59 protein-coding genes (2 of these 59 running past the window's edge) are annotated in these 55,230 nt (G+C 62.7%); 30 read left to right on the plus strand and 29 right to left on the minus strand.

Annotation, left to right across the window (positions count from 1 at the left end; genetic code table 11):
- Positions 1–852 carry the 3' portion of a DUF427 domain-containing protein gene (locus AVO45_RS10950; protein WP_068346887.1) on the plus strand. Its footprint begins 753 nt before the window's first position, so the window shows 852 of its 1,605 coding nt (coding positions 754–1,605); its start codon lies off the left edge, out of view; its stop codon occupies positions 850–852.
- A 120-nt stretch (positions 853–972) separates the two neighbouring features.
- Here AVO45_RS10950 and AVO45_RS10955 read toward each other — a convergent pair whose 3' ends face one another.
- The 6 genes from AVO45_RS10955 to AVO45_RS10980 form a co-directional block, all read right to left on the minus strand.
- A complete protein-coding gene (locus tag AVO45_RS10955; RefSeq protein ID WP_068346889.1) occupies positions 973–1,767 on the minus strand; it encodes a DUF1217 domain-containing protein in 795 nt (264 codons plus the stop codon).
- Positions 1,764–2,165 carry a flagellar biosynthesis repressor FlbT gene (gene flbT, locus AVO45_RS10960; protein WP_068346891.1) on the minus strand — a complete coding sequence of 134 codons (402 nt, stop codon included), beginning with the start codon at positions 2,163–2,165 and terminating at the stop codon, positions 1,764–1,766. The genes AVO45_RS10955 and flbT overlap by 4 nt, the downstream gene beginning before the upstream one ends.
- Complete coding sequence (gene flaF / locus AVO45_RS10965) at positions 2,162–2,539, minus strand: flagellar biosynthesis regulator FlaF (protein WP_068346893.1); 378 nt, start codon at positions 2,537–2,539, stop codon at positions 2,162–2,164. The genes flbT and flaF overlap by 4 nt, the downstream gene beginning before the upstream one ends.
- A gap of 79 nt (positions 2,540–2,618) precedes the next feature.
- Entirely contained in the window at positions 2,619–3,926 is a 1,308-nt protein-coding gene (locus AVO45_RS10970; RefSeq protein WP_068346895.1) for a flagellin, read from the minus strand.
- 207 nt (positions 3,927–4,133) lie between these two features.
- The gene (locus tag AVO45_RS10975) at positions 4,134–4,493 is read right to left on the minus strand and encodes a flagellar biosynthesis protein FlgN (RefSeq protein ID WP_068346896.1); all 360 of its coding nucleotides are present in this window, start codon (positions 4,491–4,493) and stop codon (positions 4,134–4,136) included.
- Positions 4,483–4,758, minus strand: coding sequence for a rod-binding protein (locus AVO45_RS10980; RefSeq protein ID WP_068347386.1), 276 nt, complete (start codon positions 4,756–4,758; stop codon positions 4,483–4,485). Before AVO45_RS10980 ends, AVO45_RS10975 begins: the two co-directional genes overlap by 11 nt.
- Before the next feature lie 671 nt (positions 4,759–5,429).
- On the opposite strand from AVO45_RS10980, the gene AVO45_RS10985 reads away from it, so the two are divergent.
- From AVO45_RS10985 to AVO45_RS10995, 3 genes are all read left to right on the plus strand, one after another.
- The gene (locus AVO45_RS10985) at positions 5,430–6,200 is read left to right on the plus strand and encodes a flagellar hook-length control protein FliK (RefSeq protein ID WP_157770143.1); all 771 of its coding nucleotides are present in this window, start codon (positions 5,430–5,432) and stop codon (positions 6,198–6,200) included.
- Between the two features lie 3 nt (positions 6,201–6,203).
- On the plus strand, positions 6,204–6,869 hold the full coding sequence (locus AVO45_RS10990; RefSeq protein WP_068346900.1) for a flagellar hook capping FlgD N-terminal domain-containing protein: 666 nt from the start codon (positions 6,204–6,206) through the stop codon (positions 6,867–6,869).
- Between the two features lie 135 nt (positions 6,870–7,004).
- A complete protein-coding gene (locus AVO45_RS10995; protein ID WP_276202407.1) occupies positions 7,005–7,811 on the plus strand; it encodes an aminoglycoside phosphotransferase family protein in 807 nt (268 codons plus the stop codon).
- A gap of 3 nt (positions 7,812–7,814) precedes the next feature.
- Here AVO45_RS10995 and AVO45_RS11000 read toward each other — a convergent pair whose 3' ends face one another.
- The 5 genes from AVO45_RS11000 to AVO45_RS11020 all read right to left on the minus strand — a co-directional run bounded on the left by AVO45_RS11000 (position 7,815) and on the right by AVO45_RS11020 (position 13,098).
- Positions 7,815–9,116 (minus strand): NAD(P)/FAD-dependent oxidoreductase, encoded by a 1,302-nt coding sequence (locus AVO45_RS11000; protein ID WP_068346905.1) that lies wholly within the window; start codon positions 9,114–9,116, stop codon positions 7,815–7,817.
- Positions 9,113–9,931, minus strand: a complete 819-nt coding sequence (locus tag AVO45_RS11005; RefSeq protein ID WP_068346906.1) for an ABC transporter permease — start codon at positions 9,929–9,931, stop codon at positions 9,113–9,115. Before AVO45_RS11005 ends, AVO45_RS11000 begins: the two co-directional genes overlap by 4 nt.
- Positions 9,928–10,809: an ABC transporter permease subunit gene (locus AVO45_RS11010; RefSeq protein ID WP_068347387.1), complete on the minus strand. Its 882-nt coding sequence runs from the start codon at positions 10,807–10,809 to the stop codon at positions 9,928–9,930. The genes AVO45_RS11005 and AVO45_RS11010 overlap by 4 nt, the downstream gene beginning before the upstream one ends.
- Positions 10,809–11,948, minus strand: a complete 1,140-nt coding sequence (locus AVO45_RS11015) for an ABC transporter ATP-binding protein (RefSeq protein WP_068346908.1) — start codon at positions 11,946–11,948, stop codon at positions 10,809–10,811. The genes AVO45_RS11010 and AVO45_RS11015 overlap by 1 nt, the downstream gene beginning before the upstream one ends.
- A gap of 64 nt (positions 11,949–12,012) precedes the next feature.
- The gene (locus AVO45_RS11020; RefSeq protein WP_068346910.1) at positions 12,013–13,098 is read right to left on the minus strand and encodes a polyamine ABC transporter substrate-binding protein; all 1,086 of its coding nucleotides are present in this window, start codon (positions 13,096–13,098) and stop codon (positions 12,013–12,015) included.
- A gap of 146 nt (positions 13,099–13,244) precedes the next feature.
- Here AVO45_RS11020 and AVO45_RS11025 point away from each other — a divergent pair, with 146 nt between their 5' ends.
- The 13 genes from AVO45_RS11025 to AVO45_RS11085 all read left to right on the plus strand — a co-directional run bounded on the left by AVO45_RS11025 (position 13,245) and on the right by AVO45_RS11085 (position 25,439).
- A complete protein-coding gene (locus AVO45_RS11025) occupies positions 13,245–13,925 on the plus strand; it encodes a GntR family transcriptional regulator (RefSeq protein WP_082688761.1) in 681 nt (226 codons plus the stop codon).
- Positions 13,926–13,997: 72 nt separating this feature from the next.
- Positions 13,998–15,395, plus strand: a complete 1,398-nt coding sequence (locus AVO45_RS11030) for an aspartate aminotransferase family protein (RefSeq protein ID WP_068346914.1) — start codon at positions 13,998–14,000, stop codon at positions 15,393–15,395.
- A gap of 194 nt (positions 15,396–15,589) precedes the next feature.
- On the plus strand, positions 15,590–16,690 hold the full coding sequence (locus AVO45_RS11035) for an ABC transporter ATP-binding protein (protein ID WP_068346916.1): 1,101 nt from the start codon (positions 15,590–15,592) through the stop codon (positions 16,688–16,690).
- A gap of 83 nt (positions 16,691–16,773) precedes the next feature.
- On the plus strand, positions 16,774–17,880 hold the full coding sequence (locus tag AVO45_RS11040; protein WP_068346918.1) for an extracellular solute-binding protein: 1,107 nt from the start codon (positions 16,774–16,776) through the stop codon (positions 17,878–17,880).
- A 110-nt stretch (positions 17,881–17,990) separates the two neighbouring features.
- Positions 17,991–19,262, plus strand: a complete 1,272-nt coding sequence (locus tag AVO45_RS11045) for an ABC transporter permease (protein ID WP_068346920.1) — start codon at positions 17,991–17,993, stop codon at positions 19,260–19,262.
- Positions 19,263–19,268: 6 nt separating this feature from the next.
- The gene (locus AVO45_RS11050) at positions 19,269–20,444 is read left to right on the plus strand and encodes an ABC transporter permease (protein ID WP_068346922.1); all 1,176 of its coding nucleotides are present in this window, start codon (positions 19,269–19,271) and stop codon (positions 20,442–20,444) included.
- A 211-nt stretch (positions 20,445–20,655) separates the two neighbouring features.
- The gene (locus AVO45_RS11055; RefSeq protein WP_068346925.1) at positions 20,656–21,270 is read left to right on the plus strand and encodes a ribonuclease D; all 615 of its coding nucleotides are present in this window, start codon (positions 20,656–20,658) and stop codon (positions 21,268–21,270) included.
- Positions 21,267–22,235 (plus strand): KpsF/GutQ family sugar-phosphate isomerase, encoded by a 969-nt coding sequence (locus AVO45_RS11060; RefSeq protein ID WP_068346927.1) that lies wholly within the window; start codon positions 21,267–21,269, stop codon positions 22,233–22,235. The genes AVO45_RS11055 and AVO45_RS11060 overlap by 4 nt, the downstream gene beginning before the upstream one ends.
- Before the next feature lie 13 nt (positions 22,236–22,248).
- Positions 22,249–22,848 carry a hypothetical protein gene (locus AVO45_RS11065; RefSeq protein WP_068346929.1) on the plus strand — a complete coding sequence of 200 codons (600 nt, stop codon included), beginning with the start codon at positions 22,249–22,251 and terminating at the stop codon, positions 22,846–22,848.
- A 51-nt stretch (positions 22,849–22,899) separates the two neighbouring features.
- Entirely contained in the window at positions 22,900–23,343 is a 444-nt protein-coding gene (gene lptA, locus AVO45_RS11070; protein ID WP_240482122.1) for a lipopolysaccharide transport periplasmic protein LptA, read from the plus strand.
- Positions 23,343–24,101 carry an LPS export ABC transporter ATP-binding protein gene (gene lptB, locus AVO45_RS11075; protein ID WP_068346930.1) on the plus strand — a complete coding sequence of 253 codons (759 nt, stop codon included), beginning with the start codon at positions 23,343–23,345 and terminating at the stop codon, positions 24,099–24,101. The genes lptA and lptB overlap by 1 nt, the downstream gene beginning before the upstream one ends.
- Positions 24,102–24,352: 251 nt before the next feature.
- The gene (gene hpf, locus AVO45_RS11080; protein WP_068346932.1) at positions 24,353–24,916 is read left to right on the plus strand and encodes a ribosome hibernation-promoting factor, HPF/YfiA family; all 564 of its coding nucleotides are present in this window, start codon (positions 24,353–24,355) and stop codon (positions 24,914–24,916) included.
- Between the two features lie 58 nt (positions 24,917–24,974).
- The gene (locus tag AVO45_RS11085; protein WP_068346934.1) at positions 24,975–25,439 is read left to right on the plus strand and encodes a PTS sugar transporter subunit IIA; all 465 of its coding nucleotides are present in this window, start codon (positions 24,975–24,977) and stop codon (positions 25,437–25,439) included.
- A gap of 60 nt (positions 25,440–25,499) precedes the next feature.
- Here the strand turns inward: AVO45_RS11085 and dalA are convergent, their stop codons facing one another.
- Complete coding sequence (gene dalA / locus AVO45_RS11090; protein ID WP_068346936.1) at positions 25,500–26,027, minus strand: divisome-associated lipoprotein DalA; 528 nt, start codon at positions 26,025–26,027, stop codon at positions 25,500–25,502.
- Positions 26,028–26,195: 168 nt separating this feature from the next.
- Here dalA and AVO45_RS11095 point away from each other — a divergent pair, with 168 nt between their 5' ends.
- Complete coding sequence (locus tag AVO45_RS11095) at positions 26,196–26,795, plus strand: L,D-transpeptidase (protein ID WP_068346938.1); 600 nt, start codon at positions 26,196–26,198, stop codon at positions 26,793–26,795.
- Positions 26,796–26,934: 139 nt separating this feature from the next.
- Positions 26,935–27,117 carry a ferrochelatase gene (locus AVO45_RS11100; RefSeq protein ID WP_068346940.1) on the plus strand — a complete coding sequence of 61 codons (183 nt, stop codon included), beginning with the start codon at positions 26,935–26,937 and terminating at the stop codon, positions 27,115–27,117.
- A gap of 67 nt (positions 27,118–27,184) precedes the next feature.
- Here AVO45_RS11100 and hemH read toward each other — a convergent pair whose 3' ends face one another.
- Positions 27,185–28,234 carry a ferrochelatase gene (gene hemH, locus AVO45_RS11105; protein ID WP_068346943.1) on the minus strand — a complete coding sequence of 350 codons (1,050 nt, stop codon included), beginning with the start codon at positions 28,232–28,234 and terminating at the stop codon, positions 27,185–27,187.
- A gap of 58 nt (positions 28,235–28,292) precedes the next feature.
- Positions 28,293–29,123, minus strand: a complete 831-nt coding sequence (locus tag AVO45_RS11110) for a methyltransferase domain-containing protein (RefSeq protein WP_068346945.1) — start codon at positions 29,121–29,123, stop codon at positions 28,293–28,295.
- A gap of 16 nt (positions 29,124–29,139) precedes the next feature.
- On the opposite strand from AVO45_RS11110, the gene AVO45_RS11115 reads away from it, so the two are divergent.
- The 4 genes from AVO45_RS11115 to AVO45_RS11130 are packed head-to-tail and all read left to right on the plus strand — an operon-like array spanning position 29,140 to position 31,447.
- Complete coding sequence (locus AVO45_RS11115; RefSeq protein WP_068346947.1) at positions 29,140–29,868, plus strand: ComF family protein; 729 nt, start codon at positions 29,140–29,142, stop codon at positions 29,866–29,868.
- 36 nt (positions 29,869–29,904) lie between these two features.
- Positions 29,905–30,162, plus strand: coding sequence for a glutaredoxin 3 (gene grxC, locus AVO45_RS11120; RefSeq protein ID WP_068346950.1), 258 nt, complete (start codon positions 29,905–29,907; stop codon positions 30,160–30,162).
- The gene (locus tag AVO45_RS11125) at positions 30,162–30,992 is read left to right on the plus strand and encodes a carbon-nitrogen hydrolase family protein (protein WP_068346951.1); all 831 of its coding nucleotides are present in this window, start codon (positions 30,162–30,164) and stop codon (positions 30,990–30,992) included. Before grxC ends, AVO45_RS11125 begins: the two co-directional genes overlap by 1 nt.
- Positions 30,993–31,006: 14 nt before the next feature.
- Positions 31,007–31,447, plus strand: a complete 441-nt coding sequence (locus tag AVO45_RS11130) for a MarR family winged helix-turn-helix transcriptional regulator (protein WP_068346953.1) — start codon at positions 31,007–31,009, stop codon at positions 31,445–31,447.
- Between the two features lie 7 nt (positions 31,448–31,454).
- On the opposite strand, the gene ubiG is transcribed toward AVO45_RS11130, so the two are convergent.
- The gene (ubiG, locus tag AVO45_RS11135) at positions 31,455–32,201 is read right to left on the minus strand and encodes a bifunctional 2-polyprenyl-6-hydroxyphenol methylase/3-demethylubiquinol 3-O-methyltransferase UbiG (protein WP_068346955.1); all 747 of its coding nucleotides are present in this window, start codon (positions 32,199–32,201) and stop codon (positions 31,455–31,457) included.
- 48 nt (positions 32,202–32,249) lie between these two features.
- Between ubiG and pip the strand changes: the two genes are divergently transcribed.
- The 6 genes from pip to infB all read left to right on the plus strand — a co-directional run bounded on the left by pip (position 32,250) and on the right by infB (position 39,630).
- Positions 32,250–33,227, plus strand: a complete 978-nt coding sequence (gene pip, locus AVO45_RS11140; RefSeq protein WP_068346957.1) for a prolyl aminopeptidase — start codon at positions 32,250–32,252, stop codon at positions 33,225–33,227.
- Entirely contained in the window at positions 33,224–34,045 is an 822-nt protein-coding gene (locus AVO45_RS11145) for an ABC transporter substrate-binding protein (protein WP_068346959.1), read from the plus strand. The genes pip and AVO45_RS11145 overlap by 4 nt, the downstream gene beginning before the upstream one ends.
- Positions 34,046–34,214: 169 nt before the next feature.
- Positions 34,215–34,805 (plus strand): ribosome maturation factor RimP, encoded by a 591-nt coding sequence (gene rimP, locus AVO45_RS11150; RefSeq protein ID WP_068346961.1) that lies wholly within the window; start codon positions 34,215–34,217, stop codon positions 34,803–34,805.
- Complete coding sequence (nusA, locus tag AVO45_RS11155) at positions 34,805–36,490, plus strand: transcription termination factor NusA (RefSeq protein WP_068346962.1); 1,686 nt, start codon at positions 34,805–34,807, stop codon at positions 36,488–36,490. Before rimP ends, nusA begins: the two co-directional genes overlap by 1 nt.
- Positions 36,491–36,514: 24 nt before the next feature.
- Entirely contained in the window at positions 36,515–37,138 is a 624-nt protein-coding gene (locus tag AVO45_RS11160; RefSeq protein ID WP_068346965.1) for an RNA-binding protein, read from the plus strand.
- Between the two features lie 8 nt (positions 37,139–37,146).
- On the plus strand, positions 37,147–39,630 hold the full coding sequence (infB, locus tag AVO45_RS11165) for a translation initiation factor IF-2 (protein ID WP_068346967.1): 2,484 nt from the start codon (positions 37,147–37,149) through the stop codon (positions 39,628–39,630).
- A 334-nt stretch (positions 39,631–39,964) separates the two neighbouring features.
- On the opposite strand, the gene AVO45_RS11175 is transcribed toward infB, so the two are convergent.
- From AVO45_RS11175 to AVO45_RS11240, 14 genes are all read right to left on the minus strand, one after another.
- A complete protein-coding gene (locus AVO45_RS11175) occupies positions 39,965–42,316 on the minus strand; it encodes an oxidoreductase (RefSeq protein WP_068346968.1) in 2,352 nt (783 codons plus the stop codon).
- A gap of 118 nt (positions 42,317–42,434) precedes the next feature.
- Positions 42,435–43,256, minus strand: a complete 822-nt coding sequence (locus AVO45_RS11180; protein ID WP_068346970.1) for an alpha/beta hydrolase — start codon at positions 43,254–43,256, stop codon at positions 42,435–42,437.
- Between the two features lie 3 nt (positions 43,257–43,259).
- Positions 43,260–44,147: a tryptophan 2,3-dioxygenase gene (locus AVO45_RS11185; RefSeq protein WP_068346972.1), complete on the minus strand. Its 888-nt coding sequence runs from the start codon at positions 44,145–44,147 to the stop codon at positions 43,260–43,262.
- 45 nt (positions 44,148–44,192) lie between these two features.
- Positions 44,193–44,597, minus strand: coding sequence for a RidA family protein (locus AVO45_RS11190; protein WP_068346974.1), 405 nt, complete (start codon positions 44,595–44,597; stop codon positions 44,193–44,195).
- Entirely contained in the window at positions 44,594–45,001 is a 408-nt protein-coding gene (locus AVO45_RS11195; protein ID WP_068346976.1) for an acyl-CoA thioesterase, read from the minus strand. The genes AVO45_RS11190 and AVO45_RS11195 overlap by 4 nt, the downstream gene beginning before the upstream one ends.
- 2 nt (positions 45,002–45,003) lie before the next feature.
- Positions 45,004–45,693: an ABC transporter ATP-binding protein gene (locus AVO45_RS11200; protein WP_068346978.1), complete on the minus strand. Its 690-nt coding sequence runs from the start codon at positions 45,691–45,693 to the stop codon at positions 45,004–45,006.
- Entirely contained in the window at positions 45,690–46,439 is a 750-nt protein-coding gene (locus AVO45_RS11205; RefSeq protein WP_068346980.1) for an ABC transporter ATP-binding protein, read from the minus strand. The genes AVO45_RS11200 and AVO45_RS11205 overlap by 4 nt, the downstream gene beginning before the upstream one ends.
- On the minus strand, positions 46,432–47,415 hold the full coding sequence (locus AVO45_RS11210; protein WP_068346982.1) for a branched-chain amino acid ABC transporter permease: 984 nt from the start codon (positions 47,413–47,415) through the stop codon (positions 46,432–46,434). The genes AVO45_RS11205 and AVO45_RS11210 overlap by 8 nt, the downstream gene beginning before the upstream one ends.
- Positions 47,412–48,332, minus strand: a complete 921-nt coding sequence (locus AVO45_RS11215) for a branched-chain amino acid ABC transporter permease (RefSeq protein WP_068346984.1) — start codon at positions 48,330–48,332, stop codon at positions 47,412–47,414. The genes AVO45_RS11210 and AVO45_RS11215 overlap by 4 nt, the downstream gene beginning before the upstream one ends.
- Before the next feature lie 51 nt (positions 48,333–48,383).
- Entirely contained in the window at positions 48,384–49,469 is a 1,086-nt protein-coding gene (locus AVO45_RS11220) for an ABC transporter substrate-binding protein (RefSeq protein WP_240482130.1), read from the minus strand.
- A gap of 227 nt (positions 49,470–49,696) precedes the next feature.
- Positions 49,697–51,319 carry an AMP-binding protein gene (locus AVO45_RS11225; RefSeq protein WP_068346988.1) on the minus strand — a complete coding sequence of 541 codons (1,623 nt, stop codon included), beginning with the start codon at positions 51,317–51,319 and terminating at the stop codon, positions 49,697–49,699.
- Positions 51,320–51,321: 2 nt separating this feature from the next.
- A complete protein-coding gene (locus tag AVO45_RS11230) occupies positions 51,322–52,482 on the minus strand; it encodes an acyl-CoA dehydrogenase family protein (RefSeq protein ID WP_068346990.1) in 1,161 nt (386 codons plus the stop codon).
- Positions 52,483–52,485: 3 nt separating this feature from the next.
- Positions 52,486–53,286 carry an enoyl-CoA hydratase family protein gene (locus AVO45_RS11235; RefSeq protein ID WP_068347394.1) on the minus strand — a complete coding sequence of 267 codons (801 nt, stop codon included), beginning with the start codon at positions 53,284–53,286 and terminating at the stop codon, positions 52,486–52,488.
- Positions 53,287–53,291: 5 nt separating this feature from the next.
- Positions 53,292–53,762, minus strand: a complete 471-nt coding sequence (locus tag AVO45_RS11240) for a MarR family winged helix-turn-helix transcriptional regulator (RefSeq protein WP_068346992.1) — start codon at positions 53,760–53,762, stop codon at positions 53,292–53,294.
- A 361-nt stretch (positions 53,763–54,123) separates the two neighbouring features.
- Between AVO45_RS11240 and AVO45_RS11245 the strand changes: the two genes are divergently transcribed.
- Positions 54,124–55,230 carry the 5' portion of an MFS transporter gene (locus AVO45_RS11245; protein ID WP_068346993.1) on the plus strand. Its footprint extends 213 nt past the window's final position, so only the first 1,107 of its 1,320 coding nucleotides appear in the window; it begins with the start codon at positions 54,124–54,126; its stop codon lies beyond the right edge, outside the window.

The raw sequence follows: 55,230 nt of genomic DNA on the forward strand, positions 1-55,230 counted from the left end.
GGCGCAACCGACTATGTCGCGATGCCGATGCCCTTTTCGGACGGGCGCACCAATGTCCTGACACTGACTTGCGATCACCCCGACGGATTCACGACGGCAAATCTCGGGCTGATTTTCGAATGCTCCGCCATCATCGGCCGGTATTACGAGGTTTTCGTGCAGCGTGAGAACGCACAGACACTTCTGGAAACATATCTCGGCAAACGAACGGGCGCGCGGGTCCTGGGTGGCGAGATCCGGCGCGGCGACGGGGATGAAATCGATGCGGCGATCATGTTCTGCGACCTGCGCAATTCCACGGCTCTTGAAGAAAGCCTTGGCCGGAATGCCTATCTCTCGTTGCTCAACGGGTTCTTTGAAACCGTTTCCGAGATCGTAAACGAAAATGGCGGAGAAGTTCTGAAGTTCATCGGAGACGCCGTGTTGGCGGTGTTTCCCGCAGGCGACGACGCCACGGCGGCGCAAGCCAACGCACTGCGCTCGGCCAAGGATATTGTTGAACGGCTGGCTGAACTTCGCGCCTCGGCGGAAGATACGCATTGCGATTGTGCGATCGGTTTGTCCTACGGAAGAGTCACCTACGGGAATGTAGGTTCGCGCGAGCGACTGGATTTCACGGTCATTGGACAAGCTGCGAACATTGCCGCGCGCCTTGGCGACTATGGCAAAAGCAATGGTCACCGGATCGTGGCATCGCAGGAAATCCAGCCGGTTCTTTCCGATGCTGCTCCACTTGGCCAGGTCAGGCTGCACAATGTCTCGCGCCCGGTGGCATGCTACGCGATCCGAACACCGATGGATGGCGCGTCTCTTGCCAAGCCTTCGGCAGGCGAGGTCAGAAACGCAGGATAGACCGGATCCCGGCCCTTGTCGCAGTTGATACGGCAGGTGCGCCGGGGCGGCAGGTGGCACCCCGCAGTTCGGCTGGCGCGAGCGGTGAAACAGGCCTGAGCCTGCCACGCCTGAAACGCTCTATTTGTATTGCAGCAATTGCAACGCAGTGCGGGCCGAGACACTGGATAGTGAAGACGGCGGTGCCTGTGCCCTGGCAAAGAAAGTGGTCATCAAACGGTCGACCGCCTCCGGCAGCTGGAATTGAGATATGTCCGGAGAACCGGTCTGTCGCGCCAGCTTGTCCCTGAACATCTCCAGTTGCTTGTCGATATCGAGTTGGGCGAAGGCTTTGGGCAGCCCCAACGCCGTTTCCATCAGGTCGCGCAGGGGCGGCAGGCTCATCAGTTCGAACCATTTCGCATTTTCACCGCCGTTCTTGCGGGCCAGGTCGGTCAGGGTACGTCTCGCAAAGAGCGCGATCCGCATCGCCTCATCGGTCTGACCGACCGCAACCTCGAACCGCGAAACCAGATTTCTGTGTGCGATCTGCGCCATTTCACTCGCCTGCCCCGTCTTTACGACCTCGCCGGGGCCAAACCCGAAAGCCGATGCCAACTGCTTGTACCGCTTGTCCGACAGACGGCTGGACAACGCATCCTGCGCACTGAAACCGTCCTGCAACACCCTGCGGATGAAATATGTGTTGGCCAAGTCGTCCTCCAACCCGAAGGCCGTCAGGGCCACCCGCAACAACCGCCGGTCGGACACCAGGCTCTCGGCCGTTTTCACCTTGCCGATATTGTCCAGGAAATACCGGGTGTCCCTTTCGTTTTGTGGCGTGCCGGAAAAAACCTCCAGCTGGGCGTCGTAGGTCCTTTTCAGAAAATGCCAGCCGACAAGTCCGGTGGCGGGAATGACTGGCTGGAAACTCATTGCCGATAGGCCAGCAGCCTCTCCTCGCGCGGCAACAGCGACCGCAACGACTTGAGGCACCGGTAGTACTGGCCGCTGGTCAATGCGCTGGTCGCCTGTGCCAGGATGTTTCGGCTGTCAGGGTCTGTGAACACCTGGCTCAGTTCCTCTACCCGGCGCAACAGCTGCAGCCGAGCGGCGTCCGGGTCCAGATCGCCCGACAGCACGAGCTGCGCGGCATAGCAGACACGCCGTACCGGAGTACTGGCCTCATCGGGGCGAATCGCGTCTCGCAAACGCAGAACATGAGCTCCGGGCGTCATGATCGAAAACCGGCCGCGACGGTCCCCGTTTTCGATCACCACGCCGTTGATCAGCACCCGTTCCTTTGGGGCGAGTTTCAGTACCAACCCGCTCATGAGGCGGCTCCGCCCGGGCGCAGGCCACGCAGCACGGCCGTGTTGATCTCGAGAAGCGGTTCGACCGTGCCCTTGCCGGCCAGTACCCGGCTGCTGTGGTGCCTGGTAAACTCAGCCAGATAGAAAATCCTGGCGCGCAGTTCCTCGGGGAGCCAATTGTCGGCGTCCGCGACCCCTGCCGCCAGGATTGTCCAGAGGCGCCGATTGTCATGCAACGCCTCGGCGAATCCGCCAAAATCGGTATCCTTGCGCGCGGCCGCGGCATTGAGCCGGCGGGTGACCCTGGAGATCACTTCGAATTCCGTGTCCCGAGGCGTTCGCGTCGGCGTGCTGGCCTGCGCATAGGCCTGTCGTGCTAAAGTCTGCGGCGTCACTTTGGACCCCCTTTTTGATTGATCTGGTCAGCGGGCATCACCGGAGCGCGCCAAACGCGCTCCGGCTGAGACAGCGCGGTTAGCGGAACAGCGACAGAATAGTCTGCGGCGCCTGATTGGCGATCGACAGTGACTGAACCGCCAGTTGCTGCTGTGTCTGAAGGGCCTGAAGACGAGCCGAAGCCTCCTCCATATCGGCATCGACCATCGCGCCGATCCCGGATTTCAGCGAGTCGCTAAGTTTCGAGACAAACTCCGACTGGGTTTCGATCCGACCCCGCGCCGAGCCGAAGGAGGCCGCCGAATCGATGGCCGTCTGGATCAGCCCCTCGATATCCGTCAGGGCGCTTTTGGCCCCGGCAGCGGTGGTCACATCGATGTTGGCGAGATCTTCGAGGCCGCCACCGATCGTCACGCCAGCCGTTTCAATGGCCTGAAGCGACACGTTGTTCCCTGTGCCGGTCTCACCGGTAAAGGTGATCGTGGCCACGCCGCTGGCAGCAACCGTGACCGCCGCCTTCAGGGATGTCCCCGATGACAGGGTTCCGTCTTCGACGGCTGCGGAAACCCGGTCATTGAAAGCCTTGGCCAGAGCGTTGGCCACATCTGCCTGGGTGTCACCATCCCGTGCCACATAGGAAACGGCGCGGGCGCTGTCATTGAATGCCGCGCCCACCGAACCGGCGGCGCCCGAGATATTGATCTGCACCCCGGTTCCGGCCGCGACGCTTTCGATGTCAAGCGTCGTGGTCGGAGGCGTGGCCGCCCCCGTCAGCGCAACGGCGGACGCCGCGTCCAGGGCACCGCCGATCGTGGCGCCCGAGCCGCCGGCCGCTGCTGTGCCGGTCGTCCAGTCCGTAGCCTGGGTGCCCAGATCCTTTTTGACCACGTTAATGTGGCTGACGTTGACGGTTCCATCCGAACTGCGATCGAGCGAGCTCAGCACGTCGATGCTTCCCGATCCGGTGGTGGTGTCCCGGTTCGACAACAGGTTGAGGCCGTTGAACTGGGCCGCGCCGACCACTGAATTGATCTGATCCCGCAAGGCGGAGATATCGGTCTGGATTTTGGCGCGGTCGACGTTCTCTTCCTGTGCGGCGACGATCTTGCCCTTGATCTGGGTCAGAAGGTCGGCAACCGTTTCGGCCCCGTTCTGGGCGACGGCCACGGTGGATTCCCCCAAGGACAGGCTGTCGGAAATTCCCTTGAAGCCCTTGACGTCGGACTCCATCACCTTGGAGATGGCCCAGACCGCCGCGTTATCCTTGGCTGACGCCACCGACTTGCCGGTCGATATCTCGTTTTGGGTCACGCCAAGGTTCTTGTTGATCGACTTCAGGGTTTGCAGCGCAACCATCGCGCCGTTGTTTGTCAGAATGCTGGACATGGTTTCATCCTTTTCAGTTAGGGCATTTCATCGCCCTCGGTCATCCCGCCCACCAGGGCGAGGGCTATGTCGTTCTGACTTATGCGACTGACCGGATCGGCTTCGCGCCACCCGTGTTTCGGGTGCCGGCCCACCATCGTCCGCAATCCCCTAACGGAATCCTAAGTCCACCGGTTCACGTCGTGCGGATTTGAGACAAATCGAAACTCATGCCTTTTTCTCAAGCTGGGTCTGCAACCGCACAGGAAAACTGTTCCGCTTCCCGGCCGCATCATAGGTATGGAGACCCTGCCGCACCCGGCGCAGTTCGGCCATGCGGTCGAACACAGCCCGCACTCCGTCGGCCGCGCTTTCGAGCAGCGCCTGGTTCCGCTCGAGCTTCTTCTGAACCCGCTGCACTTGTTCCGACCTGCCAGTTGCGCTCTTGCCCAGGGAATCAAACAGCTTCTCTTTTTCCGGCAGCAGATTCTCCAGTTGACCCAGCTGCCCGTCGAGCACCGCTTTGCGCTCGAGATCCAGCAACTCCTCCAAGGCACGAAACGGGTCTATTTTCGTCTCATTCTTCATAGGCTTGCTCCAAGATTGACCTGAACAGGATTTCGGACAAACCGATGCCGCCTGCCCGGGCTATCTGCCGGGCCTGCTGCATCACCAGCATCGAAGAAAACTGCTCCTCGCCGACCCCGCCGCCCAGGGCGCCCGACGACTTCCCCAGGCCGCCCGACCGGAGCATTTCAGCAAGAAACGTGGCCTCAAGCTCTACGGTGGCGGATTTCAGGGCCTCGCGGTCGGGCAGGTTGTGAGCGGGAGGCACATGCATGTGCACTTTCATCGCATACCTCGGAAATTGCATCGAACTTTCACGATCAGAGCAGGTAGCCGTTAAAATAGCCGTAACCTGGACCCGGCAGATTACAGCCATCCGAAGGAGGACCGGGTGGCCATGCTGGCATCAGAAACGACCATGATCCCGACAACCAGGCTCGCAGAGGCGGTGCCGGCGAAACCCATGCGCCAGGAATTGCCGGGCAACCATCGAACCTTTGGTCAGTTCGTCGGGGAAGATACACAACAAGACACCCAAGAAACCGTCGCCAGGGACCACACCCTCTCGGGTTCCGAGGCGACTCGGGGCACCCCCGATGGACAGACCGAAACCCAGGGCAGCGAACATCGGATCAGCGAAACGCCGGGGGTCGCGAAAGGACATGCCGTTGATTCGGAACCGCCGGGTACCGTATCGGACGACTCTGAGGAGAAATCCGGTGAACGGATGCCGTCGGACATGCAATCCGTGCCGCCCGCAAGCTTCACCCGAAATGGGCCGCCCATCCGCCCTTCTGCGGTGGACTTGACCGGTCAAGCCGGGGCCGTGGACGCCGGAGGACTGGATATTCTTGCGTCTGCCTTGCCCCTCGGGCCGCCGGAGTCACTCGGCGAGGGCGATCGAAACGAAATCACAACCGTGCCCCCCACGGCCCGGGCGGAAAGCGGACGACAGGATTGGATGCCGCAGCGGGTTTCGCCCGGCACAGCCGTGCGAATGATCCGTCTTTCACCATTAATGAAACCGGAGTGGAATTGGACAAGGGAAAGAAAACACCACCCGAGGCTGCAAGTGGCGAACCGCGCGGATTTTCGGTTGGTCAGCAAGGGCCCTGGCCTGCACCGCCACCCAGAGATACCCCGATCCGCCCAATCCATGCTGCGATGGAACCGCGCGCCCTCCGCCTGCATACCGAACCTGGTGCCGCCCTTGACCCGCCAGGCATCGGTGCGGAATTCAGTGCGGCCCAGGACGCTGAAGCCCCGGTTGGCCTCCCGGTTACCCATACCCCGGACCGCGTTCATCCCCAGACCCCGGCGGCGACATACTCCGAGACCATTCGCTCGGTAGCACGTCAGATGTCCGCCGCGATCGCCGTCCGCCCGGAAAACGGCGGCGCGGATATCGCCCTCAACCCCGTGGAGTTGGGTCGCGTCTCGATGGCATTGCGCGCCGGGGAAGACGCAGTGCTGTTGTCCATCGCCACCGAGCGCCCCGAAACGTTGGAACTCATGAAACGCCATATCGCGGATCTGACCGCAGAGTTCCAGGAGCTGGGCTACAGCGATATTTCGTTCGAATTCCAGTCAATGGCGGACGGTGCGGGCGGACATTCTGGATATGCCGACCACCTACCGGCAGGCGACATGATGGACAGCGCCGAGCCGACATCGGACATCCGCACGTCAAAGAGCAGTCCATCGACCGGCATTGATATGAGGTTGTAACCCATGATCACCGAGACAGGCCCGAGCGTGCAGCGCGAAATAACGGGCAATCAGGTTGCCCAGCGCGAGACGAAATCGGGGCTCACATCCGATTTCGAGACCTTTCTCAAGATGTTGACGGCTCAGGCGAAAAATCAGGATCCCCTGGACCCTCTCGAGTCGACGGAATACGCGGCGCAACTGGCCCAGTTTTCAATGGTCGAACAGCAGGTTCAGACGAATGACCTGCTGAACGGGTTGGCCGCCACGCTGGGTGGCTCCGGTCTCGGCCGACTGGCGGGGTGGGTGGGCATGGAGGTTTCGAGCATCGGCCCGGCCCAATACGACGGTGAATCGATCACGGTTCTGCCAACCCATGCGGCAACGGCGGATACTGCGTATCTGGTGGTGCAGGACGGGACCGGCGCTACCGTGGACCGCTTTGCGATTCCGCTGTCCTCGGATTCGGTCGCCTGGCCTCGACAGGAGGAGAGAACCATCCATCCCAGCGGGCCGTATTCCTTTTCGGTCGAAAGCTATAGGGCTGGCTCACTGGTGTCTAAGGATCCGGCCGCAACCTATGGGAGGGTGACCGAGGCGCATCTGCGGGAGGGTGAGGTCACCCTGACCCTCGTCGGTGGGCAATCCGTCGACGCCGCAAGTGTCAAGGCGATCCGCGCGGGGAGTTGATCTGCGCCGCAGGACTTGCCAAACCATGCTCCTAGTTCGTCTGTGCAAACCGCGTGACAAAGATTGGAGCCGACCCTGCCCGCCGATTCACCCCCTCCACCTGCCTTGGTCGCAGACCTCAGGTCCCGCGGCCTTGTGGTCGATGGTGATCGGTTCCAATTCCTCTATGGCGGCAGGACCAATCGGGTTTGGAGATTGCTGGGCAGCAAAAGCGACCGGGTTCTGAAACTTTATCGTACCGGTTTCAACAATCCCCTGTTTCGCAACGACGCAGACCTCGAAACCGCCTGCCTGCGCGCTTTCGAAGGCGCCGGGTTCTCGCCGCGACTGCGCGCCTCGGGGCGCATGTTGGAAGCAAGCTGGGTGCTTTACGACCACGCACCCGGTTCGCCTTGGCGTGTGGACCCCGAGCCGGTTGCAGCGGTTCTCAGGGCTCTGCATACCCATCCCGCGCGCATCCCGGCACCGAATGGATGCAACGGCAGCGCGGATCTTGCCGCGCATGGCGACAGGATATTGTCTCTGTGCACCTCACCGGACCGCGCGACACTGGCAGAGTTGCGGCCATCCTCAGATGTCGCACCCCTTGCCCACCGCTGCCTGATTCACGGCGACCCGGTTGCCGGGAACGTCCTGATCTCGGGCAGCCAGACGACGCTCATAGACTGGCAGTGCCCTGCGCTTGGCGACCCGAGTGAGGATTTGGCCCTATTCCTTTCCCCCGCCATGCAACAGCTCTATCGAGGGAGCCCGCTGTCGATGGAAGAGCAGGAACGGTTCCTCGCCGCCTACGGGGATGCCGCCATCACCGCCCGCTATCGCGCCCTGAAACCCTGGTTCGCGTGGCGCATGGCCGCCTATTGCCTGTGGCGCAGCGAGAACGGCGCGCCCGACTATTCGGCCGGGTATGAACTGGAACTCGAGACGCTGCGCACCGGGTAAGGTTCACAGATCGCTCAGGGCCAGGGTCGCGTAGACCGGAGGCATCAACGCCCGACGGCACCGCCCCAGGGGAAACCGCGCTAGGGGCCGCGAGATCGGCTCGGGCAGGCCAGACGGTTGTCCGAGCGCCAATCGCGCAAGTGCGCGGCCGCAATAGGTGCCCATGGCCACGCCATTGCCGTGGTAGGCGAGGCCGGCGAACATGCCCGGGCGGCCGGGAACCGGGCCAGCAAAGGGCGTCAGGTTGCGTGCCAGGCACACCAGACCGGACCACATGTGGGTGGCTTCGACGCCCGCCCAGGCAGGAAACATGCGGTCGAAGTCGCGGCGCATCTGGGAGCGGATCGCCGCCTCTGCCCCGGGAGAGGAGAACAATCCGCCGCGCATGCCGAACAGGAATCTCCGGTCCGGCATCAGGCGGAAGTAGTGCAACAGGTTGCGCGTGTCATAACAGATCTGGTCCGAGGTCCACCCCTGCGCCCGAAGTTCCGGCTCGCTCAGCGGTCGTGTCACCATCACCGTCGATTGGGTGGGCATGTAGCGCCCAGCCAGCCAGTCGGGCATGTCCTCGCTGGAATAACCATTGGTGCAGATCAGCAGGGTTTCACAGAAGACACGACCATTGGGAGTGGTGACGGTGTATTTTCCGCCCGCCTTGCCGATCGACATCGCGGCGCTGTTCTGGAACATCGACGCTCCGGCTTTCCCGGCGACTTCGGCAAGTCCGAACAGGTATTTTCGCGGGTTGAGGCCGAATCCGACCGGGATCGTGTAGCCTCCGAAAAACTCTCCCCCCAATCCCAGCGCAGCCAACTCGCCCGGCTCGTGCAGAGTGCCTTCGGCATCCGCCTTCCGACGCAGAGCCTCCATCGCGCGCGGTGTGTGCGCCAGCTGCGTCTCGCCCCTGGAGTGGCGATCCGCGTCGATCCCGTGGGCCTCCAGCAGTTCGGCGACCAGGGCAACGGCGTCATGCTCGGCCTGATCATATGCTGCCGCGGCGGCGCGGCCATATCGGCGCACCATGGCGGAATGGCTCAACTTCGAACCGCCAAGGCAACAGAATCCGCCATTGCGCCCGGACGCGCCCCATCCCGGGGTTTCCGCCTCGAGCACGGCGACGGAGGCTCCGGCCTGCGCCAGGTGGAGGGCCGCCGACAGGCCGGTGAAACCACCCCCGACGATGGCGACATCAACGGTCAGATCCCCAGCCTGAACCGGCCAGTCCGGGGCTGCGATGGTATCGTCCCACCAGCAGCCCTGGCGCGGGCCGGGGCCGTAGGTGTAGTCGGGGAAGATTCGCTTCATGTGGCCCGCGCCGCGGCCTGTTCCTCCTGCTTTTGCCGGACCGCCGCCCGCTTGGTCACCAGCGATGCGGTGATCACGCCGATGGTCACGACCGCGATCATGAGCGTCGACAAGGCGTTGATTTCCGGGCTGACGCCGAGGCGCACCGCCGAAAAGATCTTGATCGGCAGCGTGGTGGCCGAGGGGCCGGACGTGAAGGAGGCAATGACCAGATCGTCCAGCGACAGGGTAAAGGCCAGCAGCCAGCCCGAGATCACCGCAGGCGCGATGATAGGCAGCGTCACCAGCCGGAACGCCTGTGCCGGAGAACAGCCAAGATCCAAAGCGGCCTCTTCCAGCGACCGATCAAAGGTGATCAGGCGCGAGGACACGACGACCGAGACGTAGCACATCGAAAAGGTCGTGTGCGCCAGAACGATGGTGAAAATGCCCCGGTCCAGCCCGATGCCGATGAACAGCAGCAGCAAAGACAGGCCGGTGATCACCTCGGGCATCACCAGCGGCGCATAGATCATGCCCGAGAACAGCGTGCGCCCGAAGAACCGCCCGCCCCGAACCAAGACATAGGCCGCCATTGTTCCAAGGATCGTCGCCAGGGTCGAAGAGAAAACCGCCACCCGCACCGTGACCCAGGCCGCGTCAAGGAAAGCCTCGTTGTGGATCAACTCGCCATACCATTTGGTCGAGAACCCGGCCCAGACGGTCACCAGCTTGCTTTCGTTGAAGCTGAAGATGATCAGGATGATCATCGGGATGTAGAGAAACGCGAAACCCAGCGTCAGGGACACGGCGTTGAACCAGCTCAGCCTGTTCATTGCTCTGCCTCCGCCTGTTTCTGCTGGTTGCGCTGGAACAGCACGATCGGGATCACGAGGATGAGCAGAAGCACGATCGCCACGGCGCTGGCCACCGGCCAGTCGCGGTTTGAGAAGAACTCCTCCCACAGCACCTTGCCGATCATCAGCGTGCCCGAACCACCCAGCAGCGACGGGATCACGAATTCACCGATCACCGGGATCATGACCAGGAAACAGCCCGCGATGATGCCGGGGCGCGACAGCGGAATTGTCACCAGCCAGAACGCCTGCGCCCGGGAACAACCCAGGTCCTCGGCCGCCTCGATCAGCGACCCGTCCAGCCGGTCGAGCGCGGAATAGATCGGCAGAATCATGAAGGGAAGGTAGGTATAGACGATGCCGATATAGACGGCCGTCTGCGTGTTGAGGATGGTCAGGGGTTCGGAGATGAGACCGGTCCACATCAGGAACTGGTTGAGATACCCCTCATTGCTGAGAATCCCCATCCACGCATAGACCCGGATCAGGAACGAGGTCCAAAAGGGCAGGATCACCAGCATCATCAGCGTCGCCCGCCACTCTTGCGGGGCCCGCGCCATGCCATAGGCGATCGGATAGCCGACCAGCAGCGTCAGCGCCGTCGAGATCAGCGCGATCTTGACGCTGGACAGGTAGGCTTTCCAATACAGGTCATCCTGCGTGAGAAAGATGTAATTCTCGAAGTCCAGCTCGCTGATGAAGGCCCGGATGCCTGCGGCCCAGTCGAATTGCGGGAAATAGGGCGGGCGCGCGATCGCGGCATCCGACAACGAGATCTTCAGAACGATGGCAAACGGCACCAGAAACAGCGCCAGCAGCCACAGATAGGGGATGGCTATGAGGACGAATCTGCGCATCAGTTCGCCAGCAGAACGCCCGCCGTGGCGGTCCATGACAGCCAGACGGGGTCTTCCCAGGAAAAGGAACGTCGAGAGATCCGGCGCGTGTTGGCGGTCTGCGCCTTGATGATCGTGCCGTTGGGCAGTTCGACATGGTAGGTGGACAGATTGCCGAGATAGGCGATGTCATGCACCTTGCCCTGAACGGCATTGGCCGCGTCCGCCGGGCGCTCGGCCGTGATCGTCACCTTCTCGGGCCGGATCGCCAGATGGCATTTCTGTCCCTTCTCGATGGCCGCCGAAGAGGTCGCCTGCAACGGCGTCTGTCCCTCGGCCCAGTCGATGGAATAGCTGTCATCGCCCTTGGGCGTGGCGCGCCCCTCGATGATGTTCACGTCACCGATGAAGTCCGCGACGTAGACCGAGTTGGGGGTTTCATAGATCCTGGCCGGCGTGTCGGCCTGGATGATGCGCCCGTGGTCCATCACGGCCACACGGCTGGCGACGGTCATCGCCTCTTCCTGGTCGTGGGTCACGATGACAAAGGTGGTGCCGGTCTTTTCCTGGATGTCCATCAACTCGAACTGCGTGTCCTGCCGCAGTTTCTTGTCCAGCGCCCCCAGAGGTTCGTCCAGCAACAGCAGCTTTGGCGCCTTGGCCAGCGAACGCGCCAGCGCCACGCGCTGTCGCTGTCCGCCCGAGATCTGGTGAGGCTTGCGGCTGGCGAATTTCTCCAGCCGTGTCAGACGCAGCATCTCGTCGACGCGCTCCTCGATGTCCCGCTTGGGCATCTTGTCACGCTTCAGTCCGAAGGCGATGTTGTCCCAAACGCTGAGATGCGGGAACAGGGCGTATGACTGAAACATCATGTTCACCGCCCGCTTGTTCGGCGGGATCGGGTCTATGTCCTGCCCGGCCAGCAGAATGTGGCCCTCGGTGGGTTTCTCGAACCCGGCCAGCATCCGCATCATCGTGGTCTTGCCGCATCCGGACGGCCCCAGAAGGGCAAAGAATTCGCGCTCGAAGATGTCGATCGACAGGTTGTCGATGGCCGTGAATCCCCCAAATCGCTTGGTCACGTTCTGGAACTGGATCAAGGGTTTCGCCTGTGGGTCGTCCCACGGCGCAAAGACGGTAGAGTTCAAGAGAGCCCCCATAGGTCAGGCGGAACTGGAGTTGCGCAAGGCGAGCCGTTGCCGCCTTGCGCGCAGATTGCTCGGATCAGGTGCCCGATTTGATCTTGGTCCACAGACGGGTCACGACCCGCTGCACCTTTGCCGGATAGGGCCGCGTGGTGAACAGGTTCTCCAACGCGTCGGCGGGCGGATAGATCGCCGGGTCTTCGAGGATCTCGGGCAGCACGAATTCCTGCGAGGCCTTGTTGCCGTTGGCGTAGTAGACATAGTTCGTGGCCGCCGCCATGTTCTCGGCATCCATGATGAAGTTCAGGAACTTGTGCGCCCCGTCCGGGTTGGGCGCATCGACCGGAATCGCCATCTGGTCGAACCACATCTGCGCGCCTTCCTTCGGCGCGTGATAGGCGATGGTCACGCCGTTGTCGGCCTCGTCCGCCCGGTCACGGGCCTGCAGAACGTCGCCCGACCAGCCCACGGCCACGCAGATGTCACCATTGGCCAGCGCGTTGATGTATTCGCTGCTGTGGAACTTCTGGATGTAGGGGCGCACCGCCATGAACACGCCCTCGGCCTTGGCGATCACGTCCGGATCGTGGCTGTCGGGGTCTTCACCGATGTATTTCAACGCTGCCGGGATCATCTCGGCCGGTGCATCCAGAAAGTGAACACCGCAGTCGGCCAGCTTTTCCATGTTCGCAGGATTGAACACCAGGTCCCAGCTGTCGATGGGGGCGTCCTCGCCCAACAGCTCTTGAACCTTGTCCACGTTCACCCCGATCCCGGTGGTGCCCCACATGTAGTTGATCGAGTATTCGTTGCCCGGGTCATACTGTGCCGTGCGTTCCTCGATCACGTCCCACATGTTGGCCAGATTCGGCAGCTTGGACTTGTCCAGCTTCTGGAAGGCGCCTGCCTGGATCTGGCGCTGGAGGAAGGTGCCCGACGGCACGACAACGTCATAGCCCGACCCGCCTGCCAGCATCTTGGTCTCCAGAACCTCGTTGCTGTCGAACACGTCGTAGATCAACGTCAGGCCGGTTTCTTCCTGAAACTTGGCCAGCAATTCCTCGTCGATATAGTCCGACCAGTTGTAGACGCGCACTTCTTCGGCAAAGGCGGCCGAAGTCCCCAGTGCGATCACGGCCGTCATCGTCAGCGTTTTCAAAGTCATCTCTTTCTCCCTGCGACTGTGCGGCTATTTTCCCGCTTTTTCAGATTTGATCAAGTTTTGCGTTTCACGGCAACAATGTTTATGCTGTCCCGAGGCGCAATGCCCGACGAACCATGACCCTCGGAATCAAGGTAACCCTATTGAATATGATCAAAAATAAGACATCAGGGCGAAACCCCGACACCGAAAAGCGCCCCGCGCATGAACAGGTCTATCACACGCTGAGGGAACAGATTCTGTTCGGCGAGATGGTCCCGGGGCAGCCCGTAACCATCCAGGGACTGACCGATTCGCTGGGTGTCGGGATGACACCGGTACGCGAGGCGATTCGCCGCCTGATCTCGGATGGCGCGCTGGTGTTCCAGGGCAACCGTCGGGTCAGCGTGCCGATCTTGTCCCGCAACGATATCGAGCAGCTCATTTTCGCGAGAATTGCAATTGAATCAGAGCTTTCCCGCCGCGCGACCCTGCGGATGACAGAGGACGAGATCGACGCGCTCGAAGCCACAGATCGCACGCTCGACAAGGCGATCGACGCCGGAGACGTCAACGGCTACCTGCGCCAGAACTATGCCTTTCACGCCGGCCTCTACGCTCAGGCCGACGCCCCCGTTCTCAGCGATCTGGCCGAGCGGCTCTGGCTTCGGTTTGGCCCCTCTCTGCGCGTGGTCTGCGGGCGATTCGGCACCCAAAACCTGCCGGACCGGCACAAGGACATCATCACCTGTCTGCGCAACAAGGAAGCCGAAGGCGTTGCAGAGGCCATGGCAAAGGACGTTGAACAGGGGATGGAACTGATGGCCGACGTGCTGACCAGAACGTCGTGATGATGCCGCCCGATTGACAAGAAAAAATTTGATCATATTCTGGGCCGCAACTTTTCCGCAGGAGATTTCCCGATGTCCACCATCACCAACCACATGCCGACCGCCGAGCTGCAGGCGATCGATGCCGCCCACCATATGCACCCGTTCTCCACCAACGAGGACCTCGCGAAGGAGGGTGTCCGGGTCATCACGCGGGCCAAGGGCGTCTACCTGACCGACAGCGAAGGCGAGGAAATTCTCGACGCGATGGCCGGGCTGTGGTGCGTGAACATCGGCTATGGCCGCGACGAACTGGCCGAGGTGGCCGCCCGCCAGATGCGCGAGCTGCCCTATTACAACACCTTCTTCAAGACGACCCACGTCCCGGCCCTTGCCCTGGCCAACAAGCTGGCCGAGTTGGCGCCCGGCGATCTGAACCACGTGTTTTTCGCCGGGGGCGGATCCGAAGCCAATGACACCAACATCCGCATGGTGCGCACCTACTGGGCCGAAAAGGGCAAGCCGGAAAAGAACGTCATCATCAGCCGCCACAACGCCTATCACGGCTCGACCGTGGGGTCGGCCTCGCTGGGCGGCATGGCGGGCATGCACGCGCAGGGTGGCATTCCGATCCCGAACATCCATCACATCAACCAGCCGAACTGGTGGGCCGAGGGCGGCGACATGACCCCCGAGGAATTCGGCCTGGCCCGCGCGCGCGAGCTGGAAGAGGCGATTCTGGAACTGGGCGAGGACCGCGTCGCGGCCTTCATCGCCGAGCCGGTTCAGGGCGCAGGCGGCGTGATCGTCGCGCCCGATACCTACTGGCCGGAAATCCAGCGCATCTGCGACAAGTACGAGATCCTGCTGATCGCGGACGAGGTGATCTGCGGCTTTGGTCGCACCGGCAATTGGTTCGGATCGCAGACCGTTGGCATCAGGCCGCACATCATGACCATCGCCAAGGGCCTCAGCTCGGGCTACGCGCCGATCGGCGGCTCGATCGTCTGTGACGAGGTCGCCGGGGTCATCGGCAACTGCGAATTCAACCACGGCTACACCTATTCCGGCCACCCTGTCGCTGCGGCGGTTGCGCTGGAGAACCTGCGAATCCTCGAAGAGGAAAAGGTCATCGATCACGTCCGCAACGTCGCCGCGCCCTACCTGAAGGAAAAATGGGAGGCGCTGGTCGATCACCCGCTGGTCGGCGAGGCCAGGATCGTCGGCATGATGGGCTCGATCGCCCTGACCCCGGAAAAGGAAACGCGGGCCAAGTTCGCCTCGGAGCCGGGCACGATCGGCCTCATCACCCGGGAACGGTGCTTTGCCAACAATCTGGTCATGCGCCATGTCGGCGACCGCATGATCATCTCGCCGCCGCTGATCATCACGCGCGACGAGATCGACGAGATGTTCGTGCGCATCCGCAAGTCGCTGGACGAGGCGCATGCCGAAATCCTCAGGCAAGGCCTGATGCGGGCGGCCGCCTGACCGCACTCAGACAAGAGCGGAAACACCACGGGCTGATCGCGAAAGCGGTCAGCCTCTTTTTTTGCGACCATAAAATTATGCGTCGCGAATTTGCCCTCAACTGTCGTTATTCGGTTGCGTGAGCCCCCGTTGCGCGATTAACTTTCCCTCAACAGCGGCACAGATCGCAAGAAAACAAATACGGGGAGTTGGCATTGACTGCACCAACCGGCAACGACGCGTTTGTCGAATTTGAACGTGTTCAGAAAAGCTATGACGGCGAAACACTGGTCGTCAAAGATCTCAACCTCACCATGCCGAAGGGCGAGTTCCTGACGATGCTCGGCCCCTCGGGTTCCGGCAAAACCACATGCCTGATGATGCTGGCCGGCTTTGAAACCGCGACGCACGGCGACATCCGGCTGGGCGGGACTTCCATCAACAACATCCCCCCCCACAAACGCGGCATCGGCATGGTGTTCCAGAACTACGCCCTGTTCCCGCATATGACCATCGCCGAGAACCTGTCCTTCCCGCTGGAAGTGCGGAAGATGGGCAAGTCGGAGCGCGAGGAGAAAGTCCGCCGCGCCCTGGACATGGTGGAAATGGGCGCCTTTGGCGGCCGCCGCCCGGCGCAGCTTTCGGGTGGTCAGCAACAGCGGATCGCGCTGGCCCGGGCGCTGGTGTTCGAACCGGAACTGGTTCTGATGGACGAACCGCTGGGCGCGTTGGACAAGCAGCTGCGCGAGAAGATGCAGTTCGAGATCACCCACCTGGCCCACCGTCTGGGAATCACCGTGGTCTACGTGACCCACGACCAGACCGAGGCCCTGACCATGTCGGACCGCGTTGCGGTGTTCAACGACGGCGTGATTCAGCAGCTGGCGCCGCCGGACGTTCTCTATGAAGAGCCGGCGAACAGCTTCGTCGCGCAGTTCATCGGCGAGAACAACACGCTCGAAGGTGAAGTCCTCGAGATCAAGGATGGCATCGCCGTGGTCAAGCTGGATGATGGCGAGCTGATCGACTGCAAGCCGGTCAATGTCAGCAAACCGGGTGAACGCACCCGCGTTTCCATCCGCCCCGAGCGGGTTGAATACAACAAGGACCGCTTGCAGGAGGGTGCCCACACCCTCAAGGCAGAGGTTCTCGAGTTCATCTACATGGGCGACATTTTCCGCACCCGTCTGCGCGTGGCCGGAAATGACGAGTTCATCATCAAGACCCGGAACGCACCGGACCAGGTCCGCCTGCAGCCGGGGCAACAGATCGAGATTGGCTGGCTGCCGGAAGACTGCCGGGCGCTGGACGCCTGACGCGGCACGGCCTTGCAACCCGGCGGCAAGACCGGGGGGCTGACACCTGTCGGAACAAGTATTCAACAAGGAGAGAAGTGAAGATGAAGCTATCAAAACTGTCCGTTCTGGTCGCCACGACCGCGCTTTGCGCACCGGCGGCCTTTGCCGAGGAAATGGCCAATGAAATGACGCTGGTTTCCTGGGGCGGCGCCTACCAGGCCAGCCAGGTCAAGGCCTATGTCGAACCCTATCTGGAAATGAACCCGGGCCTGAAGGTCATCTGGGACGAAAGCTCGGCCGAAGCCACCGCCAAGATGCGCGCCATGGCCGAAGCCGGCAACATCACCTGGGATCTGGTCGACGCCGTGGCCTCGGACGCCATGCGCATGTGCGACGAGGGTCTGATCGAAGAGATCGACCACGATGCCGTTCTGGCGCCTGCGCCCGATGGAACCCCGCCCTCCGAAGATTTCGGTGAGCTGCTGGTCAGCGACTGCTTCGTGCCGCAGATCGTGTATTCGACCACCTTCGGCTATCGCACCGACCTGGTGGGCGACACGCCTCCGACCAGCGTCTGCGACGTGTTCGACCTCGAAAAGTATCCGGGCAAGCGCGCGCTGCAGAAGCGTCCGATCGACAACATGGAGTGGGCGCTCTACTGCGACGGCGTGGCCAAGGACGAGATCTATGACGTGCTGAGCACCCCCGAGGGTGTGGACCGCGCACTGGCCAAGCTGGACACCATCAAGGATCAGGTCGTCTGGTGGACCGCGGGCGCCGAAACCCCGCAGCTGCTGGCGGACGGCGAAGTCGTGATGGGTTCGACCTTCAACGGCCGCCTGTTCTCGGCCATCGCCGAGCAGGGCCAGCCGATCGGGATGCTGTGGGACATGCAGTCGTTCGACCTGGATGGCTGGGTTGTTCCCGCCGGCCTGCCGGCAGACCGCAAGGCCCGCGTCATGGACTTCCTGAAATTCGCCACCGACACGCAGCGTCTGGCGGATCAGGCCAAGTACATCTCGTACGGCCCGGCGCGCAAGTCGTCGGCTCCGCTGGTCGGCAAGCACGCCGAACTGGGCATCGACATGGCGCCGCACATGCCGACCGACCCGGCCAACGCCACCAACGTTCACGTCTATGACTACGAATGGTGGGCCGACAACCGCGATGACCTGGACGCAAAGTTCCAGGCATGGCTGGCCAAGTAAGAACCTGAACTGCTGCAAGGGGGCCGCGCTGCCCCCTTGCGCCAACAAGAACAGGGCGGCTGAACAAGGCCGCAGACGCTGCAAGACGGCAGCGGACAACGGGGAAAACGATGACCGACACAACCCAAACCGGTCCGGTTCTGGCAGCCGACGGCACGCCTCTGAAGAAAAGCCTGGCACGGGCGCTGCGGATGCAGAAGCTCCGCGCCCTGATGCTGATCGCACCTCTGCTGCTGTTTGTTCTGATCACCTTTCTTCTTCCGATCGCGGACATGCTGTTCCGCTCGGTCGAGAACAATATCGTTTCGGACACTCTGCCCAACACGGTCGTCGCGTTGGAGGATTGGGACCCGAACTCGGGTGAAGCACCCGGCGAAGAGGTTTTTGCGGCCCTCGCGGTCGATCTAAAGGCCGCGGCCGAAGCCAAGACCCACACCAAGGTCGGCACCCGTTTGAACTATGAAAACCCGGGGATTTCGTCGCTGTTCCGCAAGGCCGGTCGAAAGGTCAAAAAGTGGGACACCGAAGCTGATGGCCCGTTCAAGGAAAAGTTCCTCGAGATGGATGATGCCTGGGGCGACATAGGCGTCTGGCAGACCATCCAGACCTATTCGCCGAAGCTGACCAACGGCTATTTCCTCAACTCGGTGGACCTGAAAAAAGGCAACGATGGCATCGAGGTCCGCCCGGAGAACGAGCGCATCTACATCAGGCTGTTCATCCGCACCTTCATCATGTCGCTGATCATCACCGGCGCCTGCATCGTGCTGGGCTATCCGGTGGCCTGGATACTGGCCAACCTGCCTTCGCGCACGGCCAACCTGCTGATGATCCTCGTGCTGCTGCCCTTCTGGACATCGCTGCTGGTGCGCACCTCGGCATGGAAGGTCATGCTGCAGCAGCAGGGCGTGATCAACGAGACCCTGGTCTGGCTGGGCCTTGTTGCGGATGACGCGCGCCTGGTGATGATCAACAACCAGTTCGGCACCATCGTGGCCATGACCCATATCCTGCTGCCGTTCATGATCCTGCCGATGTATTCGGTAATGCAGACGATCAACCCGTCCTACCTGCGCGCCGCGAAATCGCTTGGCGCGACCAACTGGACCGCATTCTGGAGGGTCTATTTCCCGAACTCGGTGCCGGGCATCGGCGCGGGCAGCATCCTCGTCTTCATCCTTGCCATCGGTTACTACATCACCCCCGAACTCGTGGGTGGCACCAAGGGTGTCTTCATCTCGAACCGGATCGCCTTCCACATCTCGACCTCGCTGAACTGGGGTCTGGCTGCGGCTCTGGGCACGATCCTGCTGGCCGTGGTCCTGCTGCTCTACTGGACCTATGACAAGATCGTCGGCATCGACAACGTGAAGCTGGGGTAAGCGACAATGACCATCACGAACGTGCAACCTCAAACCCCCGGTTTCGTCGCCGCCGTCTCGGCAGCCGCCGGAGCCTTCTTCGGCCTCTTCGTCGGCACGGCGCAGGGCTCAGGCCTGATGGGCGTCATCATCGGCGCTGTGCTGCTGGCCGCGATGGGCTTTGTCCTGACCGGCATGACCGACAAGGAAAAACCACTGCGCTGGATCGTCTTTGCGGCCTTCCTCGTTGCCGGCTATGCAATGGGCGGCTTTTCGGTCGCCCTTGTCGGCGCGCTGTTCGGCTGGTTCGCCGGATGGTTCATCTTCTGGCTGGCCACGTCGCGCTATCGCATGCACCTGGCGCCTTACCTGACCCCCGGACAGGTCCTGTGGCACTACACTTTCCGGGTCATCTGCGGCGCAATCTTCGTCTTCCTGATCACCCCGATCCTGGTGGTCATGCCGCTCAGCTTCAACGCGCAGGACTTCTTCACCTTCACGCCCGAGATGCTGCGCTTTGACCCGGCCGGCTACTCGCTGAAGCACTACGAGGATTTCTTCAACAATCCAGACTGGCAACAGGCGCTGTGGAACTCGCTCAAGATCGCACCGATGGCGACGCTGCTTTCGGTCAGCTTCGGCACCCTCGCAGCGATCGGCCTGAGCCAGCCGCATGTGCCGTTCCGCCGTCCGATCATGGCGATCCTGATCTCGCCCATGATCGTGCCGCTGATCATCTCGGCCGCCGGCATGTATTTCTTCTACAGCCGCATCGGCCTGCAGGGCACCTATTTCGGCGTGGTCCTGGCGCACGCGGCCCTGGGCATCCCCTTCGTGATCATCACCGTAACGGCCACGCTGGTGGGCTTTGACCAGTCGCTGACACGCGCCGCAGCCAACATGGGGGCTGGCCCGGTCACCACCTTCTTCCGGGTGCAGATGCCACTGATCCTGCCGGGCGTGATCTCGGGCGCGCTGTTCGCCTTCATCACCTCGTTCGACGAAGTCGTGGTCGTGCTGTTCGTTGGTTCGGCCGGCCAGAAGACCCTGCCGTGGCAGATGTTCACCGGCCTGCGCGAGCAGATCTCGCCGACCATCCTGGCGGTCGCGACGCTCCTCGTGGCCATCTCCATCGTGCTGCTGACCACGGTCGAGATGCTGCGCAGGCGATCAGAGCGGCTGAGGGGCATGACGCCGAGCTGACACGATCAAAGGCTCTTGATCCCTCCCGGTTGGCCGCTTTGCGGCCAACTTTTCTTTTGGGGATTCCGCACCGGTTTTGAACAAGGCGCCCAGGCCCCGGACCCACAGCCTGCCCGGGATTGACAACAGAAAGTTCAAAGTCCCGGGCCGCAGTTGAGTTTATCGGTCAAACCCCCTATCTCGGTGCCGGTACGGCACAAAGGACATTTTCGTGGCTAATCACCTCTACAAAAACGACCTGCCCGACGGGCTGGATCTGGGCCCCGTCGTGGCCATCGATTGCGAAACCATGGGGCTCAACCCCCATCGCGACCGCCTGTGCGTCGTGCAGATGTCCGGCGGCGACGGCAACAGCCATATCGTTCAGATCGAAAAGGGGCAGTCCGAGGCGCCGAATCTCTGCGCCATGCTGGAAAACCCGGATGTCCTCAAGCTGTTCCATTTCGGGCGCTTCGACATCGCCGCCCTCTATCACACCTTCGGGGCTCTGGCCGCGCCGGTCTATTGCACCAAGATCGCCAGCCGGCTTGTCCGCACCTACACCGATCGCCACGGTCTGAAGAACCTGTGCCAGGAACTGATCGGGATCGACATCTCGAAACAGCAGCAGATGAGCGATTGGGGCGCCGAAACCCTGACCGAGGCGCAACTGGAATACGCTGCATCTGACGTGCTTTACCTTCACCGCCTGCGCGAGGAACTGGACAAGCGCCTCGCCCGGGAAGGGCGGACCGACATGGCGCAGGCCTGTTTCGACTTCCTTCCCACCCGCGCCCGGCTCGATCTTGCCGGCTGGCCCGAAATCGACATCTTTGCCCACGCATGACCGATACAGAATCCTTCCTCAGAACCGCGAGACAGGTCGTCACGGACGAAGCCCGGGCCCTGGACGTGCTGGCCGACAGCCTGGACGAGAATTTCGCCAAGGCCGTGCAGTTGGTTCTTGATGCCAAGGGGCGCATCATCGTCAGCGGCATCGGCAAGTCCGGCCATATCGGCCACAAGATCGCGGCCACGCTGGCCAGCACGGGAACGCCTGCCTATTTCGTGCACCCGGCCGAGGCCAGCCACGGGGATCTGGGCATGGTGTCGAAGGACGACGTTGTTCTGGCCATCTCGAATTCCGGCGAGGCGCCCGAGTTGGCGAACCTGCTGGGCTTTACCCGCCGCTTCGGCATTCCGCTCATCGGTCTGTCGAGCAAGCCCGAAAGCACGCTGATGAAACAGGCCGACGTGCATCTGTTGATCCCGTCGATGGGCGAGGCCTGCGGCTTTGGCATGGTGCCCTCGATCTCGACGACCCTGACGCTTGCGATGGGCGACGCGCTGGCCATCGCGCTTATGAAATACCGCGATTTCCGGCCCGAGAATTTCCGTGAGTTCCACCCGGGCGGCAAGCTGGGCGCGCGGCTGAGCAAGGTCAGCGACCTGATGCATACCGGGTCGGCGCTGCCGCTGGTGTCGATGAAAACGCCGATGAGCGACGCGCTGATCGAGATCAGCCAAAAGGGGTTCGGCGTCGCCGGTGTTACGGATACCGACGGCAACCTGGCTGGCATCATCACTGACGGCGACCTGCGCCGTCACATGGACGGGCTGCTGGACAACACGGCCGAACAGGTGATGACCCGGAACCCGACCACGATTGCGCCCGACGCCCTGGCCGAAGAGGCGGTGGCGGTGATGAACCAGCGCAAGATCACCTCGCTATTCGTCGTGGACGAGAACGGCCCGGCGCGCGCGCAGGGGCTGCTGCACATTCACGACTGCCTGCGCGTCGGTCTGGGATAACGGGGGGGCGATCGTGGACAGCTATTCCCGCATGGTGCAGTTCCTCAAGGTTCTGCTGCCGCTTGCGGCGATTGTCCTGCTCTCCACGGTGTTTCTGCTTTCGCGCGGCATCGAGACGGATGTCACCGGGCCCTTCTCGGAACGGGACATGGACGACCGGCTGAAGGGGCAGCAGATCACTCGCCCCGTCTATACAGGCACCACGCGGAAGGGCGACGAAATACAGGTGTCGGCATCCATTGCCCGCCCCGGCGGCGCTCAGGCCCCGACCGAAGCCTCTGACTTCAAGGGCACAATACGCTTCCAGAACGGGCGGGTGATGACGCTCGATTCCGATCTCGGTTCGGTCAGGCCCGACCGCGGGATGGCAACGTTCACGGGCAATGTCGTCATGACAACGGCCGACGGCATGCGCCTGACGACCGATGTGCTGAACACGGCGTTGGATGAAATCAAAGGCGACGCGCCCGGAACGGTCCACGGCACCGGACCGATCGGAGAGCTCACGGCCGGAGCGATGCGTTTCGGCGCCGAAAAAGAGGACGGGCCGGTGCATATCCTTTTTACAGACGGTGTGAAGCTGATATATCACCCTGAGAAGCCGGAAAGATAACTCGTGATCGATTTACGCATTTTGTCGTTTTGCACCGTTTTGGCCCTGACCGTGACTTCTGCACTCGCGCAGGAGACCAGCCTGACTTTCGGCGAAGGGGCGTCGGATCCGACCCTGCCGGTCGAAGTCACGTCCGAAACGCTGGACGTGAACCAGGAAGACGGCTCGGCCGAGTTCAAGGGCAACGTCGTCGTGATCCAGGGCGACATGCGCCTGTCCGCGGACCGTGTCCTTGTCATATACAACGAGGAAAAATCCGCCATCGAACGTGTTGAGGCGACCGGCGACGTGGTGCTGGTCAGCGGACCCGACGAGGCCGAGGCCGACAAGGCAGATTACACGATCGAAAGCGGCGTTATCGTTCTGACCGGCAATGCCCTGCTCAATCAGGGGCCGAATACGATTTCGTCCGACAAGGTGACCGTGAACCTGGCAACCGGCACCGCGCAGATGGTCGGTCGCGTAAAGACCATCCTGAAGACGGAACAGAATTGATGGCCCGCCCGAATCTTGCAGTCGCAGAAGGGTCTTCGGGCCTCAAGATCGAGAAGCTGCGCAAATCCTACCGCAAGAAGACTGTGATCCGCGACGTGTCGATGTCGCTCGACCGGTCCGAAGTGGTGGCGCTGCTGGGGCCGAACGGGTCGGGCAAGACCACCACCTTCTATGCCGTTGCCGGGTTGGTTTTCCCCGAAGCCGGCACGGTCACGATCGACGGGCAGAACGCGACCACCCTGCCGATGTACCGCCGCGCCCGCATGGGAATCGGTTACCTGCCACAGGAGATGTCGATCTTTCGCGGCCTGAGCGTCGAGGACAATATCGCCGCCGTTCTCGACATCACCGTGAAACATGCCCACAGGCGCAAGGAGCGGCTCGAAGAGTTGCTGTCCGACTTCTCCATCGAGCATCTGCGCCGTGCCCCCGCCCTGGCGCTGTCCGGGGGGGAACGCCGCAGGGTCGAGATCGCCCGCTGCCTGGCGGCCGATCCGAAATACCTGCTGCTGGACGAGCCCTTTGCCGGGGTTGACCCGATCAGCGTTGGCGATATCCGTCATCTGGTCGCCGACCTGAAGAAACGCGGCATCGGCGTTCTGATCACGGATCACAATGTCCGCGAAACGCTCGAGATCGTGGATCGCGCCTATATCCTGCATGACGGTCAGGTCCTGATGTCGGGCACACCCAGCGAGGTGGTCGAAAACGAGAACGTCCGCCGCGTTTATCTGGGTGAAAACTTCCGGATTTCCTGAAACCGGCTCCGTCCCGCAGGCGAGATACCGGAAATCGCGTCAACTCATGCCTGTTTCGATTGACTCTGCCGCCATCTCTTGCCTCAATTGCATCATGGCATTTCTTCGGTTCCAGTCTGGATCACGGCCCCCTTTCCGGGAAGGGGGCGCTTTCGGACCACCGTTGGTGATGCCGTCCCCCACCACCCGATAAGAACAGGCACGCCGAAGTTTCCGGCGTCAGAATGGGTGCGAATTGTGAAGGAGATCACATGCGTTATCAAATCAGCGGAAAACAGATCGACATCGGCGCAGCTCTGCAGACCCATGTGCAGACTGAGTTGGGTGAGGTCATGGGCAAGTACGCCCAAAGGCCGACCGACGCCAACGTCGTCTTTTCCCGTTCGGCGCATGAGTACGTGTGCGAAGCGACCGTACATCTGTCCACCGGGCTGACCGCCCAGGCCAAGGCGCATGCAAATGAAATCTATGCAGCGTTTGATGCCTGCTGCGAAAAGATGGACAAACAACTGCGCCGCTACAAGAGACGCCTCAAGGACCATCACCGCGAGCGGGCCGAACCGGTTGAACTCTTCGGTGCGTCGTCCTATATCCTCGCCTCGGACGAATCGAGCGCGGCGGATGAGCCGAACTCGTTGCAGCCGATCATCGTTGCCGAGATGGAAACCAAGATTCCGTCCTTGAGTGTCGGCGAAGCGGTGATGCAGATGGAGCTTGCCGGAGCCCCGGTTCTGGTGTTCCGCAACGAAACCAAAGATGGATTGAACGTCGTGTATCGCCGGGATGACGGCAATATCGGCTGGATCGATCCGTAACAGGCAAGATTGACGATATGTGCCTCCGCCATGCGGGGGCACGATCAGGAGCGAAATCATGGAGCTTTCGAGCATCCTCCAGCCCGAGGCGGTGCGTGTTCTGGCCTCCGCCTCGAGCAAGAAGCGGCTGTTTCAGGAAATCGGTGATGTCGCCGCCAGCGTACTGAACCAGGATGCACAAACCGTCGTAGAGTCGCTACTCGAACGCGAAAGCCTGGGCCCGACAGGTGTCGGCCACGGTGTCGCCCTGCCCCATACCCGCCTGCCGGATATCGACTCGGTTGCAGGCGTTTTCGTTCTGCTGGAAAAACCGCTCGATTTCGGTGCCGTCGACCGGCAGCCGGTCGATCTGGCTTTTGCCCTCTTCGCGCCAGAGGAAGCTGGCGTCGAGCACCTCAAGGCACTGGCGCTGGTGTCACGCACCCTGCGTGAGTCGGCGGTATGCAACAAACTTCGCGCCAACCCGGACCCAGTAAAACTCTATGCGATCCTGACCGAAGCACAGTCGGTCCAGGCGGCATAAGCGCATGTTTCAAAATGGAAAAGGCCCCTTGCGGGGCTTTTTTGTTCGCGCTGCTAGCGGTCAGAGGGAATAGCCGCCAGCCCCCATCTCCAGCGTCCACCACAGCTTGCCGCTTTTTTCCTGATGCCAGGCAAAGCCGATATCCGTCGCCGTCGGGTCCATGATGACCGCGCGCGAGCCTTTTTCCTCCATCCAGGCGGCCAGTGTCTCGAGTTCCGTCTCATAGGTCTCCGAGATCGCCTCTCCCACGAAAGAGCCCGGATAGCCGGCACGTGCCACCCGGTCGAGCGGTGAAGATCCGTCGGACCCAAAGTGCCACGGGCGGTTCTGACGCGCCATGTCCTTGGCGTGAGTTGCCGCCGCTGCGGTCAGTTGAGCGTTCAATTGCACTGGCTGCAGCCCCGAGGCCTGGCGCAACGCATTGACGGAATCAAGCATCCGGTACTGAATCTTCTCCGGATTACCGCGAATCTTGTAGACTTGAGGCAGCGGCTTGCCATCGGCGCCCAGCTTCTGCGCGCTATTGGGCGAGGTGCATGCGGCCAAAGCAAAAAAACAAATCAGAAGAAGGGAAATTAGGCGGATCATGACAAACCTGGTCGTTGTTGCGCGCACTCGAATAACGTGTTGAGACGTGCTGGGCAAATACCCATTGCCCCAAAGTGCATGAATTCGCCGGTTTGATTTGCCGATGAGGCATTCCGGCAATAGACTGTCGAGGATTTCGAGCCCAAAGGAAGATAGAGGACCGTATTCATGGTCAAGAAACCCTTTCACATCGCGACCCGCCGTGGATTTCTGGCCGGCGCAACCTCCGCACTCGCATCTCCGGCGATCGCGCAATACATCCCCGGCGACCCACTCCGCCCGGCCCCCGAGGCCGAGCCGCCCGTCCGGCGCAACGTTTCCGGGTTCCGCGCACAGAAGTGGCAAACATATTTTTCGAACACCCGAAACGGGGCGATTCTCGTCGATACGGTATCCCGCGCACTGCACTATTGGTCCGAAGATCTGTCGATCTACAGGCTATATCCGTCGTCCGTTCCCCTGACCGAGGAAATGACCCGCCGCGGACGAACCAGCGTAATTCGAAAGGTCGAAGGCCCCAGCTGGTCGCCGACACCCTCCATGAAGAGGCGAAACCCGGAATGGCCCGACTACATCCCTCCGGGGCCGGACAACCCGCTGGGAACGCATGCTCTGTACCTGAGCTGGCAGTATTATCGAATCCACGGCACGCATGACACGCGCAAGATCGGACGGCGATCGTCCAATGGGTGTATCGGCCTTTACAACGAGCATATTTCCGAGCTCTTCTCTTTGGCGAAGGTCGGCACGCAAGTGTTGCTAATTTGACGACATTTTCGAAAGCCAGGGCGCCGAAGAAACAAGTATCAATTGCATTCTGTGTGGATAGCTGATTAGAAAACGTTACGAGGTAAGTCTTGGGTGCGCGCTTCAAGTATTGGGAAACGCGCAAATTCTGGAGGTTAAAATGAAGAAACTCGTTCTCGCCGCAGCTCTGACCGCAGCAGCTTCGACGGCATATGCCGGCAACCTGGAAGAACCGGTTGTCGAAGCGCCCGTCGTCGTTGAGGAAACTCAGGGCACTTCCGGTGGCATCGTTCTGCCGCTGGTCCTGCTGGTTCTGGTCGGCGTTGCTGTCGCAGCAAGCTAATAGGACACACGATACGTGAAAAAGGCGGTGGAGATTTCCACCGCCTTTTTTTCTTTTTTGCGCCCGTTCAATCGAGCCAGCCCTTCAGATTGTCCTCGATCACCTGCGCGAGCGCAGAGATATGCGCGTCATCGTCATTCAGGCAGGGGATGTAGGTGAAGGTTTCGCCACCGGCCTCCTCGAAACTTTCGCGAATCTCTTCGTTGATTTCTTCCAGCGTTTCGATGCAGTCGGCGGAAAAGGCCGGAGCGACGACCGCGATATTCTTTTTGCCCTGCCGCGCCAATTCGGCCACGTGATCGACGGTATAGGGTTTCAGCCATTCCTCGGGGCCGAAACGCGACTGGAAGGTCGAAACGATCTGGCTGTCGTCCCACCCCAGGCGCTCCTTGAGCAACCGCGTGGTCTTGACGCACTGGCAGTGATACGGGTCGCCCTGCTGAAGATAGCGTTCCGGCATTCCGTGATATGAGCACACGAGGATGTCCGGCCGGGTGTCCACGCCTGCGTAGGCCCGCTCGATCGAGGCGGCCAGCGCGTCGATGTATTCGGGCCGGTCGAAATAGGCGGGAACGGTGCGGCTGGCCGGTTGCCAGGTTTCTTCCATCAGCGCCCGAAAGAACTGGTCATTCGCGGTGGCCGTGGTGGCGCCTGCGTATTGCGGGTAGAGCGGAAAGAACAGGATCCGGTCGCAGCCCTCGGCCACCATTTCCCGGACCTTGGACTTGGTCGAGGGATTGCCGTAGCGCATGCAGAAATCCACCATCACGCGATCTCCGAAACGTGCCTTCATCGCGCTGCGAATCTTTGCCGTCTGGTCCTTGGTGATCAGCATGAGGGGGCTTTCGCCCTTTTCATGATCCCAGATCGACTTGTAGGCCGCGCCCGAAGTGAACGGGCGCTTGGTCAGGATGATCGCCTGCAGGATCGGTTGCCATTTCCACGCCGGATAGTCGATCACCCGCTTGTCCGAGAGAAACTCGTTCAGATAGCGCCGCATCGGCCAGTAGGTGTAGTCATCCGGCGTGCCGAGATTGGCCAGCAGGATGCCGACCCGGCCCATTTTCACCTTCGGGTGATCGGCGGGCGCATGGGTTGGGCGGGTGGCATCAAACATATCGAGCTTCCTGAGTGTTTTTGCGGTTCCGACTGAGATAAAGGGATATCGGACCGCGTCAATCGGGCAGTTTGCCCTCGGTGGCTCCAAGCGCCTGCGCCAGCGAGGCCTGCGCCGAGCCGGGGCGCAGCGGTTTGGGTTGGCTTTCATGCGGCGCCCATCCGGTCAGGCAGATCAGGTCGAAGGTGGCCCGGAGGCGTCCTTCCGGCGTGGCGAAATGCTCGGCATAGAGTTGGTCGGCGCGTTCGAACACCGCGCGTCGCGTCGGATGTTTCAGACGGGCGGCCAGCGCATTGGTTTCGCCCATTGCCCTCAGATCGCGCATCAGGTGCCAGATATCGCGATATTCCGCCGTCAGCGCCACGTTGTCGGCCACCGGCAGGGCCAGCCCAGCGCGTTGCAGCAAGGCCCCGAGATCGCGGATCTCGGCCATGGGCGCTATCCGGGGGCTCAAACCGCCCGTCACCTCGACCTCGGCCTGCCCCAGAACCGCGCGCAATTCGTGCAGGGTTTCCCCACCAAGGCAGATCGCCAGCAACAGACCGTCCGGCTTCAGGGCGCGGTGGCATTGAATCAGCTGACCGACCGGATCATCGGCCCAATGCAGCGCCATCGCGTGAACGACCAGATCATGAGCGCCCTGCTCGAATCGCAGAACGTCCTCATCCGCCACGATCGCCGCATCGGGCAGAACGTCTTGCCAGACATGAGGGTAGGGGGTGACGATCGCCGGCGACGAAAACCTTCTGTTAACCATCGCGAGGCGATCCTTCACCTCGTCCACCGCCGCGCGGTGCAAAAACAGCGCATCATCCTGGGCACGGGCGCGATGGGCGGCCAGGGCGGCCCGGTCGAACAGGGCGGGTTTTGTGTCGGCGGGCATTTTCATGAGGCGCAGTTAACGCATGTGGAGCCGGATTCAAACCGCCGTTGAGCTGATCTACCCGCCACGCTGCGTGGGCTGTGGCGAACTGGTCGCTGCCGATTTCGGACTGTGCGGCGCCTGTTGGCGGGAAACTCCGTTCATCGGCGGTACCGTTTGCGACAGCTGTGGAACGCCCCTGCCGGGCGAACCGGATGGTCATCGAATCGAATGCGATGACTGCATGAGGACGCCCCGGCCCTGGGCGGACGGGCGGGCCGCGCTTTTGTATCAGGGCCTCGCGCGACGGCTGGTTCTGGCCCTGAAACATGGTGACAGGCCTGAGCTGGCACGACCCGCCGCCCTGTGGATGGCGCAGGCAGGCCGGGAGATGATGAGTGACGGCATGCTGATCGCCCCGGTGCCCTTGCATTGGTCGCGGCTGGCGAAGCGGCGCTACAACCAGTCTGCCTTGCTGGCCTCGTATCTGGCGCGGGAAACCGGCCTGTCCGTTTGCCCCGATCTGCTGGTGCGGACCCACCGCACCGCGATACTGGACGGCAAGAGCGCCGAAGAGCGACGCGAGATCCTGTCCCGCGCCATCTCGGCGCATCCCAGGCGGCGTCATCGGATGGTGCGACGCGATGTGCTGCTGGTGGATGATGTGATGACCTCTGGCGCGACGCTGGCGGCCTGCGCCCGTGCCTGTCTTGACGCAGGCGCAGAGCGGATTTGCGTGCTGACACTGGCGCGCGTTGCCAAGAATGCTTAATTCCCCCTAGATTGAGGCAAATCTCGGGGAACGGAAATGAAACCGGTAGAAATCTACACCTCGCCGCTATGCGGTTACTGCCATGCGGCCAAGCGGCTGCTGACCAAGAAGGGTATCGCCTTCACCGAAATCGACGTGCTGGCCAACCCGGATCGCAAACCGGAAATGATCCAGCGCGCCAATGGCCGCCGCACGGTGCCGCAGATCTTCATCGGGGAGACCCATGTCGGCGGCTGCGACGATCTGTTCGACCTCGACATGTCGGGCAAGCTCGACCCGCTGCTGGCCGCCTGATGAAAACCGCGCTGCTGCAGCTGACCTCGTCGGACGATCCCGCAGCGAACCTCGATATGGTGCGCGCCATGATCGGCGAGGCGGCGGTTCAGGGCGCGAAATTCATCCTGACGCCCGAGGTCACCAACTGCGTCTCTACCAGCACGACGCGGCAACGCGAGGTGTTGCTGCACGAAGAGGATGACATCACGCTTGCCGGCCTGCGCGGGCAGGCTGCGGAACTGGGCATCTGGCTGCTGATCGGCTCGCTGGGGATCAAGACGCATGACGCGGACGGCCGCTTTGCCAACCGGTCATTCCTGATCGATCCGCAGGGGCAGATCGTCGCGCGATACGACAAGATCCACATGTTCGACGTGCAGGTGACCGAGGCGGAAACCTTCCGCGAATCCGCCAACTATCGCCCCGGCAACCGCGCCGTGGTGGCGGACACCGATTTCGGCAAGGTGGGCATGACCATATGCTATGATCTGCGCTTTCCGCATCTCTATGCCGCGCTGGCGCAGGCGGGGGCGCGGATTCTCACGGTTCCTGCGGCCTTCTCTCCGGTGACCGGCCTGGCGCATTGGGAGCCGCTGCTGCGCGCCCGCGCCATCGAGAACGGTTGCTGGGTCATCGCGCCGGCTCAGACGGGCACGCATCCCAAGACCCGGGGCAGGACGCGCCACACCTATGGGCACAGCCTTGTCGTCAGCCCCTGGGGAGAGGTTGTGATCGACGCAGGCACCGGACCGGGCATTCACTTTTTCGATCTGGATGATAATTCTGTTACCGAGGCACGCCGCCGAGTGCCTTCCCTGACACATGTCCGTCCTTTTGACGGGCCCTGATCCAAACTCGGAACATGGCAGACGACGCTCAATCCCTGGCGGTCGCGCTGTTCAGCGAGATCCTGACCGCCGATCAACTGTTGCGGAACCGGCTGAGCCGGGTGCTGCCCAAGGGCATGGAGCTTTCGCATTTCTCGGTGCTGAACCATCTGGTGTTCGTGGGTGGCGAACGCAGCCCGGCGCAACTGGCCAGCACCTTCCACGTCACCCGCGGCGCCATGACCAACACGCTCGCCAAGCTGGAATGGGCAGGCTACATCCACATCCGTCCCGACTGGGACGATGCCCGCCGCAAGATGGTGGCGATCAGCCCCGCCGGGCGGCAGGCGCGCGATCAGGCGATTTCGTCGATCGCGCCGCTCATCAATCGTGTCGTCGGCGAACTGGGACAGGACAGGGTGCGCGCGGCCCTGCCCATCCTGCGCGATCTGCGAATCAGGCTGGAAGAGGAATAGGACGCACTCAGCGGGGCTTTACGCTGGCGGTGACGTAGTTGACGCTCAGATCGCGGTCCGAGATCGACCAGCTCCAGGAAACCGGGTTGAACACGAACCCCTTGCGGTCCACCGGCTCCAGCCCGGCCTTGCGCAGCAGGTCATAGAGTTCGTCCGGCGTGATGAACTTGGACCATTCATGCGTCCCGCGCGGCAGCCAGCGCATGATCACCTCGGCCCCGAAAACCGCGACGGCATAGGATTTCGGATTGCGGTTGATGGTCGAACAGATCTCCAGCCCGCCGGGCTTCAGCAGCTCCTGCGTGGCGGTCAGATAGCTGAGCGGGTCGGCCACGTGCTCGACCACCTCCATGTTCAGAACCACGTCGAACTGTTCACCCGCCGCGGCCAGCGCCTCGGCCGTGGTGTGGCGATAGTCGATGTCCAGGCCCGACTGCTCGGCATGAATCCGGGCCACGGGCAGGTTGCCCTCGGCCGCATCCGCGCCCACCACCTCGGCACCCAGCCGCGCCATCGGCTCGGACAGCAGCCCCCCGCCGCAGCCGATATCCAACAGGCGCAGCCCATCGAACGGTTTCGGCGCTTTCAGGTCGCGATCGAACTCGCCGGCGATCTGCTGCGTGATGTAGTCAAGACGACAGGGGTTGAGCATGTGCAGCGGCTTGAATTTACCGTGCGGATCCCACCACTCGGCGGCCATGGCCTCGAATTTCGCGATCTCGGACGGGTCCACCGTGTTTGGAGGCGCTTGCATTCCTGTCTCCGTGTGCTCTTTTACGCTTAAGGACTATATAGGCCCATAATGGACAAATACCCGGACCAAAAGCGCGCAGTTCAATATCTCTACCCGCCGACCGACCCCTTTGATCAGCGGATGGTCGATGTGGGCAACGGCCACCGTATCTATGTGGAACAATGCGGAAATCCCAGCGGTATTCCCGTAGTCATATTGCACGGCGGACCGGGCGGCGGCTGTAGCCCCGCGATGCGGCGCTATTTCGATCCACAGGTCTTTCGGGTGATTCTCTTCGACCAGCGCGGCTGCGGCCGGTCGCGACCGCATGCCTCGGTCGAGCACAACACGACGTGGCATCTTGTCGCCGATATCGAACGTATCCGGCAGTTGCTCCAGATCGAGGATTGGATTGCCTTCGGCGGAAGCTGGGGCGCGACGCTTGCGCTGGTCTATGCCCAGAGCCATCCTGATCGTGTCCGCCGGTTGGTTCTGCGTGGTGTATTCCTGATGACGCAGGCCGAGCTGGATTGGTTCTACGAAGGCGGCGCCGGGAAGTTCTGGCCCGAGCACTGGCAGAAATTCCTGTCGCTTCTGCCCGAGAACGAACAGAACGATCCGATTCGCGCCTACCACAAGCGCCTGTTCTCGGGAGACTACGCAACCGAGATCCTCTATGGCAGGGCCTGGTCCAACTGGGAGAACGCTCTGGCGTCAGTCCACATAAGCGGGCCGGTCGGAGAAAGCCCCGGAGATTACGCGCGCGCCTTTGCGCGCCTTGAAAACCACTACTTCCTGAACGGTGGCTTCTTGGAACAGGATGGTCAGATCCTGGCCCAGATGGATCGAATCGCCCATATCCCCGGGCATATCGTGCAGGGCCGATATGACATGATCTGCCCGCCGGATTCGGCCTGGAAGCTGAGCGAAGCGTGGCCCGAGGCCGAACTCAGGATGGTACGCAACGCCGGCCATGCGCTGTCAGAGCCGGGGATCAGCGCCGAGCTGGTCCGGATCATGGATCGGGTTGCGGAGGGCGTGGCATGACCCGGATCGACCGTCGTGCGCTCTTTGCCTCCGGTGCCGCGGCCGCGCTGCTGGCGGCGACCGGCGTTTCGCTGGCGGGCACGCCCAAGACCGGCGGCACGCTGCGGCTGGCGGTCCCGCGGGACGACAGCCTGGAACAGGTGGCCCGCGGCGCGGTTTTCGACACGCTGACGGAAATCGCGCCTGACGGCACCTTGCGCGGCGAACTGGCCAGCGGCTGGCAGACCGATGCCGAGGCCCGTATCTGGACGTTCGATCTGCGCGATGGCGTGACCTTCCATGACGGAGCGCCTCTGCGCGGCGAAGATGTCATCGCGATCCTGTCGGAATTCGGCCGGGCCGAGGCGCTGGCGCCGAACCGTGTGCTGGTGGAACTGGCCGGCTCGACCCCGGACCTTCCGTTCCGGCTGGCCGACAACCGGTTCGTGATTGCCCGGCAGGGGCAGGGCGTGACGCCGCTGCAGGACGCCAACGGCACCGGCTGTTATCGGGTCGAGCGGGCGCAGGATCACCGGCATTTCCTGGGGCGTCGGGTCGCGGGTCATTACAAGGACGGTCAGGCCGGCTGGGTCGATGCGGTCGAGATCATCGTGATCCCCGATGCCGCCATCCGCGCCGAGGCCCTGCGCGACGGTTTTGTGGATGTCGCCGCCCTGCCGATGCCGGATGACTTGCGCACGCGACGGGGCTTCCGGTTTCACCCCTCCGAGTCGGACATGGCGCTGGCCGTGGCCCCGTCGGTCGGGATGCCTCGACAGATCGCGGGACGCGGAGTGCTGGACGATGGCCGTATCGCCGAGCGGTGGTGGATGACCTGAACAAGGGTCGCCCCGAGCGGCATTGCGCTGTGCGACAAAGCCAGGGGTTGCAGATTCGCTTCTCCGGGCGTATATGCCCTTTCAACAGCGGCGCGTCGGGCCAAGGGCTCGGGGCTCCACCGGAAATGATCGACGGGCCGCGCGCCCGTTTTTTTGTGTTTGGACACTTATGACAAACGACCTGATAGCAAAGGCTGCCATCGACCGGCGTCTGGCCGAGATCATAACCCCCGTCATCGAGGACATGGGGTTCGAACTCGTCCGCATCCGCCTCATGAGCGGCAAGCAGACCACCCTGCAGATCATGGCCGACAAGCCCGAGGGCGGGATCGAGGTGGATGACTGCGCCGAGATCTCGAACGCGGTCAGCGCCACGCTGGATGTCGAGGACCCGATCCTTGATGCCTACACGCTCGAGGTGTCCAGCCCCGGCATCGACCGGCCGCTGACCCGGCTCAAGGATTTCGAAGCCTTCGAGGGCTACGAGGCCAAGCTGGAAACCGCCGAACTGATCGACGGCCGCCGCCGCTTCAAGGGGGAACTGGCGGGCGTCGAGGGGGATGAGGTTCTCATCAACATCCCGCAAGGCGATGAAACCATCACCATCGGTCTGAAATTCGACTGGCTGAGCGATGCCAAGCTGGTTCTGACCGAAGACCTGATCAAGGAAATGCTGCGTCAGCGAAAGGCCGCGGGCGCCCTGAACGAAGACCAATTCGACGAGATCGTGACCGAAGGGTCCGAAGAGGAGACGAACTGATGGCAATCACCTCTGCAAACCAGCTGGAGCTGTTGCAAACCGCCGAGGCCGTGGCCCGCGAAAAGATGATCGACCCCGGTCTGGTGGTGGAAGCGATGGAAGAGTCGCTCGCCCGCGCGGCCAAGAGCCGCTACGGCTCGGAGATGGACATCCGCGTGTCGATCGACCGCAAGACCGGCAAGGCGACCTTTACCCGCGTCCGCACCGTGGTCGACGACGACGAGCTGGAAAACTACCAGGCTGAAATGTCCGTTGATCAGGCCCGTGCCTATTTCGAGCCCAGCAAGGATGGTCGCTCGGTCTGGCTGCGCGACGGTCAGCCGATCGAGGATTTCTCGACCGGTCCGCAGGTGGGTGACGTGTTCCAGGAAGAGGTTCCGCCGGTCGAGATGGGCCGGATCGCGGCCCAATCCGCCAAGCAGGTGATCCTGCAGAAGGTGCGCGAGGCCGAGCGGGATCGCCAGTACGAGGAATTCAAGGATCGCGTCGGCACCATCATCAACGGCGTCGTCAAGCGCGAGGAATACGGCAACGTCATCGTCGATGTCGGCACCGGCGAGGCGATCCTGCGCCGCAACGAAAAGATCGGCCGCGAAAGCTATCGCCCGAATGACCGCATCCGCTGCTACATCAAGGATGTGCGCCGCGAGCCGCGCGGGCCGCAGATCTTCCTGTCGCGCACCGCGCCGGAATTCATGGCCGAGCTGTTCAAGATGGAAGTGCCGGAAATCTATGACGGCATCATCGAGGTCAAGGCCGTGGCCCGCGACCCGGGTTCGCGCGCCAAGATCGCCGTGATCTCGTATGACAACTCGATCGACCCCGTCGGCGCCTGCGTCGGTATGCGCGGCAGCCGGGTTCAGGCGGTCGTGAACGAGCTGCAGGGCGAAAAGATCGACATCATCCCGTGGAACGAGGATCAGCCGACCTTCCTGGTGAACGCGCTGCAACCGGCCGAGGTCTCCAAGGTGGTTCTGGACGAGGAAGCCGGCAAGATCGAGGTCGTCGTGCCCGAGGACCAGCTGTCGCTGGCGATTGGCCGCCGCGGTCAGAACGTGCGCCTGGCCAGCCAGCTGACCGGTCTGGACATCGACATCATGACCGAGGCCGAAGAATCGGCCCGTCGCCAGAAGGAATTCGAGGCCCGCACCAAGCTGTTCATGGAAAGCCTCGATCTGGACGAGTTCTTTGCGCAGCTTCTGGTTTCCGAAGGCTTCACCAACCTCGAAGAGGTCGCCTATGTCGAACTCGATGAGCTGCTGGTGATCGACGGCGTGGACGAAGGCACCGCGAACGAACTGCAGGCGCGTGCCCGCGACGTTCTCGAGGCCCAGGCCAAGGCCGCGCTGGACAATGCCCGTGCGCTGGGCGCCGAGGACAGCCTCATTGAATTCGAAGGCCTGACACCCCAGATGGTAGAGGCACTGGCAAAGGATGGCGTGAAGACGCTGGAGGACTTCGCCACCTGTGCCGACTGGGAACTGGCCGGCGGATGGACGACGGTCGATGGCCAGCGGGTCAAGGACGACGGCATTCTCGAACCGTTCGACGTGTCTCTGGAAGAGGCGCAGGATCTGGTGATGACCGCGCGCATCATGCTGGGCTGGGTCGATCCGGCCGAGCTTGAGGCCGAGGCCGAAGACGCCGGCGAGGTCGAATCGTCCGACGAGGAGGCCGGGGCCTGATCTCGGGCCCCCGGGGTGGCGCGGATGGGTCGCGGCGGCGTCTCCAAGGATCGTTCGGCAGGGCCCGAGCGGAAATGCATCGCCACGGGCGAGGTTCAGCCTAAATATGGGTTGATCCGCTTCGTGGCCGGGCCGGACGGCCAGGTATGCCCGGATATCGCGGGCAAGCTGCCGGGCCGGGGCGTTTACGTGGCCGCCGATCGCGAGGCGTTGAACCGCGCGATCAGCAAGAAGCTGTTCGCACGTGGGCTCAAGGCGCCGGTGACGGTGCCGGAAGATCTGGCCGGCGAGGTGGAGCGTCTGCTGTCCAGACGCGTCGTCGAACTCATCAGCCTCGCGCGGAAGTCCGGAGAGGCGGTCGCGGGATACGAAAAGGTCAAGACCTGGCTCGACAAGGAAGAAGCATGGGTCCTGATTCAGGCGGTGGATGGCTCGGGTCGCGGCAAGTCGAAACTGAGCACGCCGCATTATGGAAAATACATCGGCTGGCTCACGGCGGATGAACTTGGCATGGCATTTGGGCGCCAAACGGTGATTCATGCGGCGCTCGCCTCTGGCGGACTCGCCAAACGTGTTGTAGAGGAAGCGCAGCGCCTGCGTGGCTTGCGCGAAACGGATGACGGCGGCAAGGGCCGCTCGGAAGGGTAAGAAGCTTTATGAGCGATAGTGACGGCAAAAAGACATTGGGTCTGCGTGGCGGGGCACGCCCCGGGAATGTGAAACAGAGTTTCAGCCACGGACGGACCAAGAATGTCGTGGTGGAAACCAAACGCAAGCGCGTGGTCGTCCCCAAGCCGGGCGCGGCCAAGCCGAGCAGCAGCGGGACCGCACCGGCGGGTGACAAGTCGCGCCGTCCGGCGGGGATCTCGGATGCCGAGATGGAGCGCCGCCTGAAGGCGCTGCAGGCCGCCAAGGCACGCGAAGCCGAAGAAGCCGCCAAGCGCGAGGCCGAGGAAAAGGCCCGCGAGGAAGAGCGTGCACGCCGCCGCGCCGAGCAGGAGGCCAAGGAGCGCGAACAGCGCGAGGCCGAAGAGCGCGCGCGCCAGAAGGCCGAAGACGAAGAACGCAAGCGCAAGGAGGCCGAAGAGGCCGCCAAGCGGGCTGCCGCCGAAGCCGCGGCTGCGAAAGAGGCGCCCAAGGCCAAGGCTGCGGCGCCGAGCAAGCCGGCCCTGTCCGAAAGCCAGCCGCGCCGCACCGAGCGCGAGCAGCGCCCCTCTCGCGGCAAGGGCCGCGACGATGGTCGCCGGTCCGGCAAGCTGACCCTGAACCAGGCGCTTTCGGGCGAAGGCGGTCGTCAGCGGTCGATGGCCGCGATGAAGCGCAAGCAGGAGCGCGCGCGCCAGAAGGCGATGGGCGGCCCGGTCGAGCGCGAAAAGGTGGTCCGCGACGTGCAGCTGCCCGAGACCATCGTGGTTTCGGAACTGGCCAACCGCATGGCCGAGCGCGTGGCCGACGTGGTCAAGGCGCTGATGAACATGGGCATGATGGTCACGCAAAACCAGAGCATCGACGCCGATACCGCCGAGCTGATCATCGAGGAATTCGGCCACAAGGTCGTGCGCGTGTCCGACGCCGATGTCGAAGACGTCATCGCCGATATCGAGGACAAGGAAGAAGACCTGCAGCCGCGTCCGCCGGTCATCACCATCATGGGCCACGTCGACCACGGCAAGACATCATTGCTGGACGCCATCCGCAACACCAAGGTCGTGTCGGGCGAGGCCGGTGGCATCACCCAGCATATCGGTGCCTACCAGGTGCAGACCAAGGACGGCACCACGCTGACCTTCCTGGATACGCCTGGCCACGCGGCGTTTACCTCGATGCGCTCACGCGGGGCGCAGGTAACCGATATCGTGGTGCTGGTGGTTGCTGCCGATGACGCGGTGATGCCGCAGACGGTCGAGGCGATCAACCACGCCAAGGCCGCCGGTGTTCCGATGATCGTGGCGATCAACAAGATCGACAAGCCCGAGGCCAACCCGGACAAGGTGCGCACCGACCTGCTGCAGCACGAGGTGATCGTCGAAAAGATGTCCGGCGACGTCCAGGATGTCGAAGTTTCGGCCATCACCGGTCAGGGTCTGGACGACCTGCTGGAAGCCATCGCGCTGCAGGCCGAGATCCTGGAGCTGAAAGCCAACCCGAACCGCGCCGCGCAAGGCGCCGTGATCGAGGCCCAGCTGGACGTGGGCCGCGGTCCGGTCGCGACCGTTCTGGTCCAGAAGGGCACCCTGCACCAGGGCGACATCTTCGTCGTGGGCGAGCAGTACGGCAAGGTCCGCGCGCTGATCAACGACAAGGGCGAGCGCGTGAAAGAAGCCGGGCCTTCGGTGCCGGTCGAGGTTCTGGGGCTCAATGGCACCCCCGAGGCCGGTGACGTTCTGAACGTGACCGAAACCGAGGCGCAAGCCCGCGAGATCGCCGAGTACCGCGCACAGGTCGCCAAGGACAAGCGCGCCGCCGCAGGTGCCGCGACCACGCTGGAACAGCTGATGCAGAAGGCCAAGGAAGACGAGAGTGTTTCCGAGCTTCCGATCCTCGTCAAAGCCGACGTGCAGGGCTCGGCCGAAGCGATCGTTCAGGCGATGGAAAAGATCGGCAACGACGAGGTGCGCGTGCGCGTTCTGCATTCGGGCGTTGGCGCCATCACGGAAACCGATATCGGCCTCGCCGAGGCATCGGGCGCTCCGGTCTTCGGCTTCAACGTCCGGGCCAATGCATCGGCACGCAACACCGCCAACCAGAAGGGTGTCGAGATCCGCTACTACTCGGTGATCTACGATCTGGTGGATGACGTGAAAGCGGCCGCATCGGGCCTGCTGAGTGCCGAGATCCGCGAGAAATTCATCGGCTATGCCGAGATCAAGGAAGTCTTCAAGGTCTCGGGTGTCGGCAAAGTGGCTGGCTGTCTGGTCACCGAGGGCGTTGCCCGCCGTTCCGCCGGCGTGCGTCTGCTGCGCGACAACGTGGTGATCCACGAAGGCACGCTGAAGACGCTGAAACGCTTCAAGGACGAAGTGGCCGAGGTTCAGTCGGGTCAGGAATGCGGCATGGCGTTCGAGAACTACGACGACATCCGCCCCGGCGACGTGATCGAGATCTTCGAACGCGAAGAAGTGCAACGAACCCTCGACTGATCCGGCCGGGAAAGCGCGCTTCGCCAAGTGCTGCATGGAAAAAAGGGGATGGCGCCGCCATCCCCTTTTTGATTCGTGAGCGGTAAGCCGTTGAAGTCAGACAGCCTTTTTCACGGGGTGCCCGCGAAAGATCTTGTCTCCTACGCGCACCGACACGCGGCCATCTGGCCATTTTCTGACCAACATTCCCTGAACCAATACGCAACTGCCCAGTGTGATGGTTCGAAGCATGCCCGATCCCCCCATAAGAACAAGACACACGAAAAAATAGACGAATTTCGCCAGAACGCCACGAAAATACATCTTGTTGAGGGAATGCGCCGGTCTTCCCGGGTCAATGAGGCCGGGCATGCCGCCCCGGTGCCGCCTTTCTCTGCAGTTCCTGAATCTTCTCGCGGGTCTTCTCGGCCTCGCGAAAGGCCTGAGCTGCTCCGCTGAGATATTGCCTGGGCCATGCAGAATCGTTGCGTGCCCCATACCATGCGGCCGCCTGATGGGTGAAATACGGGTTCCACAGGTGCGGGCGCCCAATGGCCACCAGGTCGGCGCGACGGGTGTGCAGGATGGTATTGACCTGCGCCGCTTCTGTGATGGCGCCCACGGCCATCGTGGCGATCCTGGGCACGTTGCGAACCGCTTCGGCCAGATGGGTCTGGAACATCCGGCCATAGACTGGTTTCTGGTCAGGCACCGTCTGGCCAGCGGACACGTCGATCAGGTCGCATCCGCCGCCGTGGAAGGCCTCTGCGATCCCGATCAGATCGGCTTCGCTCAGACCGCCGTCCTTCCAGTCGGTGCCCGAGACGCGGACCGACATCGGCCTGTCAGAGGACCAGACATCGCGCATGGCGGCAAAGACCTCCAGCGGAAAGCGCAAACGGTTTTCCAGGCTGCCGCCATATTCGTCCTCACGCAGGTTCGTCAGCGGCGACAGGAAGGAGGCCAGCAGGTAGCCATGCGCGCAATGCAGCTCCAACATATCGAACCCGGCGCGGGCGGCGCGCTCGGCTGCCTGCACGAAATCGTCTCTGACTCGGGTCATTCCGGCCCGATCCAGTTCTGCAGGCACCTGGCTTTCGCCTTCGAACCACGGCAGCGGCGAGGCCGAGACGATCGGCCAGTTGGCCTCGGCATCCGCAATCGGATGGTTCTCGCGCTCCCAGCCCAACTGGGTCGAGCCCTTGCGCCCGGCATGGCCGAGCTGCATCGCGACCTTGGCGGCCGAATTGGCATGGATGAAATCGACGATCTCTTTCCAGCGCGCCTCGTGCTCGTCCGTCCACATGCCCGGACACCCCTCGCTGATGCGGGCATCGGCCGAAGGGCAAGTCATCTCGGTAAAGATCAGGCCCATGCCTCCCATCGCGTGGCTGCAGTAATGCACCTTGTGCCATTCGGTCGGGTTGCCCTGCCTGTCCGCGGAGTATTGCGCCATCGGAGACATCACCACCCGGTTGGCCAGTTCCATGCCGCGCATCCTGAATTTCGAGAACATCGGAGTCGGGCGGCTCTGACGCAGGTCCTCGCCGGTTTCGCGCAAATGACGGGCATACCATTCGTCATCCGCTTTTCGCACGAACTCGGGGTCGCGGATGATCAGGTTGTCATAGGTGATGGACTTGGCCCGGCACATCACCACCATCGCGAACTGATAGGGCTCCATGTCCCATGACCGGTTCATGTGTTCGAACCAGGCCAGCGAGACATCGGCGTTGTGCTGAATGATCTGGCAGGGGGTGCGGCGGGCCTCGTCATAGGCCCGGAACGCTGCCTGCACATCGGTCTCGGCATGGGCGACCAGCGCATCCGACAGCGCAATGGCGCATTCCATCGCCAGCTTGGTGCCCGACCCGATCGAGAAATGCGCGCTGGCCTTGGCGTCGCCGAGGATGACGATATTGTCCACATACCAGTTCTCGCAGAAGATCCGGGGGAAATTGCGCCAGTTCGACCGGTTCAGCAGCAGGGGGTGGCCCTGCAGTTCCTCGGCAAAGATCTTCTCGAGCTTGGCCTTTGATCCTTCCTCGTCGAACTCCTCGAACCCGTGACCCTGCCACGTTGCCTCGTCCATTTCAAAGACCCAGGTCGAGTGGTTCTTTTCGTATTGATAGCAATGGGCGACCATGTGGCCGTGCTCGGTCTCGCGGAAGAAATAGTTGAATTCACCCATCGGCCGGGTCGAGCCCATCCAGCAGAAACGGTTGGATTTCCACGTGGTCGTGGGCCGGAACCCGTCCTTGAAATGTTCGCGGATGGCCGAGTTGATGCCGTCGCTGGCCACGATCACGTCGGAATCCGCAAACTGCGTCCTGAGGTTGGCCGCGTCGATCTCGGCGCCGAAGGTCATCTTGACCCCAAGTTCCGCGCAGCGTTCCTGCAGGATCCGCAGCAGGGTGTGCCGCGACGTGCCGCAAAACCCGTTGCCGGCACAGCGCATTTCCTGACCCTTGAAGTGAATCGCGACGTCGTCCCAATAGGCGAACTCGCCCCGCATGCGGTCAAAGACCGGTTTGTCGCGGCTGAGAAATTCGTCCAGCGTCTCGTCGGAAAACACGACACCGAAGCCAAAGGTGTCGTCGGCCCGGTTGCGTTCAAAGACCTCGATCTCCCAGTCGGGGCGTGCCTTCTTGGTCAGAAGCGCCGTGTAGAGGCCACCGGGCCCGCCGCCGATCACCGTGATTTTCATCCTGGTCCTCCCCCGAGTCGTCTGGCGTCTCGCCTTGTTGGATAGCACGTCTGGCCATTTAATTTAAGTATGAAATATTTAGGCCTGTAAGGACATGCGCCCGGAACAAGCCCTGCACCTAAGCCGTCTGAAACGTTCCGGCGTGCAGGATGATGTCGAAGTGATGCAGACCCTTTTGCAGATCGAAGCTGACCGAGTGCCCCGCCTTGCGCAGCAGTTCGGCGAAATCCCGACTCTGGCGGATGAACTCGGCCGTATCCCGCTCGCCGACGGTGACGCGGAAATGTGGGCCGGGCTCGGGCAGGTGGCGGATTGGCGAAAGCTCCTCGATTTCTTGTGGCGTCAGCTGCAGCGGGTCGTTCACCGGCACCAGCGCGATCGGCTCCAGATCGAAAATACCGCTTATTAGAGTCACATTTGCCACCGTCAGACCGGCATCGGCCAGCATGGGCGCGGCACTCGCCATCACCATCGCCGCAAGGTGACCGCCGGCGCTGTGCCCCGACAACGAAACCCGAGCGGGGTCAAAAGCAAGCTCGTCGGACTGCGCGGCCAGCCACAGCAGGGCGTCCCGGCATTCGTCGATCATGTCGCCCAGCCGGGCATCGGGCGCGATGGTGTAGTTCAAGGTGGCAAAGGCATGGCCGCTGTCGATCAGCCCCGGCGCCATCATTGCCGAGTCACGCTGGCTGAGCGCCTGCCAGTATCCGCCGTGGATGAACACATGCAGCGGCGCGCCGGGTTCACGCGCCGGAAAATAGTCCAGTACATGCGTCGGGCCTGGCCCATAGCGCAGGTTTTCGCGCACCCGCAGGTCCGCGCGCGCCTTGGCGCTCAGCGCCGCGTAGCTGGCCAGATAGGGGGTGATGTCACCCCCCACCATCGCACTTGGAGAATACTCCAGCGCCAGTTCGTCGGACGAAAACCCGCGATAGAGCATGTTTCACGCCCCCTGGTTGTACATGAGCTCGGACCGCATGTCGTAGAGGTCGTGAAAGAACTTCAGCTCCAGCGCCTTTCTGAGGAAGGCCACGCCGCTGGACCCGCCGGTTCCCGGCTGCATCCCGATCACCCTTTCGACGGCGGTCGCATGGTCGAAGCGCCAGCGCTGGAACAGCGATTCCACGTCCATCAGTTTCTCCGCCAGCGCGTAGAGGTCCCAGTACTTGTCGGTGTTGCGGTAGATCTCGGTCCAGATCTTCACCACGCGCGGGTCGCCCGTGTAGGGCTGCGAGAAGTCGCGCTCCAGCAACTCCTGCGGCACGTCGAATCCCTGCCGCGCCAGCATTTGCAGCACTTCGTCGTAGAGCGAGGGCTTAGTGAGGGCGGCGTTCAGCATCTCCATCACCTCGGGGTCGTGCTCATGCACCTTGAGGGTCGAGGTGTCCTTGTTGCCGAGGATGAATTCGATCTGCCGGTAGCCGTAGCTCTGGAACCCCGACGAATTCCCCAACGCGTGGCGGAAGGTCATGTAGTCGGCCGGAGTCATGGTCAGCAACGTGTCCCAGGCGGCGATCAACTGGCGCTGGATCGCCTTGATCCGGTCGAGATTCTTCATCGCGGGGCCGAAATCGTCCTGCCGCAGAAAGCGGCGCACCTCGACAAGCTGGTGATGCATCAGCTTGAGCCACAATTCGCTGACCTGGTGGATGATGATGAACAGCATCTCGTCCGGCTGGGCCGGATCCTGAAAGGTCTTTTGCAGGCTCAAGAGCGTCTTGAGCTGCAGGAAATCGCCATAGGTCTTGCGGTGCTTGTCGGCGAAATCGGTGACGAGAGTATCTTCGATGCCGCGTTGAGAAAGGCGATTTTTCTTGTTCTGGTCAGCCATGTGCGTTCTCCGGGATGCAGAGCCAAATCTGCGAAACCTTCTTTGTTAGAGCCTGTTTTTCAGTTTTGCGGTCGCTTCGATCTCGAGCAAGGCCCCGTCTTCCACCAATCCGGCAACCACGACCAGGGACATTGCCGGGAAGTGCCGCCCCATCACCTTGCGATAAGCTTCGCCCACCTCCTTTTGGCGCGCGAGATATTCCTCCTTGTCGACAACGAACCACGTCAACCGGGTAATGTCCTGGGCCGCTCCTCCGGCGGCTTGAACGATATCCAAGATGTTCCGCAACGCCTGCTCCATCTGGCCGATGAAGTCGTGCGCCTCGAACCTCTGCTCGGACGTCCAGCCGACCTGACCACCCACATAGAGCGTACCATCGTCGCTGAGAATCCCGTTGGCGTAGCCCTTGGCGGGCGCCCATCCTTCGGGATGTATCACCTGATTGCTCATTTCTCGTCTCCAATCATTTCGGAAATCTTGTCGCGCACGTCCTGCGGCCAGGGATCGGGCACGTAGTTCTTGATGTGCACCAGAGTCGCCTTCGCACTCAGACGGCGCTCGCTGTCCGAGGTTGCAACCAGCCCGTAATCCAGGCTGGTGCGTCCGATGCGCAGCGGCTGAAGAGCGAAGTCCAGCCAGTCGCCATGCCGGCTGGGGGCGTGAAAGGTCGTTTCCATCTGAGCCGTGGGCACGCCCGCCGCCTCTTTGTGGAATTCCTCGAAGGGGTAATGCAGAACGTCGAAAAAGAACGCCTCCACACAGTCGTTGATCATCATGTAGTAGCGCGGAAAGAACACGATCCCAGCCGGGTCGCAGTGTTTGAACAGCACCTTCTGCCGCCAGTGGTAAGCCATTGTCATACTCCAAGGTATCGGTCGGTAATCTCGGGGGGCAGCGTGCCCATCGTACCGTGCCAGACGGTCTCGCCCCGCTGCAGAATAACAGCCTCGTCCGCGATCTGCCTCAATTCGCGCAGAGACTTGTCCACCACCAGAAGGGCCAGCCCGGTTTCACGCTTCAGCGTGGCGATGGCGGCCCAGATCTCCTGCCGCACGATCGGGGCCAGCCCCTCGGTTGCTTCGTCGAGGATCAGCAGGCGCGGGTTGGTCATCAGGGCGCGCCCGATGGCCAGCATCTGCTGCTCGCCCCCCGACAACGAGGCAGCCGACTGGGCGCGTCTCTCCTCCAACCGGGGAAAGAGTTGCGCCACCCGCTTGAGGTCCCAGTGGCCGGGGCGGGCGGCCGCCGTCAGGTTCTCTTCGACGGTCAGGTTGGGAAAACAGCGCCGCCCCTCGGGCACCAGCCCCAGACCCAGCCGGGCCGCCTTGTGGCTGGGCAGGCGGCGCAGGTCGTGGCCGTCGAACAACAGCTCTCCCCCGGCGGCCGGCAGCATCCGCATGATCGTCTTGATCGTGGTCGATTTCCCCATGCCGTTGCGCCCCATCAGGGCAACGACCGCGCCCTCGTCCACCCGGAGGCTCACCTTGAACAGGGCCTGGGACGCGCCGTAGAAGGCCGAGACATTGGTGAGGCTGAGAAGGCTCATGCGTCTTCCCCCAGATAGGCGCGGCGCACCTCGGCGTGGTTGCGTATCTCGTCAACGGATCCAGTGGCGATGACCTTGCCATAGACCAGCACGCTGATCCGGTCGGCCAGTGCAAACACCGCGTCCATGTCATGCTCGACTAACAGGATCGGCGCCTCGTGCCGCAGCTCGTCCAGAAAGGCGGTGAGGCGTCTGGAACCGCTGGCGCCAAGACCCGCCATAGGCTCGTCCATGATGAAGGCACGGGGGCTGAGCGTCAGCGCAACGGCCACCTCCAACTGCCGACGCTGACCGTGGGACAGGTCCGACGTGCGGATGGCCGCGTGATCCAGCAGCCCGACCCGGTCCAGCGCGGTTTCCGCGACCTGCCGCAGGGCCTTTTCCTGCAGAACCGGCCGGAAGAAGCGGAAGGGGCGGCCGCTGGCCCCCAGGGCACCCAGCATCGCATTCTGCAGCACGGTGTCTTCCATCGCCAGGGCCGAGATCTGGAACGTCCGGCCCAGCCCCATGCGTGCCCTCTGCGCCGTGCCCAAGGCCGTGACGTCCTGTCCGAGGAAGTGAACCGTTCCGCTGTCGGGCTGCAAACCGCCCGAAATCTGCTGGATCAGGGTCGATTTTCCGGCGCCATTCGGCCCGATCAGGGCGTGGATTTCTCCGGGGCGGAGGTCGAGCGACACATCATCCGACGCCTTCAGTGCGCCAAAGCTCTTGGTGATGTTGCGGACGTACAGCACCGGATCAGTCATGCTTCACCTCCTGCCCGGCCAGCGTGCCGATGATTCCGCCACGGGCATACAGAACCACGACAAGCAGAAGCAGCCCCAGATAGATGTGCCAGAACTCGGACAGCCCGCCCAGAACATGCTCGAGCGTGATGAACAGCGCGGCCCCTGCCACAGGCCCGAACAGCCGGGCCGTGCCGCCGAGGATGATGAAGATCATGATCTCGCCCGAGGTCTGCCAGCTGAACATGGTCGGACTGACAAAGCGGTTGAGATCGGCGAACAGGGCACCGGCAAGCCCGGTGATCATCCCGGAAAGGACGAAGGCCGTCAGGCGCAGGCGATAGGGAACGATGCCCACGGTTTCGACCCGTTCCGCGGTCTGCCGCGCCGCGTTCAGGGCCAGCCCGAAGGGCGATCCGGCAAGCCGGGCAGAAAACCGCAGCGCCGCCATCAGCAGCACATATGCGATCAGGAAGAACTGGATCGGGTCCAGCGTGTTCAGGCCGGGAAAGCTGTTGCGGACATAGATCGACAGACCGTCCTCGCCACCATAGGCGGGCCAGCTGATCGCGAAATAGAACAGCATCTGGCCGAAGGCGAGCGTGATCATGATGAAATAGACGCCCGAGGTGCGCAGCGACAAGGCTCCGATGACCAGCGCCGCCAGCCCCGACGCGACGATCGCCGTCAGCCAGATCACCGGCATCGACTTGGTGCCCTCGATCAGGAAGGGCGTTTCCATCAGCGGGCTGTAGCTTTGCGCGTGGCTGGCGAGGATGCCCATTGCATAGCCGCCGATCCCGAAGAAGGCCGCGTGCCCAAGGCTGACCAGCCCGCCGAGCCCCAGGGCGATGTTCAGCCCGACGCCCGCCAGGGCAAGGATGGCCACGCGCGTTGCCAGCGTGATCATGAACGGCTCGTCGGCGAAATAGGCCCAGAGCGGAAACGCCAGAAGCCCAAGACCCAGAGCCGCGTTCAGGATGGTCTCGCGGGTCATGCGCGTGCTCCGTACAGGCCCATCGGCTTCACGACCAGGACGACGGCCATCAGGATGTAGATCAGCATCGAGGCCAGCGCCGAGCCGACCGCCGTGGCCGAAGCCGGGTCCATGAACAGCTTGAAGGTTTCGGGCAGCAGGACGCCGCCCAGCGTGTCGGTCAGCCCCACCAGGATCGAGCCGATCAGCGCCCCCTTGATCGAGCCGATTCCCCCGATCACGATGACCACGAAGGCCAGGATCAGAACCGGCTCACCCATCCCGACCTGAACCGACTGGATGGCCCCGACAAGGGCTCCGGCCAGTCCGGCCAGTGCCGCGCCAAGGGCAAAAACCACTGTATAGAGCCTGTTTATGTCGATCCCGAGCGCGGCAATCATCTCGCGATCACTTTCGCCCGCGCGGATCTGAACGCCCAGACGGGTGCGCGAGATCAACAGGAAAAGGCCCAGCGCGATCATCAGGCCCACGGCGATGATGGTCAGGCGATAGACCGGGTACTCGATGCCTCCGGGCAGGGTGACAGGACCCGACAGCGCCGGGGGAATGTTGAGATAGAGCGGGAACGAACCGAAAACCCAGCGGGTGCCTTCCGAGAAGACCAGGATCAGGGCGAAGGTCGCCAGCACCTGATCCAGATGGTCGCGACTGTAGAGCCGGCGGATCACCAGAACTTCGACCAGCGCGCCGGCGGCGGCTGCCGCGGCCAGGCTGGCGGCCAGCGCCAGCAGGAAACTGCCCGTGGCGGCGGCCGTCGCGGCGGCCGCAAATGCGCCGATCATGAACAGCGATCCGTGAGCAAGGTTGATCAGGCCCATGACGCCAAAGACCAGCGTCAGGCCCGCAGCCGTCAGAAACAGCATCACCCCGAATTGCAGACCATTCAGGATCTGTTCGATCAGTAGAAGGAGGGACATTTCGATACCCGCAGGGGCGGGCGCGGGGACCGGCCCCGCGCCTGCTGGTTCCTACATCTTGCACTCGCCGGCATAGGCGTCGGCATGATCCTCGAGCGCGACACCCAGGATCTTGTTGGTAAAGACGTCACCCTCCTGCAAGACCTCACGGACGTAGATGTCCTGGATCGGGTGATGGTTCGGGCCGAACTTGAAATCGCCGCGCACCGACTCGAACTCGGCCGCTTCCAGCGCGGCACGGAAGGCGTCCTGATCCTTGACGTCGGCCTTGGCCATCGCCGACAGGATCAGGTTCGCCGTGTCATAGCCCTGCGACGCATAGAGCGAGGGCAGGCGGCCATATTCGGCTTGGAATGCCTCGACAAAGGCCTTGTTCGCCGGATTGTCGATGTCCTTGTTCCACTGGCTGGTGTTCTTGACGCCCAGCGCAGCGGCGCCGACGGCCTGAAGGATGCCCTGATCGAAGGAAAAGGCCGGGCCCACCACCGGCAGGTCAACACCGCTGTCGGCATATTGCTTGAGGAAGGAAATCCCCATCCCTCCAGGCAGGAAGAAGAACACGCTGTCCGCGCCCGAGGCCCGGATCTGGGCGATTTCGCTGGCATAGTCCTTCTGCCCCAGCTTGGTATAGACCTCGCCGGCCAGATCACCCTCGTAGAACCGCTTGAAGCCAGCCAGCGCGTCCTGGCCCGCCGGATAGTTGGGCGCAAGGATGAAGGTGTTCTTGTATCCTGCGGTGTTGGCATAGGCGCCCGCCGCTTCGTGCAGGTTGTCGTTCTGCCACGCGACGTTGAAGTAGTTCGGATGGCAACCCTTGCCGGCCAGCGCCGACGGGCCCGCGTTCGGCGACAAGTAGAACTTGCCCTGCGCGGTCACCGACGGAACCACCGCCATGGCCAGGTTCGACCAGATGATGCCGGTCAGGATGTCCACCTTGTCCGACTGGATCATGCGGTCGGCCAGCTGCACCGCGATGTCGGGCTTGCGCTGGTCATCCTCGACCACGACTTCGATATCCGGGTTTCCGGATTGCTTCACCGCCAGCATGAAGCCGTCGCGCACGTCGATGCCAAGGCCCGCGCCGCCGCCCGACAGCGTGGTGATCATGCCGACCTTGACCGGCTCGGCCAATGCCATTCCGGCCGACAGCACCGCTGCCGTCGCCGCCAGAAAAAAGGATTTCTTGTTCATCTTCTTCTTCCCCTGTTGAAGGACAGTTATCGAAGGTTTTTCAAGGCGCTCCTGTTCCGGGTGCCGATTTTTTCCCGCAGGCCCCTTCGTAGCCGGGCGGGTTTGTCATGGTTTTTCCCCTGCGCCCATGCCGAGCAGGCTAACCGGTTTCGCCAAAGGTGCAACAGCGCGTGTCACCTTGCGACCTCGCGCAACTGGAAACGCTGGATCTTGCCGGTTGCAGTTTTTGGCAGGGCGTCGGTGAACACGATGCTGCGCGGATATTTGTAGGGCGCGATGGTCGCCTTGACGTGGTCCTGCAGCGCCTTTGCCATCGCGTCGTCGCCCACATGGCCCTCGTTCAGCACCACATGGGCCTGAACGATGTTGCCGCGTGCCTCGTCGGGTTTTGCGACGACAGCACATTCGGCGACGGCAGGATGCGACAGCAGGGCCGCTTCGACCTCGGGTCCGGCGATGTTGTAGCCCGAGCTTTGGATCATGTCGTCGTTGCGGGCGGCGAAATGCAGATAGCCGTCCTCGTCCATGACAAAGCTGTCGCCGGTGATGTTCCAGCCGTTCAGCACATAGTCCTTCTGGCGCTCGTCGTTCAGATAACGGCACCCGGTCGGCCCACGGACGGCGAGCCGGCCAGTCGTGCCACGAGGCACCTCATTGCCTTCGTCGTCGATCACCCTGGCCTCGTAGCCTGTCACGGGTCGGCCGGTGCAGGCCGGGCGATGATCCGAAAAGCGGTTGGTGACAAAGATATGCAGCAGTTCGGTGGCGCCGATCCCGTCGAGCATCGGCTTGCCGGTCTTGGCCATCCATTCCTCGTAGATCGGGGCAGGCAGGGTTTCCCCGGCCGACACCGCCGCCCGCAGGCTGGACAGGTCTGCACCCTCGTCCATCGCGGCCAGCATGGTGCGATAGGCGGTCGGCGCGGTGAAACAGACGGTGGCCTTGTAGGTCTGGATGATGTCGATCAGGTTGGGCGGCGAGGCATTTTCCAGCAGCGCCGCCGAAGCGCCGAAGCGCAGCGGAAAGATGGCCAGCCCTCCCAGCCCGAAGGTGAAGGCCAGCGGCGGCGACCCGACAAAGATGTCGTCCGGGGTGACCTTCAGCACCTCCTTGGCATACCCGTCCGCGATGATCAGCAGATCGCGGTGGAAATGCATCGTCGCCTTGGGCGAGCCGGTCGTGCCCGAGGTGAAGCCCAGCAGCGCCACGTCATCCTGGCTGGTTTCGACCGCATCGAAATGCACCGGTTTTTCCAGCGCCAGCCGGTCGAGTTCCGCGTCGTGGTTGGCAGTGCCGTCAAAACCCACCACCGCCTTGAGAAAGCGCGAGGTCTTGGCGCAGGCGGCCAGTTCATCCATCAACCGCGTGTCGCACAGCGCATGGGAGATCTCGGCCTTGTCCACGATTGCGGTCAGCTCGCCGGTGCGCAGCATGGGCATCGTGTTCACGACCACCGCGCCCGCCTTGGTCGCCGCCAGCCAGCAGGCGACCATCGCCGGGTTGTTCGCCGAGCGGATCAGGACGCGATTGCCGGGAACGACGCCCAGATCCTCGACCAGCACATGGGCGATGCGGTTGCTCCAGTCGGCCAGTTCCTTGTAGGTGCGCCGCCGACCGTTGCCGATCAGGGCAGTGTGGTCACCAAAGCCGCGCTCAACCATCCTGTCGGTCAGTTCCACCGCCGCGTTCAGGCGGTCAGGGTAGTCGAACCCATCCAGAAGCAGGTCGGGCCATTGCTCTCTCGGCGGCAGATTGTCCCGCGCGAAGGTGTCGATATGGGCCGATTCTCCGAGCATTTTCATCCTCCCTGATGAGCACCCAGGGTCTGCCGCGCAATCACCACGCGCTGCACGTCCGAGGCGCCTTCGTAAATGCGCAGCGCACGGATTTCGCGATAGAGCCGCTCGACCGTCTGGCCGGATTTCACCCCGTCGCCGCCGAACAGCTGAACCGCCCTGTCGATCACGTCCTGGGCGTGGTCGGTGGCGAACAGCTTGGCCATCGCGGCCTCGCGGGTGACACGCGGCGCGCCCGAATCCTTTGTCCATGCAGCGCGATAGACGAGCAGCGCCGCCGCATCCACATCCAGCGCCATGTCGGCGATATGGCCTTGAACCATTTGCAGGTCGGACAGGGGTGCGCCACCGATTTGGCGGGATTTTGCCCGTGTCAGAGCCTCATCCAGCGCACGCCGGGCAAAGCCCAGAGCCGCCGCCGCGACGGTCGAACGGAACACGTCGAGCACTGACATGGCGATCCGGAACCCCTCGCCGGGGGCGCCGATCATCGCGTGAACTGGAATGCGGCAATCGGTGAATCGCAACGTGGCCAGCGGGTGCGGCGCGATCGTCTCCAAACGTTCGACCACCTCGAATCCCGGCAGGCCAGCCGGCACGACAAAGGCGGACAGGCCTTTGGCTCCGGGCGCTTCTCCAGTCCGGGCAAACAGCGTGTAGACATCCGCGATACCGCCGTTCGAGATCCATGTCTTTTCGCCGTTCAGAACGAAATGCTCTCCGTCACGGGTCGCGGTCATGGTGGAGTTGGCGACATCCGAACCCGACTGCGGCTCGGTCAGGGCAAAGGCCGAGATCGCCTGCCCCGAGCGCGTGAGGGGCAGCCACTCGGCCTTCTGGGCGTCACTTCCGAACAGCGAGATCGCCCCCGTGCCCAGCCCCTGCATGGCAAAGGCAAAGTCGGCCAGACCATCATGGCGGGCCAGCGTCTCGCGGATCAGGCACAGGGTGCGCACGTCCAGCTCACCACCTTCGGGCGGAACCGCGGAATGCGTCAGCCACCCATCCCGGCCCAGCGCCGAGACCAGGTCCCAGCAGGCTTGATCGGTGTCGGAATGGTCGATCCGGCCCAGTTCCCGCGCGGCCCACTGCTCGAGCGCCGTTGCCAGTTCGCGGTGGCGATCCTCGAAGAAGGGCCAGTTCAGGAACGACCGGTCGGGCATCCGTCAATCCCCCTCGAAAACCGGCTTTTCACGCGCGACGAAAGCCTTGTAGGCGCGCTCGAAATCCCCGGTCTGCATGCAGATCGCCTGCGCCTGCGCCTCGGCCTCGATCGCCTGTTCGATCGACATGGACCATTCCTGCGCCAGCATGGTCTTGGTCATCATATGGCCGAAATTCGGCCCCTGGACCAAGCGGCGCGCCAGGTCGCGCGCGGCCGTTTCCAGGTCTTCCCCCGGCACGATCCGGTTGAAGAACCCCCAGCGTTCACCCTCTTCGGCGCTCATGGACCGCCCGGTATAGAGCAGTTCCGCCGCGCGACCCTGTCCGATGATCCGGGGCAGGATGGCGCAGGCGCCCATGTCGCAGCCCGCAAGGCCGACGCGGGTGAACAGGAACGCGGTCTTGGCCTCGGGCGTGGCGATCCGCAGATCGCTGGCCATGGCGATGATCGCGCCCGCGCCCACGCAGACACCGTCAACCGCTGCGATGATGGGCTTGCCGCAATTCACCATCGCCTTGACCAGATCCCCGGTCATGCGCGTGAAGGCCAGCAACTCTTTCATGTTCATGCGCGTCAGTGGCCCGATGATGTCGTGTACATCACCGCCCGAGCTGAAATTTCCGCCGTTCGAGGCAAAGATGACGGCCTTCACGTCATCCGAATAGACCAGATCGCGGAACCAGTCGCGCAGTTCGGCATAGCTGTCGAAGGTCAGGGGATTCTTGCGGTCGGGCCGGTCCAGCGCCACCCGGGCTATGCCATCCGAAATCTCGCACAGGAAGTGCCTGGTGTCGCTGCGCATGTCCATCATCTTCCTCCGTCCAGAGACGCCATCAGTTCCTCCAGCCGCGCGCCCATGGCCGCGGCTTCCTCGGCACTCAGCGCACCCAGTATCTCGTCGATCCAGCCCTCATGCGCGGCCGCCTGGGTCGCGAAATCGGCCTGCCCCTTGGGCGTCATGCGCACCAACGAGGCCCGCCGGTCACCTTCGACCGCCACGCGCACCACCAGCCCCTCGGCGACCAGCCGGTCGACGATGCCGGTCACGTTGCCATTCGACACCCGCAACACGCCCGAAAGCTCGCTCATCTTCAGACCGTCCCTGTGCCGCGACAGGGCGGCCATCACGTCAAAGCGGGGAAGGGTGGAGTCGAACTCCCGGCGCAGATTGGCGCGCAACCGGGCCTCGATCCCGCGCGACAGCTTGAGCAGCCGCAGCCAGAGGCGCAGGCGTTCCTTGCTGGGCGTTTCGCCGGGCGTGGGATTGGGTCGGGTCATATTTCCCCTCCGGATCGGGCAAGAGCGTGGCCATGAACGCTGGGCGCATCGGCGGCGAAGCCTCTCCCGGTCAACAAAACACGTGCATCGGAAATGATCATCGCGCACCTCTGTCGGGGAGAAGGTAGCAAATCCGATTTGCTTCAACAATATAAATTTTGAACCTAAAATATATAGCGGTCCGGGCATTTCCGCAGAAGGAGACGGAAACGACATGCTGTCTGCGGTTTCTTGTCATCGATCCCGCGCAGCTATACCGTTCGCCGACAATTCAGTCTGACAGGCGTTTTTTGTACCGGCAAATTTCGGCCTGCCGGAACCGGATGCCGAAGAAAACCCACGACCAAGGTTTCTCCGAGAGATGCTGCAAGTTCTGAAGAACCGGGTTTACCGTCATCTCTACGCCGCGCAGCTCGTTGCGCTGACCGGCACAGGCTTGGCGACCGTTGCGCTCAGCCTGCTGGCCTACGATCTGGCCGGTGATGCGGCCGGCATGGTGCTGGGGACGGCTTTGACCATCAAGATGACTGCCTATGTCGTGGTGGCGCCGATCGCAGCCGCCTTTGCCGAGCGGGTGAACCGTCGCCGGATGCTGGTGACGCTGGATCTGCTGCGCGCGGGCGTTGCCGTCTGCCTGCCCTTCGTGACCGAGATCTGGCAGGTCTATGTGCTGATCTTCGTTCTTCAATCCGCTTCCGCGGGCTTCACCCCCGCCTTCCAGGCGACCATCCCGGATGTACTGCCGGACGAGCAGGACTATACCAACGCCCTGTCCCTGTCCCGTCTGGCGATGGACCTCGAAAGCCTGCTGAGCCCGGCTCTGGCCGCGGCCCTTCTGCTGCTCGTGAGCTATGACAGCCTGTTCTGGGGCACCGGGCTGGGCTTTGTCGCTTCGGCGTTGCTGGTCGTGTCGGTGGCGTTGCCATCGCCGAAACCGGCCAAGCGACATGGGATCTATGACCGGACGACGCGTGGCATTCGGATCTATCTGAACACGCCCAGACTGCGCGGATTGCTGGCCTTGAACTGGGTATCGGCCGCCTTGGGGTCGATGGTATTCGTCAACACCGTCGTTCTCGTGCGCTCGGATCTTGGGTTGGCGGAAAGCGCCGTGGCGCTGGCGCTGGCGGGGTTCGGCCTGGGCTCGATGCTGGCTGCGCTGATCCTGCCGCGCGTGCTGCATCAGGTCGAAGACCGCAGCGTCATGCTGGCAGGCGCCGTGCTGGGCATGGGCGCGATGGGGGCGGCGGCCCTCATGAGCCAGCTTGTGCCGATGACCCTGGCCCTGCTGTCGCTGTTCTGGGCCATGATCGGCTTTGGCTATTCGACGATCCTGACGCCGTCTGGCCGTCTGCTGGCCCGTTCGGCCCATGCGGCCGATCGTCCTGCCGTCTATGCCGCCCAGTTCACGCTGTCTCATGCCTGCTGGCTGATCTTCTACCCGCTTGCGGGCTGGCTGATGACAGTC

Source organism: Ruegeria marisrubri (assembly GCF_001507595.1).
Taxonomy (GTDB): domain Bacteria; phylum Pseudomonadota; class Alphaproteobacteria; order Rhodobacterales; family Rhodobacteraceae; genus Ruegeria; species Ruegeria marisrubri.

What these genes read in the sequence shown, in the direction of transcription:
- AVO45_RS10955 (WP_068346889.1), bottom strand. Translation starts at nt 1,767, where the DNA reads ATGAGTTTCCAGCCAGTCATTCCCGCCACCGGACTTGTCGGCTGGCAT.
- flbT (WP_068346891.1), bottom strand. Translation starts at nt 2,165, where the DNA reads ATGAGCGGGTTGGTACTGAAACTCGCCCCAAAGGAACGGGTGCTGATC.
- AVO45_RS10970 (WP_068346895.1), bottom strand. Translation starts at nt 3,926, where the DNA reads ATGTCCAGCATTCTGACAAACAACGGCGCGATGGTTGCGCTGCAAACC.
- AVO45_RS10975 (WP_068346896.1), bottom strand. Translation starts at nt 4,493, where the DNA reads ATGAAGAATGAGACGAAAATAGACCCGTTTCGTGCCTTGGAGGAGTTG.
- AVO45_RS10980 (WP_068347386.1), bottom strand. Translation starts at nt 4,758, where the DNA reads ATGAAAGTGCACATGCATGTGCCTCCCGCTCACAACCTGCCCGACCGC.
- AVO45_RS10990 (WP_068346900.1), top strand. Translation starts at nt 6,204, where the DNA reads ATGATCACCGAGACAGGCCCGAGCGTGCAGCGCGAAATAACGGGCAAT.
- AVO45_RS11000 (WP_068346905.1), bottom strand. Translation starts at nt 9,116, where the DNA reads ATGAAGCGAATCTTCCCCGACTACACCTACGGCCCCGGCCCGCGCCAG.
- AVO45_RS11005 (WP_068346906.1), bottom strand. Translation starts at nt 9,931, where the DNA reads ATGAACAGGCTGAGCTGGTTCAACGCCGTGTCCCTGACGCTGGGTTTC.
- AVO45_RS11010 (WP_068347387.1), bottom strand. Translation starts at nt 10,809, where the DNA reads ATGCGCAGATTCGTCCTCATAGCCATCCCCTATCTGTGGCTGCTGGCG.
- AVO45_RS11015 (WP_068346908.1), bottom strand. Translation starts at nt 11,948, where the DNA reads ATGGGGGCTCTCTTGAACTCTACCGTCTTTGCGCCGTGGGACGACCCA.
- AVO45_RS11020 (WP_068346910.1), bottom strand. Translation starts at nt 13,098, where the DNA reads ATGACTTTGAAAACGCTGACGATGACGGCCGTGATCGCACTGGGGACT.
- AVO45_RS11025 (WP_082688761.1), top strand. Translation starts at nt 13,245, where the DNA reads ATGATCAAAAATAAGACATCAGGGCGAAACCCCGACACCGAAAAGCGC.
- AVO45_RS11030 (WP_068346914.1), top strand. Translation starts at nt 13,998, where the DNA reads ATGTCCACCATCACCAACCACATGCCGACCGCCGAGCTGCAGGCGATC.
- AVO45_RS11040 (WP_068346918.1), top strand. Translation starts at nt 16,774, where the DNA reads ATGAAGCTATCAAAACTGTCCGTTCTGGTCGCCACGACCGCGCTTTGC.
- AVO45_RS11045 (WP_068346920.1), top strand. Translation starts at nt 17,991, where the DNA reads ATGACCGACACAACCCAAACCGGTCCGGTTCTGGCAGCCGACGGCACG.
- AVO45_RS11050 (WP_068346922.1), top strand. Translation starts at nt 19,269, where the DNA reads ATGACCATCACGAACGTGCAACCTCAAACCCCCGGTTTCGTCGCCGCC.
- AVO45_RS11060 (WP_068346927.1), top strand. Translation starts at nt 21,267, where the DNA reads ATGACCGATACAGAATCCTTCCTCAGAACCGCGAGACAGGTCGTCACG.
- lptB (WP_068346930.1), top strand. Translation starts at nt 23,343, where the DNA reads ATGGCCCGCCCGAATCTTGCAGTCGCAGAAGGGTCTTCGGGCCTCAAG.
- hpf (WP_068346932.1), top strand. Translation starts at nt 24,353, where the DNA reads ATGCGTTATCAAATCAGCGGAAAACAGATCGACATCGGCGCAGCTCTG.
- AVO45_RS11085 (WP_068346934.1), top strand. Translation starts at nt 24,975, where the DNA reads ATGGAGCTTTCGAGCATCCTCCAGCCCGAGGCGGTGCGTGTTCTGGCC.
- dalA (WP_068346936.1), bottom strand. Translation starts at nt 26,027, where the DNA reads ATGATCCGCCTAATTTCCCTTCTTCTGATTTGTTTTTTTGCTTTGGCC.
- AVO45_RS11095 (WP_068346938.1), top strand. Translation starts at nt 26,196, where the DNA reads ATGGTCAAGAAACCCTTTCACATCGCGACCCGCCGTGGATTTCTGGCC.
- AVO45_RS11100 (WP_068346940.1), top strand. Translation starts at nt 26,935, where the DNA reads ATGAAGAAACTCGTTCTCGCCGCAGCTCTGACCGCAGCAGCTTCGACG.
- hemH (WP_068346943.1), bottom strand. Translation starts at nt 28,234, where the DNA reads ATGTTTGATGCCACCCGCCCAACCCATGCGCCCGCCGATCACCCGAAG.
- AVO45_RS11110 (WP_068346945.1), bottom strand. Translation starts at nt 29,123, where the DNA reads ATGAAAATGCCCGCCGACACAAAACCCGCCCTGTTCGACCGGGCCGCC.
- AVO45_RS11115 (WP_068346947.1), top strand. Translation starts at nt 29,140, where the DNA reads ATGTGGAGCCGGATTCAAACCGCCGTTGAGCTGATCTACCCGCCACGC.
- grxC (WP_068346950.1), top strand. Translation starts at nt 29,905, where the DNA reads ATGAAACCGGTAGAAATCTACACCTCGCCGCTATGCGGTTACTGCCAT.
- AVO45_RS11125 (WP_068346951.1), top strand. Translation starts at nt 30,162, where the DNA reads ATGAAAACCGCGCTGCTGCAGCTGACCTCGTCGGACGATCCCGCAGCG.
- AVO45_RS11130 (WP_068346953.1), top strand. Translation starts at nt 31,007, where the DNA reads ATGGCAGACGACGCTCAATCCCTGGCGGTCGCGCTGTTCAGCGAGATC.
- ubiG (WP_068346955.1), bottom strand. Translation starts at nt 32,201, where the DNA reads ATGCAAGCGCCTCCAAACACGGTGGACCCGTCCGAGATCGCGAAATTC.
- pip (WP_068346957.1), top strand. Translation starts at nt 32,250, where the DNA reads ATGGACAAATACCCGGACCAAAAGCGCGCAGTTCAATATCTCTACCCG.
- AVO45_RS11145 (WP_068346959.1), top strand. Translation starts at nt 33,224, where the DNA reads ATGACCCGGATCGACCGTCGTGCGCTCTTTGCCTCCGGTGCCGCGGCC.
- rimP (WP_068346961.1), top strand. Translation starts at nt 34,215, where the DNA reads ATGACAAACGACCTGATAGCAAAGGCTGCCATCGACCGGCGTCTGGCC.
- nusA (WP_068346962.1), top strand. Translation starts at nt 34,805, where the DNA reads ATGGCAATCACCTCTGCAAACCAGCTGGAGCTGTTGCAAACCGCCGAG.
- AVO45_RS11160 (WP_068346965.1), top strand. Translation starts at nt 36,515, where the DNA reads ATGGGTCGCGGCGGCGTCTCCAAGGATCGTTCGGCAGGGCCCGAGCGG.
- infB (WP_068346967.1), top strand. Translation starts at nt 37,147, where the DNA reads ATGAGCGATAGTGACGGCAAAAAGACATTGGGTCTGCGTGGCGGGGCA.
- AVO45_RS11175 (WP_068346968.1), bottom strand. Translation starts at nt 42,316, where the DNA reads ATGAAAATCACGGTGATCGGCGGCGGGCCCGGTGGCCTCTACACGGCG.
- AVO45_RS11180 (WP_068346970.1), bottom strand. Translation starts at nt 43,256, where the DNA reads ATGCTCTATCGCGGGTTTTCGTCCGACGAACTGGCGCTGGAGTATTCT.
- AVO45_RS11185 (WP_068346972.1), bottom strand. Translation starts at nt 44,147, where the DNA reads ATGGCTGACCAGAACAAGAAAAATCGCCTTTCTCAACGCGGCATCGAA.
- AVO45_RS11190 (WP_068346974.1), bottom strand. Translation starts at nt 44,597, where the DNA reads ATGAGCAATCAGGTGATACATCCCGAAGGATGGGCGCCCGCCAAGGGC.
- AVO45_RS11195 (WP_068346976.1), bottom strand. Translation starts at nt 45,001, where the DNA reads ATGGCTTACCACTGGCGGCAGAAGGTGCTGTTCAAACACTGCGACCCG.
- AVO45_RS11200 (WP_068346978.1), bottom strand. Translation starts at nt 45,693, where the DNA reads ATGAGCCTTCTCAGCCTCACCAATGTCTCGGCCTTCTACGGCGCGTCC.
- AVO45_RS11205 (WP_068346980.1), bottom strand. Translation starts at nt 46,439, where the DNA reads ATGACTGATCCGGTGCTGTACGTCCGCAACATCACCAAGAGCTTTGGC.
- AVO45_RS11210 (WP_068346982.1), bottom strand. Translation starts at nt 47,415, where the DNA reads ATGACCCGCGAGACCATCCTGAACGCGGCTCTGGGTCTTGGGCTTCTG.
- AVO45_RS11215 (WP_068346984.1), bottom strand. Translation starts at nt 48,332, where the DNA reads ATGTCCCTCCTTCTACTGATCGAACAGATCCTGAATGGTCTGCAATTC.
- AVO45_RS11220 (WP_240482130.1), bottom strand. Translation starts at nt 49,469, where the DNA reads ATGGCATTGGCCGAGCCGGTCAAGGTCGGCATGATCACCACGCTGTCG.
- AVO45_RS11225 (WP_068346988.1), bottom strand. Translation starts at nt 51,319, where the DNA reads ATGCTCGGAGAATCGGCCCATATCGACACCTTCGCGCGGGACAATCTG.
- AVO45_RS11230 (WP_068346990.1), bottom strand. Translation starts at nt 52,482, where the DNA reads ATGCCCGACCGGTCGTTCCTGAACTGGCCCTTCTTCGAGGATCGCCAC.
- AVO45_RS11235 (WP_068347394.1), bottom strand. Translation starts at nt 53,286, where the DNA reads ATGCGCAGCGACACCAGGCACTTCCTGTGCGAGATTTCGGATGGCATA.
- AVO45_RS11240 (WP_068346992.1), bottom strand. Translation starts at nt 53,762, where the DNA reads ATGACCCGACCCAATCCCACGCCCGGCGAAACGCCCAGCAAGGAACGC.